Annotated in this window: 42 protein-coding genes (2 of these 42 cut by a window edge); 20 read left to right on the top strand and 22 right to left on the bottom strand. The window is 58.1% G+C overall.

Annotated features, from left to right (window positions below):
* The 8 genes from MMG91_RS00675 to MMG91_RS00640 form a co-directional block, all read right to left on the bottom strand.
* Positions 1-798: the 5' portion of a carbohydrate ABC transporter permease gene (locus tag MMG91_RS00675; protein ID WP_007905617.1), read on the bottom strand. Its footprint begins 33 nt before the window's first position; the window shows 798 of its 831 coding nt (coding positions 1-798); its start codon is at positions 796-798; its stop codon lies beyond the left edge, outside the window.
* 10 nt (positions 799-808) lie between these two features.
* Entirely contained in the window at positions 809-1,708 is a 900-nt protein-coding gene (locus tag MMG91_RS00670; protein WP_305449791.1) for a carbohydrate ABC transporter permease, read from the bottom strand.
* 169 nt (positions 1,709-1,877) lie between these two features.
* Entirely contained in the window at positions 1,878-3,188 is a 1,311-nt protein-coding gene (locus tag MMG91_RS00665; protein WP_305449655.1) for a sugar ABC transporter substrate-binding protein, read from the bottom strand.
* 344 nt (positions 3,189-3,532) lie between these two features.
* Complete coding sequence (locus tag MMG91_RS00660) at positions 3,533-4,438, bottom strand: AraC family transcriptional regulator (RefSeq protein WP_305449656.1); 906 nt, start codon at positions 4,436-4,438, stop codon at positions 3,533-3,535.
* Positions 4,439-4,546: 108 nt separating this feature from the next.
* Complete coding sequence (locus tag MMG91_RS00655) at positions 4,547-5,413, bottom strand: phospholipase (RefSeq protein WP_310658391.1); 867 nt, start codon at positions 5,411-5,413, stop codon at positions 4,547-4,549.
* Between the two features lie 144 nt (positions 5,414-5,557).
* Complete coding sequence (locus MMG91_RS00650; protein ID WP_310658390.1) at positions 5,558-6,859, bottom strand: glycosyltransferase; 1,302 nt, start codon at positions 6,857-6,859, stop codon at positions 5,558-5,560.
* Positions 6,860-7,080: 221 nt separating this feature from the next.
* Positions 7,081-10,914 carry a hypothetical protein gene (locus MMG91_RS00645; protein WP_310658389.1) on the bottom strand — a complete coding sequence of 1,278 codons (3,834 nt, stop codon included), beginning with the start codon at positions 10,912-10,914 and terminating at the stop codon, positions 7,081-7,083.
* A 184-nt stretch (positions 10,915-11,098) separates the two neighbouring features.
* A complete protein-coding gene (locus MMG91_RS00640; protein WP_310658388.1) occupies positions 11,099-11,458 on the bottom strand; it encodes a response regulator in 360 nt (119 codons plus the stop codon).
* Positions 11,459-11,717: 259 nt separating this feature from the next.
* Here MMG91_RS00640 and MMG91_RS00635 point away from each other — a divergent pair, with 259 nt between their 5' ends.
* The 4 genes from MMG91_RS00635 (at position 11,718) to MMG91_RS00620 (ending at position 17,737) form a co-directional block, all read left to right on the top strand.
* Positions 11,718-15,209 (top strand): response regulator, encoded by a 3,492-nt coding sequence (locus MMG91_RS00635; protein ID WP_310658387.1) that lies wholly within the window; start codon positions 11,718-11,720, stop codon positions 15,207-15,209.
* Complete coding sequence (locus tag MMG91_RS00630) at positions 15,209-16,024, top strand: protein-glutamate O-methyltransferase CheR (RefSeq protein ID WP_305421389.1); 816 nt, start codon at positions 15,209-15,211, stop codon at positions 16,022-16,024. The genes MMG91_RS00635 and MMG91_RS00630 overlap by 1 nt, the downstream gene beginning before the upstream one ends.
* A gap of 76 nt (positions 16,025-16,100) precedes the next feature.
* On the top strand, positions 16,101-17,315 hold the full coding sequence (locus MMG91_RS00625) for a hybrid sensor histidine kinase/response regulator (protein ID WP_310658386.1): 1,215 nt from the start codon (positions 16,101-16,103) through the stop codon (positions 17,313-17,315).
* Positions 17,316-17,359: 44 nt separating this feature from the next.
* The gene (locus MMG91_RS00620; protein WP_305449666.1) at positions 17,360-17,737 is read left to right on the top strand and encodes a response regulator; all 378 of its coding nucleotides are present in this window, start codon (positions 17,360-17,362) and stop codon (positions 17,735-17,737) included.
* A gap of 48 nt (positions 17,738-17,785) precedes the next feature.
* On the opposite strand, the gene MMG91_RS00615 is transcribed toward MMG91_RS00620, so the two are convergent.
* The 7 genes from MMG91_RS00615 to mexE all read right to left on the bottom strand — a co-directional run bounded on the left by MMG91_RS00615 (position 17,786) and on the right by mexE (position 29,508).
* Entirely contained in the window at positions 17,786-18,721 is a 936-nt protein-coding gene (locus tag MMG91_RS00615) for a halovibrin HvnA (protein WP_310658385.1), read from the bottom strand.
* Positions 18,722-18,927: 206 nt separating this feature from the next.
* Positions 18,928-20,589, bottom strand: a complete 1,662-nt coding sequence (locus MMG91_RS00610; RefSeq protein WP_405046512.1) for a response regulator — start codon at positions 20,587-20,589, stop codon at positions 18,928-18,930.
* Positions 20,590-20,594: 5 nt separating this feature from the next.
* Positions 20,595-22,097 (bottom strand): ATPase domain-containing protein, encoded by a 1,503-nt coding sequence (locus MMG91_RS00605; protein WP_310658383.1) that lies wholly within the window; start codon positions 22,095-22,097, stop codon positions 20,595-20,597.
* 135 nt (positions 22,098-22,232) lie between these two features.
* Positions 22,233-23,288, bottom strand: a complete 1,056-nt coding sequence (locus MMG91_RS00600) for a tetratricopeptide repeat protein (protein ID WP_310658382.1) — start codon at positions 23,286-23,288, stop codon at positions 22,233-22,235.
* A gap of 341 nt (positions 23,289-23,629) precedes the next feature.
* Positions 23,630-25,051 (bottom strand): efflux transporter outer membrane subunit, encoded by a 1,422-nt coding sequence (locus tag MMG91_RS00595; protein ID WP_123496923.1) that lies wholly within the window; start codon positions 25,049-25,051, stop codon positions 23,630-23,632.
* Positions 25,048-28,239: an efflux RND transporter permease subunit gene (locus tag MMG91_RS00590; protein ID WP_305506739.1), complete on the bottom strand. Its 3,192-nt coding sequence runs from the start codon at positions 28,237-28,239 to the stop codon at positions 25,048-25,050. Before MMG91_RS00590 ends, MMG91_RS00595 begins: the two co-directional genes overlap by 4 nt.
* 15 nt (positions 28,240-28,254) lie before the next feature.
* Positions 28,255-29,508 carry a multidrug efflux RND transporter periplasmic adaptor subunit MexE gene (mexE, locus tag MMG91_RS00585; protein ID WP_310658381.1) on the bottom strand — a complete coding sequence of 418 codons (1,254 nt, stop codon included), beginning with the start codon at positions 29,506-29,508 and terminating at the stop codon, positions 28,255-28,257.
* 564 nt (positions 29,509-30,072) lie between these two features.
* Here mexE and MMG91_RS00580 point away from each other — a divergent pair.
* The 3 genes from MMG91_RS00580 to MMG91_RS00570 all read left to right on the top strand — a co-directional run bounded on the left by MMG91_RS00580 (position 30,073) and on the right by MMG91_RS00570 (position 37,419).
* On the top strand, positions 30,073-31,092 hold the full coding sequence (locus tag MMG91_RS00580; RefSeq protein ID WP_305449792.1) for a substrate-binding domain-containing protein: 1,020 nt from the start codon (positions 30,073-30,075) through the stop codon (positions 31,090-31,092).
* Positions 31,080-34,100: an EAL domain-containing protein gene (locus tag MMG91_RS00575; RefSeq protein WP_310658380.1), complete on the top strand. Its 3,021-nt coding sequence runs from the start codon at positions 31,080-31,082 to the stop codon at positions 34,098-34,100. Before MMG91_RS00580 ends, MMG91_RS00575 begins: the two co-directional genes overlap by 13 nt.
* A 379-nt stretch (positions 34,101-34,479) precedes the next feature.
* A complete protein-coding gene (locus MMG91_RS00570) occupies positions 34,480-37,419 on the top strand; it encodes a DEAD/DEAH box helicase family protein (RefSeq protein WP_310658379.1) in 2,940 nt (979 codons plus the stop codon).
* A gap of 107 nt (positions 37,420-37,526) precedes the next feature.
* Here MMG91_RS00570 and MMG91_RS00565 read toward each other — a convergent pair whose 3' ends face one another.
* From MMG91_RS00565 to MMG91_RS00540, 6 genes are all read right to left on the bottom strand, one after another.
* Complete coding sequence (locus tag MMG91_RS00565) at positions 37,527-37,700, bottom strand: hypothetical protein (RefSeq protein ID WP_310658378.1); 174 nt, start codon at positions 37,698-37,700, stop codon at positions 37,527-37,529.
* 50 nt (positions 37,701-37,750) lie between these two features.
* A complete protein-coding gene (hxsA, locus tag MMG91_RS00560) occupies positions 37,751-38,359 on the bottom strand; it encodes a His-Xaa-Ser repeat protein HxsA (protein WP_003256908.1) in 609 nt (202 codons plus the stop codon).
* Positions 38,356-39,591: a His-Xaa-Ser system radical SAM maturase HxsC gene (gene hxsC, locus MMG91_RS00555; RefSeq protein WP_310658377.1), complete on the bottom strand. Its 1,236-nt coding sequence runs from the start codon at positions 39,589-39,591 to the stop codon at positions 38,356-38,358. The genes hxsA and hxsC overlap by 4 nt, the downstream gene beginning before the upstream one ends.
* On the bottom strand, positions 39,591-41,078 hold the full coding sequence (hxsB, locus tag MMG91_RS00550; protein ID WP_310658376.1) for a His-Xaa-Ser system radical SAM maturase HxsB: 1,488 nt from the start codon (positions 41,076-41,078) through the stop codon (positions 39,591-39,593). Before hxsB ends, hxsC begins: the two co-directional genes overlap by 1 nt.
* Positions 41,075-41,374 (bottom strand): His-Xaa-Ser system protein HxsD, encoded by a 300-nt coding sequence (gene hxsD / locus MMG91_RS00545; RefSeq protein WP_214918101.1) that lies wholly within the window; start codon positions 41,372-41,374, stop codon positions 41,075-41,077. The genes hxsB and hxsD overlap by 4 nt, the downstream gene beginning before the upstream one ends.
* A gap of 877 nt (positions 41,375-42,251) precedes the next feature.
* The gene (locus tag MMG91_RS00540; protein WP_310658375.1) at positions 42,252-42,833 is read right to left on the bottom strand and encodes an XRE family transcriptional regulator; all 582 of its coding nucleotides are present in this window, start codon (positions 42,831-42,833) and stop codon (positions 42,252-42,254) included.
* Positions 42,834-42,987: 154 nt separating this feature from the next.
* Here MMG91_RS00540 and MMG91_RS00535 point away from each other — a divergent pair, with 154 nt between their 5' ends.
* From MMG91_RS00535 to MMG91_RS00485, 11 genes are all read left to right on the top strand, one after another.
* Complete coding sequence (locus MMG91_RS00535) at positions 42,988-43,881, top strand: DMT family transporter (RefSeq protein WP_310658715.1); 894 nt, start codon at positions 42,988-42,990, stop codon at positions 43,879-43,881.
* A gap of 56 nt (positions 43,882-43,937) precedes the next feature.
* Entirely contained in the window at positions 43,938-44,966 is a 1,029-nt protein-coding gene (locus MMG91_RS00530; protein WP_310658374.1) for a beta-ketoacyl-ACP synthase III, read from the top strand.
* Positions 44,967-45,012: 46 nt separating this feature from the next.
* Positions 45,013-45,243 (top strand): acyl carrier protein, encoded by a 231-nt coding sequence (locus MMG91_RS00525; protein ID WP_007936684.1) that lies wholly within the window; start codon positions 45,013-45,015, stop codon positions 45,241-45,243.
* Positions 45,243-46,460, top strand: coding sequence for a beta-ketoacyl-[acyl-carrier-protein] synthase family protein (locus MMG91_RS00520; RefSeq protein ID WP_310658373.1), 1,218 nt, complete (start codon positions 45,243-45,245; stop codon positions 46,458-46,460). The genes MMG91_RS00525 and MMG91_RS00520 overlap by 1 nt, the downstream gene beginning before the upstream one ends.
* A 30-nt stretch (positions 46,461-46,490) precedes the next feature.
* Entirely contained in the window at positions 46,491-48,320 is a 1,830-nt protein-coding gene (locus MMG91_RS00515) for an acyl-CoA dehydrogenase (protein WP_310658372.1), read from the top strand.
* 46 nt (positions 48,321-48,366) lie between these two features.
* Entirely contained in the window at positions 48,367-48,798 is a 432-nt protein-coding gene (locus MMG91_RS00510) for a thioesterase family protein (protein WP_310658371.1), read from the top strand.
* Positions 48,786-49,655, top strand: coding sequence for a fumarylacetoacetate hydrolase family protein (locus tag MMG91_RS00505; protein ID WP_310658370.1), 870 nt, complete (start codon positions 48,786-48,788; stop codon positions 49,653-49,655). Before MMG91_RS00510 ends, MMG91_RS00505 begins: the two co-directional genes overlap by 13 nt.
* The gene (locus MMG91_RS00500) at positions 49,652-51,097 is read left to right on the top strand and encodes an FAD-linked oxidase C-terminal domain-containing protein (RefSeq protein ID WP_310658369.1); all 1,446 of its coding nucleotides are present in this window, start codon (positions 49,652-49,654) and stop codon (positions 51,095-51,097) included. The genes MMG91_RS00505 and MMG91_RS00500 overlap by 4 nt, the downstream gene beginning before the upstream one ends.
* Complete coding sequence (gene fabG, locus MMG91_RS00495; RefSeq protein WP_310658368.1) at positions 51,094-51,852, top strand: 3-oxoacyl-ACP reductase FabG; 759 nt, start codon at positions 51,094-51,096, stop codon at positions 51,850-51,852. Before MMG91_RS00500 ends, fabG begins: the two co-directional genes overlap by 4 nt.
* 75 nt (positions 51,853-51,927) lie before the next feature.
* Positions 51,928-54,606 carry a pyruvate dehydrogenase (acetyl-transferring), homodimeric type gene (gene aceE / locus MMG91_RS00490; protein ID WP_405046511.1) on the top strand — a complete coding sequence of 893 codons (2,679 nt, stop codon included), beginning with the start codon at positions 51,928-51,930 and terminating at the stop codon, positions 54,604-54,606.
* Positions 54,607-54,637: 31 nt separating this feature from the next.
* The gene (locus MMG91_RS00485; protein WP_310658366.1) at positions 54,638-54,775 is read left to right on the top strand and encodes a hypothetical protein; all 138 of its coding nucleotides are present in this window, start codon (positions 54,638-54,640) and stop codon (positions 54,773-54,775) included.
* Positions 54,776-54,815: 40 nt separating this feature from the next.
* Here MMG91_RS00485 and MMG91_RS00480 read toward each other — a convergent pair whose 3' ends face one another.
* Positions 54,816-55,730 (bottom strand): LysR family transcriptional regulator, encoded by a 915-nt coding sequence (locus MMG91_RS00480; protein ID WP_095129803.1) that lies wholly within the window; start codon positions 55,728-55,730, stop codon positions 54,816-54,818.
* A 268-nt stretch (positions 55,731-55,998) separates the two neighbouring features.
* Between MMG91_RS00480 and MMG91_RS00475 the strand changes: the two genes are divergently transcribed.
* Positions 55,999-57,024 carry a zinc-dependent alcohol dehydrogenase family protein gene (locus tag MMG91_RS00475; RefSeq protein WP_310658365.1) on the top strand — a complete coding sequence of 342 codons (1,026 nt, stop codon included), beginning with the start codon at positions 55,999-56,001 and terminating at the stop codon, positions 57,022-57,024.
* 573 nt (positions 57,025-57,597) lie between these two features.
* A protein-coding gene (locus tag MMG91_RS00470) for a hypothetical protein (protein WP_310658714.1) crosses the window boundary here: on the top strand, positions 57,598-57,671 show its beginning. It continues 1,417 nt past the right edge of the window; only the first 74 of its 1,491 coding nucleotides appear in the window; it begins with the start codon at positions 57,598-57,600; its stop codon lies beyond the right edge, outside the window.

Here is a 57,671-nt window from a genome sequence, read left to right as displayed (position 1 = left end):
CAATTGTTTCTGGCTGATCCAGCCGAAGATCAGGATCGGTGCACAGGCCAGGGTCGACACCGCCGACAACTTGGCCCAGAACAAACCTTCGGGGCTTGAGTACGAGGCGATCAACGCGGTCAGTGGCGCGGCCTGCGACGAGGTCAGGTTCAGCGACCAGAACGCTTCGTTCCAGCACAGGATCAGCGACAGCAAAACCGTGGAAGCCAGGCCGCCCTTGGCGATCGGCAGCAGCACCCGAACCATTTCTTGCCACAGCGTCGCGCCGTCCAGGCGTGCGGCTTCGAGGATGTCTTTGGGGATGTCTTTGAAGTAGGTGTAAATCATCCAGACCACGATCGGCAGGTTGATCAGCGTGTAGATCACGATCAGCGCGATGCGCGTGTCCAGCAGGCCGAAGCTCTTGGCCAGCAGGTAGATCGGCATCAACACGCCCACCGGCGGCAGCATCTTGGTGGAGAGCATCCACAGCAGCGTGCCTTTGGTGCGCTGGGTTTCGTAGAACGCCATCGAGTAGGCCGCCGGCACCGCGATCAGCAGGCACAGGGCCGTGGCACTGAAGGAAATCACCACCGAGTTCCAGGCGAAGCTGAAGTAGTCGCTGCGCTCGTTGATGTGCAGGTAGTTCTCCAGCGTCGGCGTGAAGATGAACTGCGGCGGCGTGGCGAACGCGTCGATTTCGGTTTTGAAACTGGTCAGCACCATCCAGAAAATCGGGAAGAAGATCAGGATCGCGATGGCCCAGGCCAGGGTGCCGAGCAGCAGGCTTTGCAGGCGGCGGGATTGTTGAAGAGTCATGGCGCAGGCCTCAGGCTTTGTCTGTCAGGTTTTTGCCGATCATTCGCACCAGCACGATGGCCGCGACGTTGGCAATCAACACCGCGATCAAACCACCGGCGGAGGCCATGCCGACGTCGAACTGCACCAGCGCCTGGTTGTAGATCAGGTACGCGAGGTTGGTCGAGGCGTAGCCGGGGCCACCGTTGGTGGTGGTGAAGATTTCAGCAAACACCGACAGCAGGAAGATGGTTTCAATCATCACCACCACCGCAATCGGCCGGGCCAGGTGCGGCAGGGTCAGGTGCCAGAAAATCGCGATGGGACCGGCACCGTCCAGGCGTGCGGCTTCTTTCTGTTCCTGATCGAGGGACTGCATGGCGGTCATCAGGATCAGGATCGCGAAGGGCAGCCACTGCCAGGAAACAATGATGATGATCGACAGCAGCGGGTAATGCGCCAGCCAGTCCACCGGTTGTGCGCCGAACAACTTCCAGATGTAGGCGAGAATCCCCGAGACCGGGTGAAAGATCAGGTTCTTCCAGATCAGCGCACCGACGGTGGGCATGATGAAGAACGGCGAGATCAACATCACCCGCACAATGCCGCGACCGAGAAACTCACTGGCCTCCAGCAATGCACTGATCAACACGCCGAACACCACGCTGATCAGCAGCACGCTGCCCACCAGCAACAGGGTGTTGGTGGCGCCGGGCAGGAAACCCGAATCGCTCAGAAAGTAGCTGAAGTTCTCCAGCCCCACGAACTGGTTTTCACCGGGGTAGAGCAGGTTGTAGCGGATCATTGAAAAGTAAACGGTCATGCCCAGCGGCACGATCATCCATAGCAACAGCAACGCCACCGATGGGCTGACCAGAAACCAGCCGGGGTTGGTCAACCGGCTTTTGCGCACCGGTTGGGAGATGTCCATGTGAGCTTTGACAGTTGAAATATTCATGGCGATAGAACCAATTGAGAACAGACGACGCGGAACCTGTGGGAGCGGGCTTGCACGCGAAGAGGCCGGTACATCCGGCACATCTTCGTGACTGATCCATTGCTATCGCGGGCAAGCCCGCTCCCACAGGGAAAGGTGCTGGTTACTTGGGATAACCGGCGCGCTTCATTTCACGTTCGGTGGTTGACTGGGCGGCGGTCAAAGCCTGGTCGACCGTGGTCTGGCCGATCAGTGCTGCCGAAAACAGCTTGCCAACCTGGGTGCCTACGGCCTGAAATTCAGGAATGGTCACCAGCTGGATGCCGATGTAGGGCACGGGCTTGAGGGACGGTTTGCTCGGGTCCGCCGCTTTCAGCGATTCCAGCGTCACCTTGGCGAACGGCGCGGCATTCATGTAGGCCTCGGTGTAAGTCGAGGCGCGAGTGCCTGGCGGCACGTTGGCGATGCCGTCTTTCTCTGCGACCAGCGCACCATATTCCTTGGAAGTGGCCCAGGTACTGAACGTTTTCGCCGCATCCTTGGCCTTGGAACTGGTCGGAATGGCCAACGCCCAGGAATACAACCAGGCCGAACCTTTGTCGGTGGTTTCATGCGGTGCGTAGGTGAAGCCGACGTGATCGCTGACCTTGCTTTGGGTCTTGTCGGTGACGAACGAGCCGGCGACGCTGGCATCGACCCAGATCGCACACTTGCCGCTGTTGAACAGCGCCAGGTTTTCGTTGAAGCCGTTGCTTGATGCGCCCGGCGGGCCGGACTTCTTCATGGTGTCGACGTAGAAGTTCAGCGCGTTCTTCCACTCAGGCCCGGTGAATTCCGGCTGCCATTTTTCATCGAACCAGCGTGCGCCATAAGCATTGGCGACAGTGGTGATCAGCGCCATGTTCTCGCCCCAGCCAGCCTTGCCGCGCAGGCAGATGCCGTACTGTTCTTTGTCCTTATTGGTGAGTTTGCTGGCAAATTCGCTGATCTGAGTCCAGGTCGGGCGTTCGGGCATGCTCAGCCCGGCGTCCTTGAACAGGTCGGTGCGATAATAGGTGATGGAGCTTTCCGCGTAGAACGGCAGGGCATAGAGCGTGCCCTTGACCGAAAGGCCTTCACGGACCGAAGGGAACACGTCGTCGAGGGCGTAGCTGGCCGGCAAGTCCTTCATCGGTTCCAGCCAACCCTTGGCACCCCAGAGTGCAGCTTCGTACATGCCGATGGTCAACACATCGAACTGTCCGCCCTGGGTGGCGATGTCGGTGGTCAGGCGTTGACGCAGAACGTTTTCTTCGAGCACCACCCAATTGAGCTTGATATCCGGATGCTCGGCCTCGAAGGTTTTCGAGAGTTTTTGCATGCGGATCATGTCGCTGTTGTTGACGGTGGCAATGGTCAGGGTCTGGGCGCCGAGGCTGACGCTACTGAGGGTCATGCAGGTGAGGGCAAGCAGAGCTTTTACAGAAGGTTGCATCATGCACTCCTTTTCTGCACCCGGCGGGGTTACAGAAGGACAGTTATTGTTTTTGTGTCTTCCGTAGGCAGGAAGAATGTGCGCTGATTACAGCCTTCAATTGACGGGCTGACAAATCATCCATCGCACTGTCATCGATACTTTTTTGCACTGGTAAGTCAGGGGGCTGGTTTCGCTGCGTGTCGCCCTGTAGCAGCTGCCGCCAGGCTGCGTTCGAGGGCGAAGCCCTCGCCGGGCTCCAGTATGCGACGACTCAGAAGGGTTGGATTGATCGGATTTGCGACTGCTGCGCAGTCGAACGCAGCCTTCGGCAGCGGCTACAAGGATTCGTGGATCAGGAAAAGTCAGTGCTGATTCTGCTCAGTCAAACGCTGCACCGCCAACCGCCGGTAGTACGACGGCGTCATGCCCTTGAGCTGCTGGAAACGCCGATTAAAGTTGGAAATATTATTGAAACCCGATTCGAAACACACATCGGTCACCGTTTTATCGCCATCGGCCAGCAATTCGCAGGATTTGCTGATGCGCAGGCGATTGACGAATTCGATAAAGCAGCGCCCGGTGGCCTGTTTGAACACGCGGCTGAAGTAGGTCGGCTTCAGGCCCAAGTGCTCGGCGACTTCTTCCAATGGCAGATCGCGGGCGTAATGGGCAAAAATGTAATCCACCGCCCGGTTGGTACGATCGATGTTGTGCTCATCGGCCAATTGCGGCGTGGTGGCACCGGATAGCAACTGATAGTCGTCAGACGTCGCCAGCAATTCCAGCAGAATGAAAAAATGCCCGAGCCGGGTCATGCCCTGGGTGTCGGCAATGCGCTGCATCAAGGCCATGGCCTGGCGGATAGTCCGTTTGCAACGAAATTCGATGCCGTACTGCGCGCGCTCCAGCAAGGGCACGAGTGTCTTGAGTTCGGCGAACACCTGATGACCGCTTTCAAACAGTTCATCGGTGAAGTTGACCAGCATGTCGCGCTTTTCCACCACTTCGTCTTCGGCCACCTGGCTGATCCAGTTGTGCGGAAGGTTGGGGCCGGTGAGGAACAGCGTTTCCGGGTAGAAATTACCGATGTAGTCACCGATGAACACCTTGCCGGAGCTAGCGACGATCAGGTGCAGTTCGTATTCCTTGTGGAAATGCCAGCGCACCAAAGGGCAGGGGAAACCGTGCTGACGATAGATGATGGACAACCCGTTATGGTCGTCCATCAATTCGTAAGAAGGGTCGGTAACTCTGGGTGGTCGGCTCATGTCAGGACACTTTTATTGTTATCGCCCGGTGATCATGCCTCTTTCGGGGCGCCTAAGGCCAGCTTGCAACGACCCTGTATGTCCAAGGCCGGAGGGCAGGCGTGGTGGCTATTTGAGTTTATGGCGGGCTTTGGTCAGGTTCGCGGCTCGGCAGTAAGAAACGATCTTCGACTCTTCAATGAAATCGACATTGATAATGTTGCACTTCATCGCCCAGTCGTCTGTTGTCGGGTCGAACCATTCATTCAGTGGGTCATGAATGTCCACGGGGCCGCCGAGAGCGCTGTAACTGGTGGCAGATAACGACCAGGGTGCCCAGGTGCCAGGCGGAGCTTGCAGAACACCCTCGATGTATTTTTTCAACTCGTCGATTCCGGTGATGCCATTGCCTGTCCATTTATGGTGGACCTGATTAATAAATACACTGCGATCAAGTTGCCAGTGCGACTTGGCAGCGGCAAACACTCGCTGTTCAGAACTGACTTGTTTAAGCTTACGAAGACTAAGAGGCAGGTTGCTGCTGGGGATGAGGCGGTCGCCCAGCAGGTGAATCATCACTTTATTGAAATAATCGTAATCAAAGTTCTCGCCGTCGAGACTGTGGAAGTCCAGAATGATGAACTCGTCGGGATTCTTTCGCAGGAAGTCGTTTACATCGGTTATCAAATTACCCAGTGTTCGGGAACTTCGATGACCATTGTGGTGAGCACGAAATTTTCCAAGGCCCTCTGCCTCTGGCTCGTAGATCAGGCGAATATCGAGAACCCTGGAGCCGTGATGCAATTGAGTATGGAAAGTGTTGTGCTGACAAGCCAGCCAGTGACGGGGAGGGCCGAGCAACGGATAAGACGCCTGCCAGTCACTGCCCGCATTGTGGGTCCCGGGCAACGTTAACTCACAGATCGATAGTGCATCAATGGACGGCGTAGCAGCCATCCAGTTATTGTTGGCGTCGTTGTTTTTAATATCGTTCATGAATGCATCCTGCATAGATTAAAGAAAGAAGCCCCTGCGCGTTGAAGTTATTAAAGGGGCGTTGGCAGGATGTTATAGGGTTGAATTTGCTGATTGCCAATACGTTGATTGATGCAAGTTGTTGGTTATTCTTTTTTATACTTTTTACTGGGGGTGTTTTTTCTGGTTTTTCGCTTCAATCCACTGAGCCATGTATTGTGTGCTCTTGTGGGCGTGATGGCGCAACATGCTGCCGGTAAAGTTGTTCTTTCTTAGTTGTGGCAGGTGTTGTTGGCAATACAGCAATTTTTCGATCAGTGCAGGGCCATGTATCGCGCGTTGATAACGGTCCATCAATAAAGCTTGCCCTTGAGACTGGGCCGTTCGCCACTGTATCTCGTCTTTATAAAGCTGAACCGCACAGGTGGCGAACTCTTGCGCCGTGCAAGTGACAGCCCCCGGCCAGGGGTGACTTGCGTGCATGGCTTCAGCGCCGATCGGCGTTGTGACACTGGGCGTTCCGCAAATCATTGCGTCGACGATCTTGCCTTTGATGCCCGCACCGAAGCGTAACGGCGCCAGGCACACCCGGGCCGCGGACATGACTTGCAATGCATCTTCTGCCCAGTTCATCACATGAAACCCTTGGGCCGCGTTGTGCAGGGCGGTGGCTTTGGGCGGCGTATAGGCGCCATAGATATGCAGTTGCGCCTCTGGCAACTGCGCACGGATCAACGGCCAGATCGTGGTTTTCATCCAGAGCACGGCATCCCAGTTGGGCGCGTGGCGGAAGTTACCGATACTGAGGAAATGCGCACGGTCTTCAAAGGCTGGCGATGCGGTGGTCGGCGGTTCGATCATCAACGGGCACCAGTGCAGCAGTTGTTGCGGTAACCCGAACTGCTCGATCAGCAATTCAATCTCCACTTCGGAGATCATCAGGTTCAAGTCGCAGCGATACAGCGCGGCGATCTCGCGCTTCGCCAGATCGGTATCGGCCATGAGCTCGAACTCTTCACGCAATGCCGGGGCGAATAATTCGTTGAAATCGTTGGCGTCGTCACTGGCCTTCAAGCGTTCCTTGAGCCGCTGATGCCGGGCATGTCGCAGGCTTTGCAGATCGGAGGTCTCCAGCACGCGCAGGGCGTCGGGGCAGTGTTTCTCTACTCGCCAGCCGAACTGTTCCTCCATCATGAATTGGTCGAACAGCACGATGTCCGGCGCCAGCTCGCTGACGAAAGCGTCGAAACTGCTGTTGTTGAGTTCGATCGGCACCTCGCGAATGCCCAGCTCGGTGAGGTCCGCCTTATGCTCGCCGGGGCCGGCCGGGCTGCTGAAGGTAATGTCCCAGCCTTGCTGCAAGAACGTTTCGAGGATTTGCATGACGTGCCCGCTGGCCGCTGAAGAGTGGGGTTCGGGCCAGACGTAACCGATGACCAAGACTTTGGTGATGGGAAGGGGAGTCATGAAGGGTGATCCTTTGCTGCAAACGGGAGGCGCGGAAAGGGCGCAATTAAACCACAGCGCTGGATAATTTCATCCGTTGACGACGCTGGGCACTCGTTACGTGGTTGCGGGATCTTTTGTTCTGGATAGGAAACGATAAATGCAAAAATGCCAGCCCTGAGCGGGACTGGCATTTTTTTCTGTTCAATCAGCCAGATAGTCTTGGCATCGAGAGCAAAACGTCAGGCCAGTACTCTGCCAAGATTGATTTCTAACGTACCGATGAACTGATCGGTCTCGGTGCTGCGTAGCGCCGTTGCTATGGTTGCCATATTTATGTGAAACCCAGTAGGATCGGATTTGATTTGGTCAATCAAAGAAACCGCTACCTCGTAAGAGTCTGCGTTGTACAAGGCTGGATGCTTTTGAACCAGAGTCGGAAGACTGGGGCGGATGGATTCAAAGTTGTGTAGATGAGTAAATTTTTCCGTGTCCACTGTCCTGTAAGGGTTCGAAAATGACGGGTCAATCATGCGAGGGTTGCGCGCCAAATCAATTAATGGAGCCACGTCGAATTCAACACGATCCAGAGTTTTCCCATAATAGAGGTCGAATGTGCCAGGTGCGCCATGTGACATCTCATGGATCAAGACGTCGGCAATTCGGGTTTCATCGTAGCGTGCTGTGCGATAAAAATCATCCAGGTGTTCCGGATAAATCTTGATGAATTTCTTGATCGATTCTTTATGTACAGTCCCATTAATTACCGCCTTCTTCCACCGCTTGTAATCAGGCACATTTAATGCTGCCACTGCGCTGACATCGGCTTTTCTAAACGACACATTGGAGAGCGTGAAAGCATCGAGATCCTTACGCATTGCTCGCAGTTTTAGCCCGATATGTTGAGCAGCTTCGTCGGATCCCGTCCCAAACAGATATTCGAGAACCTTGCGAACTTCGGTGTCTGGCTCTGCATCGGCCAATAAGTGGATCGCATTGTCCAGTTTGGCTTTGGCGGCGGGAATAGCCTTCTTCATGTAACGTTGGGTGTAGCTTTTGGGCATGATCCTGTGCCACGGCAGGGTAGGCAGTTTGAATTTGTAATTGAAATTTTCCAGTTTGGCTCCCCAAGGCTGGCCCAATCGGTTCAGAGCGTACCATTCGTCATTGCGGCGTATACCCCATACCTGAAAGGCATCCTGGGATGTTTGCGCGGGACGCCAGGTTCCTAGGCGAATAGTGTCAGGGTCGACAGTTGCGGCCAGGTGGCGGTGTGGTGTTACGCCCGACCATTTACGCGCATCGAAAACCGCGTTATCGAGTGCGGCCACACTGTTGCGCCACCCTTTGCGCAACAGTTTTGCGCCGTGCAAAAGCAAGTCGGAAGCTCCGTCCAGCGGATTGAACAGGCTGCTCACTAATCCGAGACCTGTCGAAGCCATCGCGCTCGCCTTGGTAGCAATGCTCATGCTTTTGGCGGCAAGGCTGGCAATCTTGGCGGCGGCTCCGACTACTAACAGAACGGTCATCGCGGCTTCTAAAGTACACCCAGCCACCCCTTGGAATTGTCGATCCAGATCGTCTGAGTTCAGATCTTCGATACAGGATTTGAAGGGCACGACAAAATTGAGAAACGTATCCAGATCCTTTTCCCGTTTTGCGCGCAATGCCTCCAGCCTGGTCTGTCCCCAGCACTCTCTCACCAGTTCATCGTAGGTCGCGATTGGCCTGTGCTTCAGTACGAAGTTCACCAATGAGTCGAACTCTGTCGAATAGAAACTCTGGTAATAGCCGTTGATTTCTGAAGTCTGGGGAGACGCTGACAACTCACCGATTTTGTCGATCACACCAGCACTGACGTTGACGAGGCCGGGCGTTACCCCGTGGGTATAACACTCGATGTTCGTGGGCAGCTGGTGTACCTTCGCAGGAAGAGAGTAGTTTTTCTTACTGCTGCGAACGGTTGTGCTTAAAAGGTTTTCCCTTTGCACAAGCGCTGCCAGCTCGGTGTTTTCGCGACAGGTTCCGTGCAAGGTGAATAATTCGTAACAAGTCACTCGGCCCTCGAAGTGTGAACAGATGACTACACCGTAGCGACCCGTTGCCTCCTCTATCTCCTTATGACTTTCCGTCGGTTTGCGCTCGGTCACCTTCAGAATCGCATCAAGGGTTGACGCGATGGGGTTCATGGGGAGAGTAGTGATCGGCTGGAGTTTAGCGACTGATGGTCTTATGGTGAATATCGTCACCTTGCCTTTTAGCAGCCGTGTCCGATCAGGCAGTGGCAATGATGAAAATGCCAGTTTTAAATGCATGTTCATTGCTTGTACATGAGCCACATAGTCACGATTGAACTGACGGTAGAACTCACCATCAGGAGCAATCAGGTTGGGGAGCATGCGGGGAAATGCTTTGTAGATACTTTCGCCCTTCTTCAGATCCCAGTCACCGGTCGCCAGGTCATTAGACATGTGCAGTTCGACAGGCGATACGGGAAACGCGTCGGCGTAAGAGTCCTCCAGTGGTCGATTTTTCGTTTGGTGAAGGACGTCTTGTTCGAGATAGGTACATCCTGGGGCGACCTGCTTGAGAATGTCCAGAGCGACGATCTTGCGAGTCGGCAGAGGGCGAGACAATGTTTGCGCCGTTTCGGCAAGCGTCTTGGCGTGTCGGGCGTACGCGTCCAATGCCACTTCAAGCGAGTCCGTGACCGACTTCTCTACGTCATCCGGCGTGACGATTTTGTTAAACAATGCCCAATCAATCACAGGATCCACGGCAGCGAGAGCGTCGAGCGTCTTTCGCGACTCGGAGACCGCGTCAAACTTCGACAGGTGTTGTAGCTGCGCATAAGTCATCGAGCGCGTCGATCCCGGCGCAATGATTTCCTCCACCGCGACGATCCGGCATAATTCAACCCATTGCGGCGTGCCCAATAACAGGGTGGGAGGCAGATCTCTCACCAGAAATTCCGGTGCGGCTTCTGCCAGCAACAGGTGAGCGGCCAGTGCCGCATTTTTTTCGGTAATCCGGTGGTTCTCGATCAGGTGCCTTTCGAATTCCGTTTGGACATCGGCGAAGGACTTTTCCATGTGCTCGACAGCATATAAGTTGAAACCTGCCACATGATTGCGAGGCTCTTGCTCGCCGACTCCAGGATGAAGATTGAGCAAGAGCGAAGTCACCATCATTAGCTTGAGCGACTCATCTGTTTGGGGTTGGTTTTCTTGCGCGCCATACCAGCCCAGATCCCGCACATAAGCGTTGGCCCAGTAAAAAGCGATGGGGCTGGAAACTACTTTTTCAAGAATATCCTCAGCCTCCGAGCGTTTGAAGGGGGTAGACCTACCGCCCAAAATGCCATTGACCAGGTGCTCAAGTAACGACTGATCCTTGATGTAACTGCTGATGATTTTGCGAAATTCGCTACGCTGAACGGCAGAAAGAGTGACGGAATTGTCTCCCCCGGCTTTGATCATTTCCCAGTAGTTACCAAGCGGTGGACTCACTGGCGGCTTCAGTTGCATGAATTCTGTCAGCCTGAAACCTTCGGCGGCGGTTCGGGGGATGGTGTAACCATGGAATTTCAGCCATTGCGCCAACTCGACTTGGTCAGCGAGAGTGATGATGCCACCGGTCAATTGCGCCATCTCAACCAGTGTATGAAGATCATCATTCAGGTCCGGTGCAAGTTTGAATGCGTTCGCAAAGCCAATTGTGTTGCCTGAGTATCTTGCGTTTATTTCGCCTTCGGAAGTTACTTCGAACAGGGAGTGCTCGGGAAGTCTGAGGGTGACCATTAGTTTTTTGAAGGCGTGTTGTTCGGACATTGTTTTTAGCAGTGCCCTGCCGGGTTGCAGAGCGTCTTCAAGCGTCGACCCGGACTCAAGGGAGATGAGGGCACCTTCCAGCGTGATGGCTTGCGAAGGGGCGAGGTGCTCTCCGCGCTGCTTTAACTTAGATATAACTTCACTTCGCTCACTATTATCACTTTGAGTATGGTGAGCTTGAATGGCGGTGTCGGTGACAGATCTGGATAAGTATCTTTGAGTTGGTGGGGTATGTTTGATGATCATGATAAATCCATTTGGTTTTGGTTCTATGTTTGGGGATCCTCGTTTGTTGTCTTGCGTTTATCAAGAGTTGTTGTGTAAGTGTGTTTTTCAAGTGTTGGTAGTTCTGAATTATATTATTGAGAACTTGTCTGGGGGGGAGATGACCCCTTCATTGCTATTTGAAGAGGTTTGATTATCGATATCTCTATTTGATGATGTTCTTTACTTTGTCCCGCAACTGATCAATCGAGAATGGCTTGCCGATGCTATGCATGCCCTCAGGCACCTCGATGCTCTCGGCATAGCCGCTGGCAAACAGGATCGGCAATTCGGGACGTAGCATGCGCGCCTGCTTGGCCAATTCCCGACCGTCCATGACAGGCAGCCCCACATCCGTCATCAATAAGTCGATGTCCTGGTCCTCATCGTTGATGAATTCCAGCGCCATTTCACTCCCATCCGCCGCAAGCACTCGGAATTCCAATTCCTCCAGTACATCGACGATCAGCGTACGCACGATGGCATCGTCTTCGACGACCAAAATGGTGGAGGCGTTGGTGGGCATAGTGGGCTCTCAAAGGTTGAATTCGCGGTTGCCGGTCGATCGAAACCGCCGGGCTCTTGCATGAGTAAGTGACGAATCACGACAAGTTCCCGACGCGCTACAAAAACAATAGCCGCACAAGAGCCGCAGAGATTAACCGCTCCTTTGTCCCAGAGCAGCTAAATGCGGGATTTTGCCGTAAAACATGTCAGAAAAATGGATCGGCTCGGCCGTTTTGGGGCAGACTCGATGGTTTTCAACAGTACGACAAGGCTTCCCCATGACCTCTGCGTCCTCGGTTGATGAGCAACGATTCCGTAAACTTCTGAGCCGCAACGTCAGCCTGCCATTGGGTGTCGGCGTCATCAGCGCGGTTTTCTTCGTTTCGCTGATCACCTACCTGTTGTCGGTGTTCCAGTGGGTCCAGCACACCGACCGGGTGATCAATAATGCCAATGAGGCGATAAAGCTGACCGTCGATCTGGAAACCGGCATGCGCGGGTTCCTGCTCAGCGGCGACGAACATTTCCTTGATCCCTACGAGACGGCCAAGCCGAGAATCGCCGTCGCTCTCACTACCTTGCTCGAATTGACAGGCGACAATCCGGTCCAGACGGATCGGCTGCGCCGGCTCCAGGCCTTGCAGGCAGAATGGGCCAATTACGCGCAGTCGATGATTGATTTGCAGCGTGCCAGCGGTGACTACCGTGGTGCCGTCAAGGCCGGACGCGGCAAGCGGCTGACCGATGAGATCCGCAAGCAATTCGAAGACGTTATCGACATGGAGCAGCAGTTGCGCACCACTCGTAACGAGGAAGTGCGCCGTACCACGATCTGGAGCATCGCCCTTTATCTGCTGTTCGTGGCCGGTATCAGCGCGATGCTGGCCTACATTGGCCGTCGGGACTTGCTCAACCTGTCCCAAAACTACAGTGCCAACCTCGCGGGACAACAGGCCAGTGCCCGGCGTCTGGAACAGCAAGCCTGGTTACGCAACGGGCAGACCGAACTGGCCGAGCAAGTCCTGGGGCAGCTATCCCTCAATCTGTTGGGACGCAACATTCTGCAGTTCTGCGCCCAATATTTAGGGACGGCTGTCGCGGCGATCTATGTCCGTGAGGATCATGGTGGCCTGAAGCGCATCGCGTCTTACGGTTTCTCCCGGGAACAGGAAGCGCTTGAGCAGCAGATTTACAGTGGCGAAGGAATTGTCGGCCAAGTGGTGCAACAGGCGCGCTTGATCCGTCTCGATGACGTCCCGAGTGATTACTTCAAAATCAGCTCCGGTCTTGGCGAAGGCCTGCCGCACAGCGTGCTGGTGGTGCCGACCAGCGACGACGATCGGGTCAACGGTGTGATCGAATTGGGTTTCCTGCGCACGCTGACGGATCGTGACATCGAACTGCTCGATTTGATTGCCGGCAACATCGGCACCTCGATCGAGGCCGCCCGCTATCGTCATCGCTTGCAGGAAGTGCTGGCCGAAACCCAGCAACTCAACGAAGAACTGCAGGTTCAGCAAGAAGAACTCAAGACCGCCAACGAAGAACTGGAAGAGCAATCGCGGATTCTCAAGGAGTCCCAGACTCACCTGGAAAAACAGCAGGTCGAGCTGGAGCAAACCAACGAACAACTCGCCGAGCAGGGGCAGATCCTGGCCGCGCAACGCGATGCCATGGACCTGAAGAACACCGAACTGAATATGGCTCAAGTTGAGCTCGAAGCGCGCGCCGAAGAATTGCAGCGCTCAAGCAAGTACAAGTCAGAATTCCTCGCGAACATGTCCCACGAACTGCGCACGCCGCTGAACAGTTCGCTGATTCTGGCCAAACTGCTGGCGGAAAACCCACAGGAAAACCTCAGCGCCGAGCAGGTCAAGTTCGCCGAGTCGATCTACTCCGCTGGCAATGACTTGCTTAACCTGATCAACGACATTCTCGACATTTCCAAGGTCGAGGCCGGCAAGCTTGAGGTGCGTGCGGAAAACACCAGTGTCGCGCGACTGGTGGAAGGTCTGCGAAGTATGTTCCAGCCATTGGCTGCGGAAAAGAACCTGGATTTTCAGATCCAATTGCTGGCCGATGCACCGCTGATGCTGTTCACCGACCGCCAGCGCCTGGAGCAAGTGATCAAGAACCTGCTGTCCAACGCAGTGAAATTCACCGAAACGGGCACCGTCAACCTGAGCGTCGCTGCTCAGCCGGACGAGGGCATCGCCTTTATCGTCCGCGATTCCGGCATCGGTATTGCGCCGGACCAGCAGGAAAGCATTTTCGAAGCCTTCCGTCAGGTCGATGGCACCACCAATCGTCGTTACGGCGGCACCGGCCTGGGCTTGTCGATTTCTCGTGATCTGGCCACCTTGTTGGGCGGCTCGATCAGTGTGGCCAGTACGCCTGGGCAGGGCAGTGTGTTTACCTTGGTGCTGCCGCAGCAGTACGTCGAGCCGGGCGACGCGCCTGTCGAGACGATGAAAGCCACGCCGGTTGCCGTGCAGAAAAACGCCGTGGTTGCTGCGCTTGTGCCGCTGATTGCCGAGGTCGACATTCCGCGTTTCGACGATGATCGCAACAAGGCGCCATTCGCCACTCGCTGCATTCTGGTGGTGGAGGATGAGCCGAACTTTGCGCACATTCTCTACGACCTGGCCCATGAACTGGGTTATCAGTGCCTGGTGGCCCACGGCGCCGACGAAGGCTACGACCTGGCCAGGCAGTTCATCCCCGATGCGATTCTGTTGGACATGCGCCTGCCGGATCATTCCGGGCTGACGGTATTGCAGCGTTTGAAAGAACATGCCGAAACCCGGCACATCCCGGTGCATGTGATTTCGGTCGAAGACCGCGTCGAGACCGCCATGCACCTGGGCGCCATCGGTTATGCGGTCAAGCCGACCACGCGTGATGAACTCAAGGATGTGTTTGCCCGTCTCGAAGCTAAACTGACGCAGAAGGTCAAACGGGTCTTGCTGGTTGAAGACGACGATGTGCAGCGCGACAGCATCGCCCGACTGATCGGCGACGATGACATTGAAATCACCGCCGTCGGCCTGGCGCAGGATGCGCTCGACTTGCTGCGCACCACGATCTTCGACTGCATGATCATCGACCTGAAGCTGCCGGACATGCTCGGCAACGACTTGCTTAAACGCATGTCCACCGAAGATATCTGCTCGTTCCCGCCGGTGATCGTCTATACCGGACGTAATCTGACCCGGGATGAAGAGGCCGAGCTGCGCAAGTATTCGCGCTCGATCATCATCAAGGGCGCGCGCTCGCCCGAGCGGTTACTGGACGAAGTGACACTCTTTCTGCATAAAGTCGAATCCCGCTTGTCCCATGAACGCCAGACGATGCTCAAGACCGCCCGTAGCCGCGACAAGGTTTTCGAGGGCCGTAAAGTGCTGCTGGTGGACGACGATGTACGCAACATCTTCGCCCTCACCAGCGCGCTGGAGCAAAAAGGCGCAATCGTGGTCATTGGTCGCAACGGCCGTGAAGCGATCGAGAAGTTGAATGAAGTCGAGGACATTGACCTGGTGCTGATGGACGTGATGATGCCGGAAATGGATGGTTTCGAAGCCACCCTCGAAATCCGCAAGGACCCGCGCTGGCGCAAGTTGCCGATCATTGCGGTGACGGCCAAGGCCATGAAAGACGATCAGGAGCGCTGCTTGCAGGCCGGTTCCAACGATTACCTGGCCAAACCTATCGACCTGGATCGCCTTTTCTCGCTGATTCGTGTGTGGTTACCGAAGATGGAACGAATTTAGTGGAACGCAATACCGAAATCGAACTGCGCTTGTTGATCGAGGCGATCTACCTCAAGTACAGCTACGATTTTCGCGATTATTCCAGCGCGTCGATCAAACGCCGGGTCAATCACGCCTTGAGCCAGTTCGAGTGCAAAACCATCTCGGCGCTGCAAGAGAAGGTTCTGCACGATCCGACCGCGTTCATGCAACTGCTGCAATTGCTGACGATCCCTGTCAGCGAAATGTTCCGCGACCCTTCGCATTTCCTGGCACTGCGTCAGGAAGTGGTGCCACTGCTCAAGACCTGGCCGTCGATCAAGGTCTGGATCGCTGGTTGCAGCACCGGCGAAGAGGTCTATTCGATGGCGATTCTGCTGCGCGAAGAAGGCTTGCTGGATCGCACCATCCTCTATGCCACCGACATCAACCCGCGCTCGCTGGATAAAGCCAGGCAAGGAATTTTCTCCCTGGAGAATGTCCGGGCCTACACTCACAACTACCAGCAGGCCGGTGGTCAGCGTTCGTTCGCCGATTACTACACTGCGGCTTATGGCTACGCCATTTTTGACAAGAGCCTGTGCGACAACGTGACCTTCGCGGATCACAGCCTGGCTACCGACAGTGTGTTCTCGGAAACTCAATTGATTTCATGTCGTAATGTATTGATTTACTTTAATAAAAAGCTTCAGGATCGTGCCTTCGGCCTATTTCACGAATCCTTGTGCCATCGGGGTTTTCTGGCACTGGGCAGTAAAGAAACCCTGGACTTCTCGGCCTATGGCAACCAGTTTGAAGCATTGGTCAAACCAGAACGGATCTATCGCAAATCATGAACAGTGCAGTGCTGGATACTCATCGGTTGGATCTTCGCGGCATCGACCGTTTGCTTGTCGAGCTGGAAGGAATCGCATGCTAAGTAATATCCAGGCTAAATTACTGATCGTCGACGACCTGCCGGAGAACCTTCTGGCGCTCGAAGCATTGATCAGGCGTGAAGACCGTATCGTCTACAAAGCCCTGTCCGCCGACGAAGCCTTATCGCTGTTGCTGCAACACGAATTTGCCATGGCCATTCTCGATGTGCAGATGCCCGGCATGGACGGCTTCGAACTGGCCGAGTTGATGCGCGGCACGGAAAAAACCAGAAACATCCCGATTGTGTTCGTCAGTGCCGCCGGCCGCGAGCTTAATTACGCGTTCAAGGGCTACGAAAGCGGTGCGGTGGATTTCTTGCACAAGCCGCTGGATGTTCATGCGGTCAAGAGCAAGGTCAATGTCTTCGTCGACCTGTATCGCCAGAGCAAAGCGATGAAGCACCAGGTCGAAGCGCTGGAGCAAAGTCGCCGTGAACAGGAGGCGTTGCTCAAACAATTGCAGAACACCCAAAATGAGCTGGAGCAAGCGGTGCGCATGCGTGATGACTTCATGTCCATCGTGGCCCACGAAGTCCGTACGCCGCTCAATGGCCTGATTCTCGAAACCCAGTTGCGCAAAATGCATCTGGCCCGGGATAACGCCGCGGCATTCACCCTGGACAAGATGCACGCTATGGTCGACCGTGACGAGCGGCAGATCAAAAGCCTGATCCGCCTGATCGAAGACATGCTCGATGTGTCGCGCATCCGCACGGGCAAGCTGTCGATCCGCCCCAGTCGGCTGGATCTGGTGCAGCTGGTAAAGAATCTTCTGCAAAATTTCACACCGCAGGTCGAGACCGCAGAGTCGTCGGTGACCTTGACGGCCGACCAGCCCGTGGTGGGCAACTGGGACGAGTTCCGTATCGAACAAGTGATTTCCAACTTGTTGACCAATGCGCTGCGTTATGGCGCCAAGAGCCCGATCGACGTACGCGTGTACAATCACGACGGGCAAGCGCGAGTTGAGGTTCAGGATCGCGGTATCGGGATCAGTGAAGAGAATCAGCAGCGCATTTTTCAACGGTTCGAACGGGTTTCCGCCAAGGCCGTTGTAGCGGGGCTGGGCCTGGGGCTGTTTATTTCGGAGCAGATTGTCGCCGCCCATGGTGGCTCCATCACCGTCGAGAGCCGGATTGGCGAAGGCGCATTGTTTCGCGTTTGTCTGCCGCAGCAGGAAAACAGCCCGATAAACGCAACCTCTGAGTGACCGCACGGTCGTATCAGCAGCTATTGACCGAACAAAGGCTTTCCATGAGTGAAGATGCACAAGATGTGGTACTGATCGTCGAAGATGACCCTTCGATTTTGATGGTGCTGTCTGCTTATTTGTCGGGTGAGGGTTACCGGGTGCTGCAAGCCGAAAACGGCGAGCAGGCCTTTGAAATTCTGGCAAGCAAACCGCATCTGGACATGATGATCACCGACTTCCGCTTACCCGGGGGAATCTCTGGCGTGCAGATCGCCGAACCCGCCGTGAAGCTGCGACCGGAGCTCAAGGTGATCTTCATCAGCGGCTATCCGCAGGAAATTCGTGAGACCGACAGCCCGATCACCCGCAAAGCGCCGATCCTGGCCAAGCCGTTCGATCTGGATGTGCTGCAAAAGATCATGCAGGACATGCTGTCCTGAAGCTGCGCGTCGGTCATTTGCCTGCGCGCGTTTGTACATTTCGGCGAGTCAAGGTTTTACCTGATCTGCCTGAAGGTAAGTGAAAGTCGCATCGGCTGTGGTAGCGGAGGGTAACGTCAGTTTTATAATCGGGACAACCTTTCCCCCGGTTTTAGCGTAAAAGTCACGTTGATCATGTTGTGCGCCGGCGAGCCCGCCGGGTAGATAGTAAAACGCCTCGATGGGCAGTTCCTGAGGAATGTTCTGCGGCCAGGTCGCCAGGATCAACTCGGTGTAGTCGTATGAACCGGCGAACATGTTTTTCAGATTGTGAGCCCTAATAGATTGGTAGAACGAATCGGCGCTCAAGTTGTTCATTGAGTCGCGCACATCGAAACTACACATATTCCAAATGTTCTGATTCCAGTTTGCGATCCATTGTTCAGCAGTGGATATACCGATTGTCTGGCAGAGTCCACTCCGATCGGGTGCATAAGGGTGAGCACCGCATCCCGGCTTATCCCTCAACATAGTCGCGCCGTCTCTTGGGTATGCACACAGAATCTCGATGTGTTTTGTGCCTTCTGGCTTCGATAGTACGGGGTAAAAAATAAAGCCGTTATTTTGCCCAAACACTAGGTTTTTGAACTTCGCGTCTTTGCCCAAAAATGTAAATGAAACGCCGCCGCTGGTTTGAGAGTGCGGGCTGGGGTTCCAGCTTGAATAAGCATCCGATGGTACTGTCGATCGCAAAATGATCCCACGGCAGAGGAAGGCCGGCAGCGAGGGCTTGCCGCAATCAGGGCGAACATCGTTGTAGCGATTGGTCAGGTTGGTTGCGACGGTGGTGCCATTCTGTGCCGAAATCGAGAGGGTGCTGGCGATGCCGCTTTCAGCTTGCACGGCCCGCATGGGCGTCTGTTCATTTGGAGCCGATTGTTGTTGTTCGCGAACCTGACAGCCCGCCAAAAGAACCATCAACATCAGCGCGATGACTTCCTTCATTGCCTCTCCATCCCTTGAATGTGACCTGCGCGTGGCAGGCGGGCGCAGAGCGACCTACCAGGCCGCTCTGCGGATTTCAGAGGAGATTTAATCAAGGAGGAAGTGAACTGAATAGCTGTCAGAGTTGACAGCTGACAGGCTTCAAATCGAGGTCTATGCTGAGCGGCTGTGCCGTGCGATCAAGGTGTGATTTTCCGGATAACACATCAGACCCGAATCATCTCCCGCACCTTCGCCGTCAACAAATCGAAAGTGAACGGCTTGGTGATCATCTGCATGCCGGGATCAAGAAAGCCCCCGCGCACCGCTGCGTGTTCGGCATACCCGGTGATGAACAATACCTTGAGATCAGGCCGATACTGCCGGCCGATTTCCGCCAGTTGCCTGCCGTTCATGCCCGGCAGGCCCACGTCGCTGATCAACAGGTCGATTCGCTGGCCGGAGTCGAGAATCGGCACGGCGCTGTCGGCATCGCTCGCTTCAACGAAGGCGTAGCCCAATTCACTCAATACGGTGCTGACCAGGACTCGCACGGCGGGGTCGTCCTCGACGATCAGCACGGTTTCGCCGTCCCGGGCGAAAGGGGTGTGTTGGGTATCGACTCGGGAGTCCTGGAGCAGTTCCCCGCTGAAACGCGGCAAAAACAGGCTGACCGTGGTGCCTTTTCCGACTTCACTGTGGATGCTGACGTGTCCGCCGGATTGTTTGCTGAAACCGTAAATCATCGACAAACCCAAGCCTGTGCCCTGGCCGATGGGCTTGGTCGTGAAGAAAGGATCAAAGGCCCGGTTGATGGTGCTTTGCGGCATGCCGTAACCGGTGTCGGTGACGCTAAGGACGATGTAATCGCCCGGTTGCAGATTGCTGTGGGCCTCGGTGAACTCCGTATCCAGATGCTGATTGGAGGTTTTGACCAGCAGCTTTCCGCCGTCGGGCATGGCATCTCGGGCGTTGAGCACCAGGTTGAGCAGGGCGCTTTCGAGTTGGTTGGGGTCGGCCTCGGCCACCCACAGTTGCTCGTCCAGTTGCATTTCCAGGTGAATGCTTTCGTTGATGCTGCGCTGCAACAATTCACCCATGGACACCACCAGGGTGTTCATCTGTACCGGTTTTGAATCCAGCGACTGGCGTCGGGAGAACGCCAGCAGTCGATGGGTCAGGCCGGCCGCGCGGTTGGCTGAGGTCACCCCAAGATCGATCAGGCTGTCCAGATCCTCGGTGCGTCCCCGGGCCAGGCGCCGACGCAGCAGCTCGAGGCTGCCGATAATACCGGTCAGCATGTTGTTGAAGTCGTGGGCAATACCGCCGGTGAGTTGGCCGACCGCTTCCATTTTATGGGACTGCCTGAGGGCTTCTTCGTTGTGGCGCAATTGTGCCGTGCGTTCCTCGACCTGTTGTTCGAGGGTTTCCAGGGTATTTTGCAGACGCAATTCGCTTTGGCTCAGATCAATCAACCGATCCCTGGCTTCATACTGCCGTCGTCGCCCGCGCAACGCTGTGGTGACCAGACTGATCAGCGTGACCGGATGAAACGGTCGCTCGAGAAAGGTCACGTTGCCCAACTGCAAACCGAGTCGCGACGCAGGGTTCTGCTCCGGGCCACCGTGGTGGGTCAGCAGTACGATCGGCAGATCCGACCACGCCGGTTGCTGCTCGATCAGACCCAGCAGCGGTTCAAGGTTTGCGCCCAACAAGGCCTCGGAAGCAATCACCAACAGGCCGGCACCCAGTGACAGCTCGTTGCACAACGCGCCCAGATCCCGGGCGATGACCCCCTCGAACCCTGCTTCGTTGAGCATCATCAGCGCGATCTGGCTGTCGCGGCCCAGCGGCGCAAGAATAATCGCACGCTCGGACATTGCCTCCATGGCCGTCACTGGACATCTTCCTTAAGCAGCGGATTGCTCGCGCCCAGGTAAGTGGGCACGCCACGCAATACACCCTGGAACGCATCCAGCGGTTCACCGATGGTTATGCCCTGGCCGCTGATGCGGTACTCGCGAATGGTCGATTCGTGGCTGCCGGTGCGTTTCTTGATGATCGAGATTGCCCGGCGAACCTTGCCCAGGGCCTCGAAGTAGCGCAACAGAATGACGGTATCGGCCAGATAGGTAATGTCGACGGGGGCCTGCATGTCACCGACCAGCCCATGTTGGGCTACGGTCATGAATGTCGCGGCACCCTGACGATTGAGGTACAGCAGCAACTCGTGCATGTGCAGCACCAGGGCATTTTCTTCGGGCATGGCCGCTTGATAGCCGTTGATACTGTCGATCACCACGGTTTTGATATGGCCCTCATCGACACAACGGCGAACCCGGTAGGAGAACTCGCCGGGGGACAATTCGGCGGCATCCACTTGCTCGATCAGCAGGTTGCCGGTGTCTTCCAGGGCCTTCAGGTCAATGCCGATGTTTTTCATACGCTCGAACAGCAGCCCCAGCTCTTCATCGAAAATGAACAGCGCGGCCTTTTCGCCACGGGCCACCGCCGCAGCGGCGAAGACCATCGAGATCAGTGATTTGCCGGTACCGGCCGGACCGAGGATCAGGGTGCTGGAGCCCGTCTCGATACCGCCACCAAGCAGGGCATCCATTTCCGGGATGCCACTGGTCAACTGCTGGCGGGTATAACGCCCGCGATGTTCGGCCGCCACCAGGCGCGGGAAGACATGCACGCCGTTACCCATGATGGTGAAGTCATGGAAACCGCCGCGGTACTTCTGACCGCGGTACTTCACCACGCGGATGCGTCGGCGTTCGGCACCGTAGTTGGGCGTCAATTCTTCGAGACGAATCACCCCGTGCGCCACGCTGTGCACGGTTTTGTCGAGGGCTTCGGTGGTCAGGTCATCCAGCAGCAGCACCGTGGCCTGGTAGCGCACGAAGTAATGCTTGATGGCCAGAATCTGCCGGCGGTAGCGCAAAGAGCTTTGGGCCAACAGGCGGATTTCGGACAGGCTGTCGACCACTACGCGGGTCGGTTTGACCCGCTCGACCGCTTCGAAAAGCTGTTTGGTGGCTTCGCCCAGCTCCAGGTCCGAGGAATACAGCAGACTCTGTTGATGCTCGGCATTGAGCAGGCTTTCCGGCGGCGTCAGCTCGAAGATGTGGATGTTCTCATCCAGCTCCCAGCCGTGGGACAACGCCCCTTGGCGCAGCTCGCGCTCGGTTTCCGACAAGGTGATGTACAACGAGCGCTCGCCAGCACGGGCGCCAGCCAACAGAAAATGCAAAGCGACGGTGGTTTTGCCGGTTCCGGGTTCACCCTCCAGCAAGAACAGGTGACCGCGGGACAATCCACCGGCCAGGATGTCATCCAGACCTTCAATGCCGGTGGCGGCTTTTGCACTGATCAACTCGTTAGATGTAGACAAGAAATGCCCTCTCATGACTAGGGGAAACGAGGCAGCAGGCTGGAAGCGCCTGAGTGGACTGCCTGATCACTTGACCTTTTGCCGAGACGACGGTTCAACCTTTTCCTGCTCTGATTTGTGCTACAGAGCGATCGTTTACAGACCTTGCTGCAACGCCGGATCATCCGGATTGAGCTGTTCCAGCTGTGCCAGCAATATCTGCACGTTCTGCAACTGTCCGCTTTCCTTCCAGTAATTGATCAGCAGCACGCGCGCCTTGCGATCGGCCGGGTGACGCTGGACGATTTCCTGCAGCTGGTTCTGCGCCGCTTCCAGCTCTTGCTCAGCATGCAGCGTGGTGGCCAGGTCGTAGCGGTAATCCTTGTTGTCCGGCTCAAGCTCCACGGCTTTGGACAGCCCGAGCAGGGCGAACTCACTTTGCCCGTGATGCAGCAACCAGAGCCCCAGCGCATGTTGCAGGTAGGCCGAGTCAGGCTGGGCCTTGAGCTGTTTCGCCAACAATTGCCTGGCGGCATCGCTTTGGCCCTGTTTATCAAGCACTTCGATCTGCATCACCAGCGCCGGCAAGTTGTCGGGCGCCAATTGTAACGAGCGCTCCAGGGCCTGCTGCGCGTCCTTCAGTTCGGCATTGTGCAAGTGCAAGCGCGCGAGTTGGTATTGGGTTTCGGCGCTTTCCGGCTGACGCTTGAGGCGTTGTTCCCAAGCATTGATCGCTTGCTCCAAAGGGCCGAAGTACAACCCCAGTTCATCCGGCGTCAGGCCCAACAAGGCGTTGACCGTCGCAAACCGCACGCTCGGATCGCCGTCATCGAGCAAAGGCCCCAGTAACAGGCTGCGCTGCCCACTGGGCACCAGCCCGCTGATGCTTTTGATCGCGGCGATGCGCACATCCGCCGAGGGATGTTGCAGGTCTGCATTCGCCAGTTTCAGGGCTTGCGGACTTGGGTAGTTGGGCAGTTCGGCATGCAGCCACACACGGCGCTTGGCCGACAGGTCAGGGCGCCCCAATTGCTGATAAAGCACTCGCGCCGCTCCCGGTTGACCCGCGCGAGCCTGAGCCAGCGCTTCGCTGTAGCCATGCTTGATCGCCGCCGGCACCACAGGCGTCGTGCTGCGCAGGAAAAACCAGGCGAGGGCGAGGGCAAGCAATACGCAGAGGCTGATGAGCAAGTAGCGGCGGGACTGAGGCATGCAGGAATCCGGGGGGTGGCAGGTTTTTGCAAAGCCATCAGCTTCGGTCAGGAGGGGCTGTGAGTCAAACCACGAGTGAGGATTTCGCGATTTGAGTCTTGGGGTAGCTGTTTATTCCTCATACCCCCAAATCCCTGGGGGAGAGCGGGCTTGCCCGCGATTGCGTCGGTACATCCAACATCCATGTGCCAGATAGGCCGCTATCGCGGGCAAGCCCGCTCCCACAGGAGATTGTGGTGTTTGCGCTATGGTGCGCAGCCAAAAAAAAGCCCCGCGACCGAATGAGACGCGGGGCAAAGAATTTGGTTGGTTGCGGCCAACCAAAGGAGCTCTTTAAAACCTTACTTGCTGGCGACCGTCTCTGGTTGCCAGCCGCCGCCGAGGGCTTTGTAGATGGCGACAATGCCGCGATACAAATCCACTTCGGCCTGGGCCTGGGTGTCTTCGGCTGCCAGGCGCTCGCGTTGAGCATCGAGCAGCACGAGGAAGTCCACGGTGCCTTCGCGGTAGCGAATGTCGGCGAGATCGGCAGCGGCGCGGCTTGATTCGCTTTGACGAATCAGCGAGATCAGGCGCTGCTGACGTTTACCGTAATCGCTGAAGGCGTTTTCCGACTCTTCCAGCGCCAGCAGTACTTGCTGCTCGTAGGTCGCCAGGGCGCCTTCGGCTTCAGCATCGGCACCGCGCAAACGGGCGCGCACGCTGCCCAGGTCGAACGCCGCCCAGGTAATGCTTGGGCCCAGTGCCCAGGCGTTGGCCGCCGAGGAACCGATCTGCGAACCGCGCCCGGCGGTGAAACCGAGGAAGCCGCTGAGGCTGACCCGTGGGAACAAATCAGCCTTGGCCACGCCGATACGGGCAGTGGCGGCCGCCAGTTGGCGTTCGGCGCTGCGGATGTCCGGACGCCGTTGCAGCAGTTCGCCCGGATCACCGATCGGCAGGGCCTTGGCGATCGCCGGCAGATCTTTTGGACTCAGGTCGACAGTCAGCTTGTCCGGACGCTCGCCCAGCAGGGTGGCGATACGGTTGCGCTGACGCACCTGTTCGGCCTGCAGTTGCGGCACGCTGGCTTCGACAGACGCCAGGCGCGCATCGGCGCGAACCACATCCAACTGATCGCCGACACCGGCATCACGCAGGCTTTCGGTGATCTTGCGCGATTCCTGCTGATTGTTCAGGTTGGCCAGGGCGATCTTTTCCCGCAGTTGTGCGCCGCGCAGTTGGCCATAGGCATCCACCAGTTCGGCAATCATGGTGACTTGCAGTTGGTAAAGATCGGCTTCGGCGGCCTGCTGTTCGGCGTCGCTGGATTCCAGGTTGCGCTGGATGCGACCGAACAAGTCCAGTTCCCAAGCCATGTCCAGGCCCAGGTCATAGCGTTCACTGCTGACGCGGTCGGTGGTCTGGCCGGGAATCTGCCCCTTGGCCAGATCACTGCTCGCGCGGCTGGTGATGGTCGGCATGGCGTCATTGCTGGCGTCATCGCGAATCGCCCGGGCCGCTTTCCAGCGGGCAAAAGCCACGCGCAGATCGCGGTTGCCTTGCAAGGATTGCGTCACCAACTGGTTGAGGGTCGGATCGTCGAACTGCTGCCACCAGATGCCTTCGAAGCGGGCGCGGTCGAAGTTCTTCTGACCGGCGCTGCCATCGGTGGCGGCCGTGATGTTGGCCGCCTCGGTGGTTGGGGTTTTGTAGTCCGGGCCGACGGCACAGGCACTCAGGGCCAGTACCAGAAGGCTCGGCAGGAAGGCTTTCAGGCTCATTGTTGCGCCTCCAGTGGCTTTTCCAATTTCAGCGCCTTGGCCGCTTTGCGCGCTTCACCGCGCTCCACAAAGTTGCGAATCAGGACGTAGAACACCGGCGTCAGCAACAGACCGAAGAAGGTCACCCCGAGCATCCCGGAGAACACCGCCACACCCATGGCATGACGCATTTCGGCACCGGCACCGCTGGAGAACACCAGAGGCACAACACCCATGATGAACGCGAAGGAGGTCATCAGGATCGGCCGCAGACGCAGACGGCAAGCTTCCAGCACCGCTGCCAGCGGGCCGAGTCCTTCTTCCTGTTTATCCTTGGCAAACTCGACGATCAGAATCGCGTTCTTGCACGCCAGGCCCACCAGTACGATCAAGCCGATCTGGGTGAAGATGTTGTTGTCGCCGCCCGAGGCAATCACCCCGGTAATCGCCGACAGCAGGGTCATCGGTACGATCAGGATCACCGCCAGTGGCAGGCTCCAGCTTTCGTACTGCGCCGCGAGCACCAGGAACGCCAGCAGTACGCAGAGAGGGAACACGAACAGCGCGGTGTTGCCGGACAGAATCTGCTGGTAGGTCAGGTCGGTCCACTCGTAGGTCATGCCGTTCGGAAGTTCATCCTTGAGCAGTTTCTCGATGGCTTTTTCGGCCTGGCCGGAGCTGTAGCCGGGGGCTGCCGCACCGTTGATTTCCGCGGTGATGAAGCCGTTGTAGTGCATTACACGATCTGGCCCCGAGGTATCGCTGACCTTGATGAAGGTCGCCAGCGGGATCATCTCGCCCCGGTTGTTACGCACTTTCAGCTGACCGATCTGGTCCGATTCGAGACGGAACTGCTGCTCAGCCTGAACGTTGACCTGATAGGTGCGACCGAAGCGGTTGAAGTCGTTGGCATACAGCGAACCCAGATAGATCTGCAGGGTGTCGAAGATGTCGCTGACGGCCACGCCGTGGGTCTTGGCTTTTTCCCGGTCGATGGCGGCATCGACCTGCGGCACGTTCACCGTGTAGCTGGTGAACAGGCCAGCCAGTTCCGGCACGCTCTGGCTTTTGGCAATGATGTTCATGGTTTCTTTGTACAGCTCGTCATAGCCCAGGTTGCCCCGGTCTTCGATCTGCAGGCGGAAACCGCCAATGGTCCCCAGGCCTTGTACCGGCGGCGGCGGGAAGATCGCCATGTAGGCTTCCTGAATCCCGGCGTACTGGCCGTTCAATGCACCGGCAATCGCACCGGCGGACATGCTCGGATCCTTGCGCTCGTCGAAAGGCTTCAGGGTGACGAACACGATGCCGGCGTTCGGGCTATTGGTGAAACCGTTGATCGACAGACCCGGGAAGGCCACCGCGCTTTCCACGCCAGGCTGTTTCAGGGCCAGGTCGGACATGCGCTTGATCACGTCTTCGGTACGGTCCAGGCTCGCGGCATCCGGCAGTTGCGCGAAGGCCACCAGGTATTGCTTGTCCTGGCCGGGTACGAAACCGGTCGGGGTATTGGAGAAGCCGAAGAACGTCAACACCATCAGGCCGGCGTACACCAGCAGGGCGATACCGCTGCTGCGGATAACCCGGCCCACGGTGCCGACATAACCATGGCTGGCCTTGTCAAAGAAGCGGTTGAACGGACGGAACAACCAGCCACCGAAGATCTTGTCCAGAACCTTGGAGAAACGGTCTTTAGGCGCGTCATGGCTCTTGAGCAACACGGCGGCCAGCGCCGGCGACAAGGTCAGCGAGTTGAAGGCCGAGATCACGGTCGAAATCGCAATCGTCAGGGCGAACTGTTTATAGAACTGCCCGGTCAACCCGGAGATGAACGCCGCCGGGATAAACACCGCACACAGCACCAGCGCTGTCGCAATGATCGGACCGGTCACTTCGCGCATCGCACGCTTGGTGGCCTCTACAGGGGTTAATCCGAGCCCGATGTTTCGCTCGACGTTTTCCACCACCACAATCGCATCGTCGACCACGATACCGATGGCCAATACCAGCCCGAACAGCGACAGGGCGTTCAGCGAGAAACCGAACAGGTGCATCACGGCAAACGTACCGATCAGCGAAACCGGCACCGCCACCAACGGAATGATCGAGGCGCGCCAGGTTTGCAGGAACAGGATTACCACGAGCACAACGAGGATCAGCGCTTCGAAGAGGGTATGAACCACCGCCTCGATGGAACCGCGCACGAAGATCGTCGGGTCATAAACGATGCTGAAGTCCATGCCTTGCGGGAAGTTCTTCTTCAGCTCGGCCATTTTCTCCCGAACGTCGTTGGAGATCTGGATCGCGTTGGAACCCGGGCGCTGGAAGATCGGGATCGCCACCGCCGGCTGGTTGTTCAGCAACGAGCGCAAGGCGTACTGGCTGGAGCCGAGTTCGACGCGAGCGATGTCTTTCAGGCGAGTGATTTCACCGTTCTCGCCGGAGCGAATGATGATGTTCTCGAACTCTTCCTCGGAAACCAGACGGCCTTGCGTGTTGACCGACAACTGGAATGCGGTGGCATTCGGCGCAGGCGGAGCGCCCAGGGCACCGGCCGCTACTTGACGGTTCTGTTCACGAATCGCGGTGACCACATCGGTGGCGGTCAGGTTACGCGAAGCAGTCTTGTTCGGATCGAGCCACACCCGCAGCGAGTAATCGCCCATGCCGAACAGCTGCACGTCACCGACACCGCCCAGACGCGCCAGCTCATCCTTGATGTTGAGCAAGGCGTAGTTGGACAGGTAAAGCATGTCGTAGCGTTTGTCCGGCGAGGTCAAGTGCACAACCATGGTCAGGTCGGGCGACGCCTTGTCGACGGTGATACCGATGCGCGTCACTTCCTCGGGAAGTTTGGGCTCGGTCCGGGTCACGCGGTTCTGAACCTGTACCTGCGCGTTATCCAGGTCAGTGCCCAGGGCGAAGGTGATGGTCAGGGTGATCTTGCCGTCAGCGGTGGACTGCGAGGACATGTACAGCATGTTCTCGACGCCGGTGATGGCTTGCTCCAAAGGAGCGGCCACGGTTTCACCGATGACTTTAGGGTTGGCGCCCGGGAAGTTGGCACGGACCACTACGGTCGGCGGCACGACTTCCGGGTATTCGCTGATCGGTAACTGGAACAGCGAGATGGCGCCGGCGATCAGGATCAGCAGCGACAGTACCGCTGCGAAGATCGGCCGTGAAATGAAGAATTGGGAAAAATTCATCGGAGTAATTGTCCCTTAACCGCGTGGAGTCGCAGCAGCCACTTTCACAACCGTACCCGGCGCGACCTTGGCGGGTGCGACTTGGGGCAAGTTGCTGGCTTCCAGCGCTTTTCGTTGTTGTGCGAGAGCTGCGAGGGTTTGTTCGCTGGCCATCGGAATCACTTCAGGCGTGACCGGTGAACCAGGGCGGACCCGTTGCAGGCCCTTGACGATGATGGTGTCGTCTTTGTTCAAGCCGCTGCGCACGATGCGCAGACCTTCGATCTTCGGACCCAGCTCGACAGGGCGGTAAGCCGTTTTGTTGTCGGCATCCATCACCAGCACGAACTTTTTACCCAGGTCGGTACCGACCGCTTCGTCGTTGATCAACACGGCGGAGTAGGTGCCGCTGCCCACCAGTTTCAGGCGTGCATACAGGCCTGGGGTATAGGTGCCGTCGCTGTTGTCGAACACCGCACGACCGCGGATGGTGCCAGTCTTCGGGTTGACCTGGTTGTCGACGAAGTTCATCTGGCCCTGGTGCGGGTTGCCGTCTTCATTGGACAGGCCCATGTAAACCGGGGTGGTGGCGCCGCGTTGCCCCTGACGGGCGAGCTGGGTGTACTTGAGGAACACACGCTCGTCGGCGTCGAAGTAGGCGTAGACCTTATCGGTGGAGACCACGGTGGTCAGCGCCGTGGTGTCGGCGGTCACCAGGTTGCCGGCGGTGATTTCCGCACGACTGACACGGCCGCTGATGGGCGCTGTGACGCGGGTGAAGCTCAGGTTCAGTTTGGCCAGGTCCAGTTGTGCCTGGAGGGCGCCGACGGCGGCGCGGGCTTCTTGAGCCGCGCTGGTGCGCGAGTCGGCGAGTTCGGCGGAAATCGCGTTGCTGGTGCGCAGACGTTCGCCGCGCTGGGATTCGTTTTCGCTGCGGGTGGCTGTGGCGCGAGCTTGCGCAACCAGGGCTTCGAGGCGGCGGACCTCAGCCTGGAATGGACGCGGGTCGATCTGGAACAACAGATCGCCTTTCTTGACCAGCGCGCCTTCGGTGAAGGCCACGTCATCGATCTGGCCGGAAACCCGTGGACGAATCTCTACCGTTTCCGGCGCTTCAAGGCGGCCGGTGAATTCGTCCCACTCGTTGACCGGTTGTTCCAGCACCTTGGCCACGCTGACCTTGGCCGCGGGCATGGTGGCGGCAGCGTCCGGGGTCTTGCCGCAGGCGCTCATCACCAGCACAGCCAACAGAGCCAAGGGGAAGCGCAAATGTTTGAGTGATTGTTCCATGGATGCATCCGCCAATGTATTGAGATGGACGGATGATGCTTGGCGGGGTGGTATGGCACGAATCGAATGAAGCGAAGGTAACTATCATTCGGAATGATATAAGCTCAAAGCGAGCCCTCTAGCATGCACCTTCCGTTAGTGGGCTATCAAATGAAATGATGACAATTCAGTGTTGCGGGGAGTGTAAGGGATTTCGCGGGCTCGGCAGCTTGCCCGCACCGCGGGCGACGACTGGCACCTTCCGATCCTGGACCTGATCGATGTGGTGCGGCCATTTCCTGAATGTTCAGGACTAAAGTTCGCGTACTTTACCCACAAAAGGCCTGATGACAGCAGAACCGACTATCCTTTCGGATAGTGAACGCTGCACTCTTGGCAAAAAGGGACGCCATGCCAGACTATGATCGCGCTATCAGTTCCAGACCCGGCATCACATGCGGTGATCGAACCTGTCTGATCAGGCCCTGCTTACTCAGGCCCTGGCTACTCTGGATGGCTTCAATTACGGTTTTCTGTCTTTTCACGGCAACTCCCGGATACGCTGTCGAAAACACCACGGTTACGGTGATTCAAGCGCAGGAAATCGTTTCCAGGGCCACCCTTGAAGCCGTTCGCTGGAGCGGCCCTGAATCTGGCCCGCGAGCCCTGCGGGGCAAGAGCATCGCCCTTGTCGCAGAAGATTTGCGTAACGGAGGCATCGTGGGTGTCGCGCAGGGCGTTCGTGAGGCCGCCAAGGCGATGGGCTGGACGCTGAAGATATTCGATGGCGCCGGATCATCGGCCGGGCGCGCAAAGGCCTTTTCCGATGCCCTCGCAGCGAAACCCGACGGCCTCATTCTGTGCGGCTCCGATGCCCTTGAGAACAATGCGGCGCTGATCCTCTTCGCCAACAGGGATGTGCCGGTGGTTGGCTGGCACGCCGGGGCACGCCCCGGGCCGATTGACGGCACGCCGGTGGCCATGAACGTCACGACCGACCCGCTCGAAGTGGCTCGCCTCACGGCCATGGCGGCAGTGGCACAGTCAAACGGACGCGCCGGCGTGGTCATACTGACCGACTCCAAGTACAGCATCGCCATGGCGAAAGCCAAGGCCATGGAAAACGTCATTCGGGCCTGTCGGGAATGTACGTTGCTGGAAGTGCGCGATGTCGCGATCTCCGAAAGTGGTGAGAAGATGCCGGCGATCACCGAGGAGCTGCTTCAGCGCTATGGCAAGCGCTGGACCCATACGCTGGCCATCAACGATATCTATTTCGACTACTCGATTGCCTCATTGACCAGCGCCGCAATACCCAGTGACGGCATCAGTCTGTTGTCTGCCGGTGATGGCAGCGCTTCGGCTTTCTTGCGCATACAGGCAAAAACCTACCAGACCGTTACCGTGGCCGAGCCGCTCAACCTGCATGGCTGGCAAGTGATGGATGAATTGAACCGGCTGTTTGCAGGTCAGCCGGTGAGCGGCTTCGTAGCGCCGATTCACTTGGTCAATGCCGACAATATTGCCTTCGACGGCGGGAAGAAACTCCAGTACGACCCTGACAATGGCTATCGAGACATCTATCGCCACCAATGGAACCCCTGACATTGGACGTTACTTCCCGGCTCGGACGCCGGCTATTGCCGCAATCGCTACGCGCACAGTTCACACTGGCGTTTCTGACGCTGGCACTGCTGATCCTGGCGGGTGGTGCTACTGCGGTCTATGCATTGCGCACGTCAAACAGCGCCACCCGCCAGCTGACGGATGAACGACTGGTCCGCATGCAAGATGGGCAAGACATGCTGCAGCGGACCTTGCTGATCGAACGCCAGACCGATCAGCTTCTGACAACCCGCTCGCCTGACACCCTGCGTTCAAGCTATGCGGCGACCGTCCAACAGCTTGAAGCCCTTGATCAACTGGTGCAGCAGTTGACTGCCGCGAACAGTGGTGTGGCGATACTCGACATGCATCAGTCGAGTCAAATGTTTCGCAATACCGCCAACATCGTTGCGCAGCTGCGAGAAAGCCTGCTGCAAACCGAGGTCACCTTCGAGCAAACCCTGGAGGATCACACCGCCCGGTTAACCGCGACCCAGACCCGGGCCAGCCTGGAACTGGCGGTGTTACTTTTCGATCTGCCGCAGGCTATTGACAGTGATGCCGTGCAACGGCTGCGGGTCCGATATGAGCGCCTGTCACACACCGCAGGCAAGTTACCCGACGCTGATGTGCCGACACCCGATCTCTTCTCTTTGCGCCTGAGGCTCATCAATCAGTACAACGTCATACAGCGCTTCAATGAGGAACTGAAGAATGAGGCCGGGGTTCTGGTCGCGGTGGCCCGTGAGCAATCCAGTGTTTACACCGAAGACTATCGCGAAGCCGTGCAGCGCCTGGTCGAGGCGTCAAATCGTAGCCAGCAATGGGTGCTGATCATGTTGGGCGCAAGCCTGGTGTTCGCCTGGTTTGTGACCCGGGTCTTCATGGGCCGTCATGTGCTCGTGCGCCTGAATGAAATAAGCCGGCAATTGCGTCAGGAACACACTGACAAAACGCATTTGATGATGGCCGAACATGGGAAGGACGAGATCGGCAACATGGCTCGCGCGGTGAATCAATTCCTCAAGGACCGACTTCAGCTGGAAAAAAGAACGGTCCAATTGAGTATCGCCACAGAGCGGCTCGCCGTGCAAAACAGCCGATTAGAGCAAGAAGCCATCGTCCGTGCCGGACAAGGTCATGTCCTGGAGCTGATCGCCAGAAGCACTGAGCTTGCAGAGGTCCTCGAGAGCCTGGCTCACCTGGTCGAGTCCCAACTGGAGGGGATGATGGTGTCCATCCTGGTGCTGGATGAGGATGGCAAGCACCTGCTGCACGGGGCTGCCCCCAGTTTGCCGACGGCCTATAACCAGCTCATTGACGGGACTGCGATCGGCCCGAGTGTCGGTTCATGCGGCACCGCGGTGTATCGACGAGAGCCGGTCATCGTCACGGATATCGAGCTGGATCCGCTGTGGGAGGAGTACCGATCAGCCGCTGCGTCCTATGGATTTCGCGCCTGCTGGTCGACGCCGATTCTGTCCCATGAGCGAAAGGTATTGGGTACGTTCGCCTTGTATTCCAACACCGTACGCAGCCCCAGCTCGACCGAGACGCGACTGATCGACATGGCGACACCTCTTGCCGGCATTGCGATAGAACGCCAGCTGACCGAAAAGCGCATTCGCTATATGGGCGACCATGATGCACTGACCGGGCTGCCGAATCGCACACTGCTCGAAGACCGTCTCAAGCAGGCAATGCTTTATGCTCAGCGCTACAGCCGGCTGGTGACGGTGGTGTTTCTCGATCTGGACAAATTCAAACTGGTGAATGACAGCCTTGGACACAGTGCTGGAGACGAACTGCTGAAAACCGTCGCCCAGCGCATGCAGGAGTGTGTACGCCGCACCGACACCGTTGTGCGACTGGGTGGCGACGAGTTTGTGATCATCCTGTTCGACCAGCCCTCAGACATCGACGGTGTTACGCCAGCCCTGCATAAAATCCAGGAGGCCATCCTGCGGCCGATTCAGCTCAGCGGACATACACTCCACGTCACCTGCAGCATGGGGTTGGCCACTTACCCAGCCGACGGCAGCGATACCGACACGTTGCTCAGCAATGCGGATGCCGCCATGTACCGGGCCAAGGAGCTGGGTCGCAACAGTTACCAGTTCTATACGAGCGAGATGAATAACAAGGATCAGGGCAAGCTCGCCATGCAAGACGGGCTTCGAAACGCACTCAACCATGACGAGTTCCTGCTGCTGTACCAGCCACAGGTGGATTTGCAGTCAGGTCAGATTATCGGCGTAGAGGCACTGATTCGCTGGCAGCATCCCGAGCTCGGCATGGTGTCTCCAATCAAATTCATTCCCCAGGCCGAAGAGACCGGGTTGATCGTGCCCATCGGCGACTGGGTGATTCATACCGCGTGCAGACAGAACAAGGCCTGGCAGGATGCGGGCTGGCCGCCGATCACCATGTCGGTGAATATTTCAGCACGCCAGTTCATCGAAAGGGACCTGATCGACCGGGTGAGGCATGCCTTGCAAGAAACCGGGCTGGAGCCGATGTACCTTGAGCTGGAGCTGACCGAAAGTCTGATCATGCAAGACCTTCAGCAAGCCATCAGCAAAATGAAGGAACTGCAATCAATGGGGATCAGTCTGTCGATCGACGACTTCGGCACCGGTTACTCCAGCCTCGCAGCATTGAAAAGCTTCCCGATCGCGAGACTCAAGATCGACCAGTCTTTCGTGCGCGATCTGCCCGACAACGAGAACGACAAAGCCATCGCCACCGCAGTGATTTCGTTGGGGCACAAACTGAACCTCAAGGTCATTGCCGAAGGTGTCGAAACCGAAGAGCAGCAAACTTTCCTGCGTGAAAACGGCTGCGATGAAATGCAGGGCCACTTTTTCAGCCGCGCGGTCAGTGCAGAGGAAATCAGTCTGTTACTGCGTACGCCCCGGTTGCCTCAACCGAGCCGCATGGCGATCCCTGACTCGCTAATGCGAAAACGCGTTGTAAAACGCCCAAGCAGTCCAGTACCCGGGCGCTAATGACTCCGCGTACGGTAAAACGCTCGGCGTGCCTTATGTCAGGCTATCGGGGTCCCCGAAGAACATTTTGACTACGCTCTAGAGCAACATTTTCAGGCAGAAAAATTTCAAATATGCCCCCAATGTTGCCCCCACTTGAACCGGGTGTGCGAGCGATCGCGACTGGCGATTTCTTACATAGACCAAGATGGATTCGGATGGCTTTCAGTGTACCTTCATCTCAGATTGGACTGTTTGGCATCGATCGTCGGTTGGTGAAGGCAGAGGGAGTGGCGCGTTTGAGCACTGCTTTTCGGGGTACACCTGAAATGATGTTCACTGATAGCATGTGGCCATTGAATAATCAGCGCTGATTTTCACATTCAATTTGGTGAACGCAATGGTCGATGCTACAGGGAAGTACTTAGACGTATATCAAAGCTGGCAGCAACACCTCTTTAACTTCAACCTGGCAGTCCGGGATACCAATACGCCGGGCTTGCGTAAGCCTCAGCTTGCCGCCCTATACGCTTCATTGGGCCACTTGGTTATGTCTCCGGCCACGACCGCAACGATCGTGATGCCAACGGGTACCGGCAAGACCGATACCATGCTTGGTCTGCTTATCGCAGGGCGGTTGGCAAGGACATTGGTGCTCGTCCCCTCAGATGCCTTGCGTTCCCAACTTGTCGAAAAATGCCTCGGGCTGAAAAAACTTCGGGAGATCGGTGCTGTTTCTGCCACAGCACTTAACCCTGTGGTGAGGGCGATCGGCTCAGGAATGTCGGCTGAAGATGTACAACAGCTTGCCGAGGCGAATGTAATTGTCGCTACCCCGCAAGCATTGCAGCGATTCGACACAGAGTCCCTCCAAGCCTTGGCTGAGCTCTGCAGCCACCTGATCATCGATGAAACCCATCATGTGGCCGCCATGACATGGGGGCGGGTGAAAACCGCGTTTAAAGAGAAGCCATGCCTGCAGTTCACTGCTACGCCTTTCAGGGAGGACAATCAGCCCCTTGAAGGCAAGATTATCTACAACTACCCGTTGAAGGATGCGCAGATCGATGGCTACTTCAAGTCGATCGAATTTCACCCCGTGCGCGAATACAACCTCGAGTTGGCTGACCAAGTGGTTGCTGATAAGGCGGTAGAGTTGTTGCGAGGCGATCGAGAGCAAGGCTTTAACCACCTATTGATGGTACGCGCACGATCGCAAAAACGTGCTGAAGCCCTGTTTGAGCTCTACAAAAAGCATGAAGACCTCTCACCCATTCTCATCCACAGCAAGGTGCCGAATCGGGTCAAGCTGCTGGGTGAAATTGTCGAGAAGAAATACAAGATCATCGTCTGTGTGGACATGCTGGGCGAAGGCTTCGACCTGCCAGAGCTGAAAATCGCGGCTATTCACGACCAGCATCGCAGTCCGGCAGTCACGCTACAGTTCATCGGTCGGCTAACCCGGGTTGATGACACGCTAGGCGACGCCAAATTCGTCTCAAACATTGCCAACCAGAAAGTCGATTACCAGATGGCAGTGCTTTACAAGGAAAGTGCCGACTGGAGCGCCGTGATTCGAGACGTGAGTCAAGACAAGATCGCTCGCGAAATCGAAAAAGAGACGTTCACTGAACAGTTCCCGGATGATGCCGACTCCGAGGATATCTTCGGGTTGAACCCCAATCCCAAGATCAGTGCGATCGCCTACCATGTGGAGCGCGACCAGTGGCGGCCAGAGAAAGCGAATCACTTCTCGCAGAAGAAAGAACCGCTGCAGTTCCTTTCCATCAACGACGATTCAGACACCATCATCATGGTGACGCGACGAGAAACACCTGTCGGATGGGCTCAGACCTCGGCGATTGTGGACACGAACTGGATTCTGTACCTGGCTTACTACCACGCACCCGACAAGACGCTATTCATTCACTCCTCCGGTGATGAATCGCAAGCGACGCGTTTTTTGAATTTGATTGCAAAGGATGCCAGGCGAATCAACGGTGAGCCTACGTTCCGAACCCTGCACGACATCAAGCTCATGAAGCTGCAGAACGTGGGGCTGTCCAGGACACGCAAGGATCTGAGATTCACGATGCACGTCGGGCGGGACATCAATACCGTCATCAGTGAAATCGAGAACGGCACGGCGAAAAAGTCCAACATCTTCGCAACCGGCTATGAAGATGGACAGCGCACCACCGTTGGCTGCTCTCACAAAGGGAAGATCTGGGAGATGAACTCTTCCAGCATCATTTACTGGATTGAGTGGTGCAAACGTGCCTCACAGAAACTCAACGATGCCTCGATCAACCCTTCTGAAGTGCTCAAGGATGTGATTCGCTCGGAGAAGATCGAAGGGGCCTGGCCAACGGGACTTTTCTATGCTGATTGGCCGGAGTCCATTGCGATCGAAAACGAGCAGAAAATTTCGCTAGCGTTCAACGGTGAGATTTTCAACCTGCTTGATGTCGAGTTTGGCAAACCTCGGCGAAGCGATGAGCTGACACTAGAAGTGCCTCTCATCGCCATTGCAGTAGATGGCACGGAGCGTCAACTGCCTGACATCACGATACGGTTACTGAACGATAGCTACAAGTGCTCCTGCCCTGGGGTCAAGATCATTTTCGCCGAAGAGAGCTCGTTCGAGCAGTACCTGGATGCGAACCCTTTGGTCCTGCTAGCCGTAGACGGTTCGATGGTCGAGGGCAATTACCGGTTCTACACACCCAATAGCTTGGACTTGAAGCTTCCTATAGCGCTGATTGAGGCTTGGGACTGGGGGACCACCCAGATCCACAGCGAGTCCATGAGGGCAACTCGTAACATGGACACCGTCCAAGGGTTCACCTATAGCCGTATTGAGGACGACTATGCATTCATTTTCAACGATGATGGCGCTGGTGAGATTGCGGATCTGGTGGCAATCAAAGAGAGCAAGGACGCAATCTTTGTCGACCTTTACCACTGCAAGTATTGCCCCCAAAAAGATGGCGAGACTCGACCTGGCGCTCGTGTGAACGATGTCTACGAGGTCTGCGGCCAGGCATCACGATCAGTGAAGTGGCTGCACACCGAGGAAAAATTCTTCAATCGATTGATGGGTCGCTACCAGCAATCGCTGCCGAAAGGGTTCGACAGAATCCTCAAGGGTGACCCAATAGATTTGGAGCTGCTTCGCAACAAGTGCCACGACCACAAGATGATTTTCAGATTCGTGATCGTACAACCCGCCATTTCAGCAGCGAAAATCTCTGCTGATCAGCTTGCTGTCCTCGGCACCAGTTACTCCTATATTAAGAACGTGTCCGGTTCAGATGTCCGGGTCGTAACCAGTGCGTAACACGAAGGTGGACTCATAACTCTCCGAGACTGAACACTTAGTGTGGTGCTTCAGAAAAACCACTGAAACATCGCTGACGCACCGCCCCATCGTTTACAAGCTGGGGTTTATGGAGCGCTTACGATCTGCGAGTCTTCCGATCCGGTCTCAATCACAACGCGATTTGCATCAACGGTCGTGATACGGAAACGGGCGCTACGCGACGGTGTTTGCAGTTCCTTGCCTTGCAGGCGGCTGATCAATGCCCAGAGAGTGTTGTCGACTTGAATGATGTGCTGCATGGGATAATTCCTTCGTTGCTGAACGGACGCTAGCTTTAACCTGAAGCGACTTATGGAATCTTGATACCCAACGCATTCAGCGATGGCGTATCCATCCGGCCATTCACGGTCAGCCCACTGTCCATCTGAAAGGCCATCAACGCACCACGTGTCGCCTTGCCCATCACCCCATCAATGGTGCCTTGGTAATACTGGCGCACCATCAGCGCGGTCTGCACACGGGTGACCAGGTTGCTTTTCTGCTCATTGGTCGCGCGGCTCTTTGAAGTGCTCGAACTTGTCCCGCTGGTAGTGCCAGACGACTGATAAAGGCTGTTGCTGCTTGAGGTGCTGCTCGAAGCACTCGGCGCGCTGTAGCTTCGGGTACTGGTAGCGGGTGGGCTGTAGTAGCGAGGTGCGCTATAGCCACCCGAGCCGCTGTAGTGAGAACTGTGCGAGCTGTGGGACCGGTGTGAACTGTGCGAGCGATGTGCCGCATAGATGTTGACGGTGTCTGGCGCATTGAGCGTATCGGCAAATACTGGGGGCTGTAGCTTGTCGTTGGGTTGCCAGTTCGCATCGGCGAGCGACAGATGGCCCGCCTGTGCCAGGGTGGTACCTGCCATTGGCAGCAAGCTGATCCCACTGATCAGGACTTTCCAGCGGTCGAGCAATTTCACTGTGCACTCCTTGCATAGGCGCTAAAGGCCTCGGTCGATAGTAGTTGTACGCCGCGGCTCTGCCAGCGGTCGGTGTGGGATTTGAAGAAGCCAGAGCAATGTTTGACGGCAGCGCATTGCTGGCAGGTATCGATGAACAGGTTCTTCCAGTCCGAGATGCTCTGGCGGGCGAAACGCGAGAGGTGGGCGGGGATCAGGCACAGGGGCAAGTTGTAGATCGAAACCGGCACTCCGCGGTTGAACAGGAAATACACGGCCTGGCTCAACGACTCCTGATAGTCCAGCGGGTCAATCCACAGTTCTTCGTAGTTCTTCCTGGCCAGGCCGGTACTTTCGATACCCATCAGCGCAACATGCCGCACGAAGGGCAGGTTCCTGAACACGTAGTGGGCGAGCTCTGGCAAGCGTGGCGTGGTCAGGCGATTGAGCACCACGCGTATCTCGATGATCTGGTTGGCGCGCGCCAGGTTGTAAAGACCTTGCAGGGTTTCGCTGAACGCTCCTGGAGCCTGCACCACATGGTCATGGTCTTCGGCATTGTCGGCATACAGCGGGATGCCCCAGCTCAACTGAGGGTGGCCGATGGCAGAGAGCGCTGCGATCCAGCTCGGGTCTTGGAACAGACGCCCGTTGCTGAGCACATGAATGGATTTCTGCGGCAAAACGGCTTTGCACTTGGCCAGGATTTCGAGCAGGCCGTCGCGATAAAGCGTGGGTTCTCCGCCGCTGATTCCCAGATTTTCCTCGCCCGGGTCCATCAGGTCGATCAGCCGTAGGTTCTCCTCGATGTGCCAACGGTCATCGATATCTTTGGGCGGCTGCGAGCACATCAGGCAGAGGCTGTTGCAACGATCGGTCATGAACAGCAGGTTGCTGTCTGAGCCTCGTCGATAGAGCACTTGCACCAACGCGTTGCCTGGTGTGATGGCAATGACATCGCCGGGCTGCACGACATCCGCATCTTTGGGGGTGTGCAGGTGTGGCCGCGTGCTGTCTAAGTCGCCGATCAATGGCTCCGGGATCAGGAATCCACCCACTGGTAATGAGAGCAGATGCGGGCTCCGTAGCCGTTCTTCGTTTGGCAGCCAAAGCAGCAGGTCACCGAACTCAGCGCTTCCGGCACAAACAGCCAGGCCTTGTTCGATGAACTCATCCAGAGTGATGACCTTGAGCAGTTTCGGCTCATTCAGGTGATGGATTTCGAAGTGGGTATCTTTGCGCAGCATCGCCATCAGCCCCTGTAACCCGGGAACCGGACATCGTTGTAAGAGCGCCTGTTCAACCAAGACAGCAGCACCCTCTGCACGTCGTCGTCGCCATCGCAAAGCAGGCCGAAAATATGCTTCAGCAGCCCCATGTTCTTCTTGCAGAAGCTGCTGAACACTCGGTGTCCGATCGGGTCAGCTTGGCGGGCATAGTGTTCGACGGGGTCAGCACCACAGTACGGGACAAGTGCGCAGTCGGAGCAGCCCGGCAGCGCCTCTGCTACACCACTGGCGAGCAACGCACTCATAACGGGCGATGCGAGTAATTCAGACAAGGGTTGCTGCACGGTGCCGAGCCTCAAGCCGTCTTCACCCATCTCCAGCAACATTCGGGCTTCGTCCGAGGGATAGACGTAACCGTCATAGTTGTAAACCAGCGCCGCAGTGCCTGCGCCAGCAGGGGAGCGCAGGTCTACATAGCCGGAGGAGAAGGGTGTCAGGATATTCTTCAGCAACAGGCTCGTATAACTCTCTGAGAGGTATACGCCCTGTTGGTTGATATGCAGCAAATAGGCCAGTGCCTTCTTGTAGAAGGCCAGGTATCGCTCAATAGGGTAATCAAGTCGATGGGCACTCTTGGTGGCAAACCCATAAGGGCTTAGAGGCCGAAGCGAGATGCTGGAGAAGCCCTGGCTTACATACTCATCGATGATCGCTTCAGGTTGTTCGAGGCTTCTTGAAGTCAGCGTGGTCAGCGCGGAAACTGCATCATGGCCAAGGCGCTCACGGACCCACTGGATGCCTTTTACAGTGCGTTCGTAGGAGTCTCGTGACGGGGTAGGGCGGTTGGCATTGTGCAAGGGCGCCGGTCCATCGAGCGAGGTCGAAAACTGGATGCGATTTTGTTCTGCGAAGTCGAGTATTTCCTCCGTCAGGTGGTGCAGCGTGGTGGTAATGACGAACTGGATATCCCGTTGTTCGACCACGTTCCGTTCAACGACCCATTCGACAATCTGGCGGACGCGCTCGAAGGCCAGAAGCGGCTCGCCACCCTGAAACTCCACAGTCAGAGCGGGAGCGTTCGATTCGAACAGGCGATCGACCGCCGCCCGTGCATCCGCTTCCGACAGGTCGTGGCCGGATCCTCCCAGAGGGGCCCGCGACACCTGGCAGTACTGGCAGGTGTGGTTGCAGCGCAATGTAACCACGAACAAGTGAAGTGCAGGGCCCTGGAAGAGGAAGTCCTTGCGGCTGCGATACTGCGCGGCCATTTCCGGGAGCGGGTCGTGGCGGCCTGGTTCGTAGATGAAGTGACGGGCCAGCAGGTCCTTGTAAAAAGGCGTACTTGCTTGAACGTCGAAGTAACTGAGGGCTCGTAATTGCGCGTCGTTCACGTGCATGTACTCACCGGTATCGGAGGTGAGCAGGATGTCACGGTCATGCCCCGTGTTCATGCGCATGAATCGAAAAGGCAGCAAGCGGTAGTGCTTGGCGTCTGTCGCTATCAGTGTCACTGCGAAACCCCACATCCAGCGAGCGCAGCTCGGGCCAGGATTTCACGTAACCCTGCTGTTTCGCGGTTGATATGGTCGCGTAGGGCGAAGTCGTTCAGATGCTGAAAGATCAGCGAGTGAGCCTGCGTCGGGGAAAGCGTTAGCTTTGCTTCAGCGGGGTGGGCCGTGAGGCTTATCTGATTGGCTTCAATACCGACCTGGATCGTGACAGTGTCGGCCAGGGAATAAGCGGCGCGTTGCACCACGCTGAGCGGGTAGGCTGCGCTGTCGAGCTTCAGCGTGACTGGCCATGTCATCGGAACCGCTCCTTCAAATCCGTTAGGAACGTGTGGATATTGATGGTTTCTGAGGCATTGTGCCATCATAATTTTTTATATTTGCACGCATCTATCCAGCTGATGGCGGAGAATCAGTCAAATGTTCATCGGCTGCATGTACACCGTTCCGCTGCGGTATAGCGACTCGCAGAGAGTCCGGTCGGAGCTACCCTCATCAATAGCCTGCTTGGCCTTAGGCTGGGGGCATCCTTTTCAAACCATCCAAAGCATGCCCTCAGATGTGCCCCCAATGTAGCAATCCACTGGAAGTGGATGGAGCTCCATGGTTTGTGGAAAGTCAAAAATGATCAGATAAACAGCCTGTCCGACGACGCCTAAAGACTCTCAGGGTCGCCAAAAAACATTTTGACTACGCTCTAGAACAACATTTTCAGGCAGAAAAATTTCAAATATGCCCCCAATGTTGCCCCCGCTTGAACCGGGTGTGCGAGCGATCGCGACTGGCGATTTCTGACAGAGATCAAGTTGGATTCGGATGGCTCTCAGTGTACCTCCATATTAGATTGGATTGTTTGGCCTCGATCGTCGGTTGATGAAGGCGGAGAGGGTGACGGGTTTGAGCGCTGCTTTTCAGGGTACACCTGAGATCGAAAACATTTGGACAGGACTCTAGGACGGTGGTTTGCGCGATAAAAAAACGGATGATGCCCCCACTTTTACCCCCAAGTCGCTCGTGATACACGAGCGAACGAAAATGGCGAGTGCTGGCAGAATTCCATTAGGGTCCTAATGGTTACTGTTAACTCCACATTGGAGTCAGGGGCATCGTGAGTCGCTGTCAGGGCGTCCAGAAAATTCAGGGCGATTCAACATTGGCGTGTCCATGGCACCTACCTCAGGAATGCTCTATCACCATCACCGCAGTAGTGTCCGCCTCGAGTGCTTCGAACACGTGAGGCACATTCGCCAGGTAGCTGATGTAGTCGCCAGCGTTCAGCAACACAGGTCCGCTCGCCGGGCCAATATGGGCGCTGCCGCTGCACAACACCACGTGCTCTACGGTTCCCGGTGGGTGAGGCTGAGACAGCCGAACTTCGCCGGGCTGCACCTTAAGCCGGTAGATGTCGCGCTGTACTCCCGCCTGGCAATCGGCAAGCAGTGTCGCTGCGTAATTGGCAGTCTCGGCATAGGTGGTCATGCCCTCGTTGGCGCGAATCACCCGCAACGGCTGTTGGGGTTGCTCGAAGAACCGGGTGACTTGCAAACCCATTGCCATCGCCAGCGACCACAAGGTTTCGATGCTGGGGTTGCCGATTCCCGACTCTAATTGAGACAAGGTCGACTTCGCCACCCCGGCGCGCTTCGCCAACTCGGTCAAGGAAAGCCCGGCGGCCAAGCGTTCGCGTTTGATTGAAAGCGCCAGCAGATCGATTCGGCTCGGATTATTTCTCAATAGGGTGTTCGTTATGCTGGTCATTTGTTTTATAAATCATCCTTAAATGGGTTGACGCTCTTGGGCGCCATGTTCATTATAGTGGTCATTAGTTCATTATAAAGTTCGATTTTCCGAACCAACATCGCGAATAGCGGCTTAGGTTACGGCAATGCCAGCAGCAAGGAAGCAGTGAGTGATGAAGTCGCAAACCCGTGGGACGCTCGAAATGATTTCGGCCATGGTGATCTCCGGCACGGTGGGCTGGTTCGTCATTATGTCGGGGCAGAGCCCGGAGGCGGTGGTGTTCTGGCGTTGCTTGTTCGGCGCCATGGCGATGCTGGTCGCGTGCCTGATGCTCGGGGTGCTGCGCCGCTCCCGGATCACCGCCCGGCAGTTCATTCTGGTGTGCCTGGGCGGGGTGGCGCTGATCCTCAACTGGGTGCTGCTGTTCAGTGCCTACAAACATTCCTCTATCGCCATTGCCACGGTGGTCTACCACGTTCAGCCGTTCATGCTGGTCGGTCTGGGGGTGCTGTTTTTCGCGGAGCGCCTCAGCGCCGCCAAGGTTGGCTGGCTGCTGTTGGCCTTCGCCGGGCTGATGCTGATCGTGTCCGCCAAGGGCAGTGGGCAGGCCACCAGCGCCGACTACTTGCTCGGCGTCTGCCTGGCCCTGGCTTCAGCCTTCTTCTACGCTGTGGCAGCGGCGATCACCAAGCGCCTCAAGGACTTGCCCGCGCACCTGATCGTGCTGATCCAGATGGTGGTAGGCGTGCTGGTCCTGGCACCGTTCGTGGATTTCAGCAGGGTCGATACGGTCGAGGGCGCCTGGACATACCTGATCATTATCGGCGTGGTCCATACCGGGCTCATGTCGACCCTGCTGTACAGCGCCATCCAGAAAATCCCCACGGCGCTGGTCGGGGCACTGTCATTCATCTATCCGATCGTCGCCATCCTGGTCGACTGGGTTGCCTTCGCCCACCCGCTTGGGGTCCTGCAAGTGATTGGCGCGAGCGCCATCCTGCTGGCGGCTGCGGGCATGAACTTCGGCTGGTCGCTGGGCCGTGCCCCGCGTCAGGAAGTGACCTAGGGCCGGGCGCGACACCACACGCCATCTGAACCATCGTTAAATCAAGGGAGTTGATCGTGACTGTGATCTTGTGTGGCCTGGGAGGCTGCCTTCCGCCTCAGATAATTGACAATCAGCAAATTTCCAACGGGTTGGATACCACGCCCGAATGGATCGAATCGCGCACGGGCATTCGTGAGCGTCGAATGGTCAGTGATGGGTTGAGCATGCTCGATTTGGCAATCAAGGCCGGTGCCCGTGCGCTCGCCTCGGCAGATGGGCGCGCGGTGCAGGCGGTGGTGGTCGCGACCACCTCGCCGGAGCGCATCTGCCCGGCGGTGGCACCGGAAGTGGCGTCGGTACTGGGCCTGGGCGACATCGCCGCCTATGACATCACCTCTGCCTGCAGCGGTTTCGTGTATGGGCTGGCCACTGCTTCCGGACTGATTGCCGCGGGCATCGCCGACAGTGTCCTGCTGATCGGCGCGGAAGCCTTTACCACCTTCGTCAACCCGCAAGACCGCGCCACCCGGCCGATCTTCGGTGACGGTGCCGGTGCCGTGGTCCTGCGCCGTGGCGAGGCGGACGAGGCCGGCGCGCTCGGTTGCTTCGACCTCGGCAGCGACGGTGCCCGTTCGGACCTGCTGGCCATTCCTGCCGGCGGCTCGCGACAACGTTCGGCCAGCGCCGGGCTGGGCCATGACGCGGTAGCGCCGGGTGAGTTCTATCTGCACATGGACGGTCGCGCGGTCTATGAGCAGGCCGTTGCACGCATGTCCACGTCGGCCCAGAGCGTGCTGGACCGCTCGCACTGGTCGATGGACCAGGTCGACTGGTTCGTCGGTCACCAAGCCAATGTGCGCATCCTGCAATCCGTGGCTTTCGAGCTGGGCCTGCCCGCAGAGAAGGTGGCGGTGAATATCCAGCGGCTGGGCAACACCCTGACGGCCTCCATCCCGCTGCTGCTCAACGACCTGGCCCTGCGCGGCGACCTCAAGGCCGGCCAACGTGTGTTGGTGAGTGCATTCGGCGCGGGCCTCTCGTGGGGCTCGACCGTACTGCGCTGGCCGCAACTGACTACCCGCAACAGCGAGTGGCAGGACTGATTCAGACTTTTCCCAACCTACAGTTCCACACAACAGGAGTCATGTGATGACCGTAAGCAACGAAGCTATCGCCCAAGCCATTGCCGCGCGTTTCAACATCGAAGAAAGCCGTATCGTCCCTGATGCCTCCCTTGAGGACCTGGGTTTCGACTCGCTGTCGCAGGTCGACCTGGCCCAGTTGCTGAGAAAGAAACTCGGTGTGCAGATCAGCGATGCACAGCTGTCGGAGGTCGCCACTGTCGGTGACGTTCTGGCGCTGGCCAACGGTAAGGCGTGATGGCCGCCGAAGCGGTGGTTGTGACCGGTATCGGCCTGGTCACACCCGCCGGCATCGGCATCGAGGCGAACTGGCAGCGGGTGGTGGCAGGTGAAGCCACGGCCGCGCCGGACAAGACCCTCGAAGCGATGCCGGTGGGGATCTCGTGCCGTGTGCCGAGTTTTGACAGCGCCTTGCTGGGCGTCAAGAACCCCTGGCAATGGGACCGTTATGCGCAGTTCGCCTTGCTGGCGGCGCGCCAGGCCCTGGCGGATGCCGGCCTCGAGGCCGGCAGCTGGAAAGATGAGAGCCGTGTGGCGGTGATCATCGGTTCTGGGGCAGGGGGCACCGCCACCCTGGAGCAGCAGCACGCCGTGTTGCTCGCCGAAGGGCCTGACGATGTGTCCTCGCTGACCCTGCCCATGGGCCTGCTGAACATGGCCGCCGGGCAGGTTGCCATTGAACTGGGCGCGCGCGGCCCGTGCCTGGCCCCGTGTTCGGCGTGTGCGTCGGGGGCTTCGGCGCTGGGCATGGCCAAGGACCTGATCAACCGCGGGGTATGCGACATCGTGGTGGCCGGCGGTGCGGAAGCACCGATCACACCGCTGTATGTCTCCGCGTTTGCCAAGATGCGCGCGTTGTCGCGCAACACCGATGCCAGCGGCGCATCGCGCCCGTTCGATGCCGCGCGTGACGGCTTCGTCATCGGTGAAGGCGCCGGGATGTTCGTGCTTGAGTCCGAGGCACATGCCCAGGCCCGAGGTGCGCGCAACCGCGGGCGTCTGCTCGGTTATGGCGCATCGGCAGATGCTCACCACGTCACCACGCCTCATCCCCAAGGGCTCGGTGCCCGTTTGGCGATGCAGGCAGCACTGCGCGACGCCGGTATCGAGGCCAGCGCCGTGGATTACGTCAATGCCCATGGCACGTCGACGCCGGGCAACGACGTGATCGAGTCGCACGCCATCGCCGAGTTGTTCGGTGCTCGCATGCTGGTCAGTTCGACCAAAGGTGTTACCGGGCATCTGCTGGGCGCCGCCGGTGCCATCGAGGCGGCCTACACCTTGCTCGCGCTTGAACACGGGCTGGTACCGCCGACGGCCAACTTGCGCAACCCCGACCCGCAGATAGCGGTTGACCTGGTCCAGGGCCAGGCGCGCGCGCAGCCAATCAAGGTGGCGCTTTCCAATTCGTTCGGATTTGGCGGCCAGAATGTCTCACTGGTGTTCGCCGCCTGAGACCTCGCCGCTCACTGCACAGGACATGTCATGACTCATCCAAGCATCCCGAGAACTGTCGCCCCCTTGGCGCGCGACGAACTGCGCGACCTGCTATTCGCCGGCACGTTCGAGAGCCATCACCAGAGCATTCGCGACGTGCTGCTCGACCCGATCTTCGACCCGCAGCCGGGCCTGAACATGGAGCAGGCCGGACGGTTGGCCTATGCCCGCAGCCGCCATGTGCACGCGGCGCTCGAACGCCCGCTGCAGATTCTGGCCAACCCGCGTCGGCTGTTTGCCCTGGCGGAATGGCCAAGCCTGCTGGACGTCGCCAGCTTCTCGCTGCTGATGGTCCACTACAACCTGTGCCTGGGCACGGTATTCGATCATGCCCAGGGCCGTCCCGACATCGCCGGGCTCACCGAGGCGCTGGACGAACTGACCTCGTTCGGCCCCTACATGGCGACCGAACTGGGTTTTGGGAATAACGTCGCGGCGTTGCAGACCGAGGCGGTGTATGACCGCCATAGCCAGACCTTTACGCTCAATACGCCGAGTGCCAGCGCGCAAAAGTACATGTCCTATAGCGGGTTCGGCGATATCCCCAAAGTCGCGACCGTGATGGCGCGCTTGAAAATCGAAGGCAAGGATCACGGCGTATTTCCGTTCCTGATCAGGCTGTCCACTGAGGCAGGCTTGTGCCCCGGTATCTGCGCGGTCTTGTGCCCGGAGAAACCGGTGCAGGGGCTGGACAACGGCCTGACCTGGTTCGACAACGTGCGTGTATCGCGTAGCAGCCTGCTGCACGGCGACATGGGCCACTTCGCTGAAGACGGCAGCTTTGTACTCGGCGCGGGCAATGCCCGGTCGCGCTTCCTGCGCGCCATGTCGCGGATCGTGCCAGGCCGTTTGTGCGTGGCCAGTGCCGCCCAGGGCGCAAGTCGCGCGAGCCTGTACATCGCGTTGCGCTATGGCCAGCAGCGGCTGACCAACGCCCCCGGGACCAACGACATGCCGGTCATCGAATACCGCAGCTACCAGCGTGCGATGTTCTCGGCACTGGCCAGCACCTATGCGATGACGCTGCTGCTCAACGAAGCCAAGGCACGTTTCCTGGCCAATACAGCTGAGCCGGCTGCCGATGTCGTCAGCCTGATCAACATCACCAAGGCACTGGCTACCTGGGATGCCACCGCCGTTATCGCCGAGTGCCGCGAGCGCTGTGGCGCACAAGGTATTTTCAGCGTTAACCGCATCGCCGATTACGGTTCCCTGCTGCAAGGTTTGGTAACGGCCGAAGGTGACAACCTGGTGCTGCTCGCCACCGTAGCCGGCCAACTGCTCGCCCAGGCCTGGCAAGGTCCGTTGCCGCTGCGCCCGGCACGTGCACGGCGTCTGGCCGAGCCGGAGTGGTTGATCGCGGCTATCGCCTTTCGCGAGTACCAGCTGTGGCTGACGGTTCGCGAGGAGATGAACGCTGACGAGCGCGGCTATTTCGAGGTGTGGAACGACGCCATGAATCCCGGCCTGGAGCTTGCGCGTCTGCGTGGTGAACGTGTGGCCCTGGAGCAACTCTGGAGTGCCCCGCTGCATGCGCAGCAGGACGAGGCCAAGGCGGCGCTCAATGGCCTGGCATCGCTTTATGGCCTGAACCTGCTGCAGCGTGACGCAGCGTGGTTTCTGGCACATGAGCTTATCGACGCCGGCCAGGCCCTGTCGCTGCCAGGGCGGATCGACCAGCAGTGCGCAGCCCTGCGCCCGCACGTGTCGACCCTGATCGACGGCTTTGCCCTGTCGCCTGAGCTGCTGCGCGCGCCCATCGCCCAGGACGACTACATCCAGGCGTTCTGCAAGCAGGTGCACGCCAATGTCGACTGATACCGCCAGCGCACGCGTTGCCCCTTCGGCCACTGCGGAGACCTCCATGTCCGTACACATTTATCAATGCCCCGTCCGTTGGTCCGACATGGACGTGTATGGGGTGGTCAACAATGTTTCGTTCCTGCGCTTGCTGGAGGAAGCGCGGGTGGACTTCATCTGGCGCCTGGGCGCGGAGCAGGGCGATGCCTTCTTCAGCGGCGGCTCCGTGGTGGTCAGGCATGCGATCGAGTACAAGCGCCCGCTGGTCCACCGCCACGAACCCGTGGCCATCCATATGTGGGTCTCAGAAGTTCGTGCCGCCGCCGTGACTATCGAGTATGAAGTGCGCGACGGCGACACGTTGTGCGCCCTGGCAGCGACCACCATGGCGCCATTCAACTACGAAGGGCGCTACCTGCGCACCATGAGCGATGAGGAAACGGCGTTTTTCGAACGCTTCCTCAACCCACGCAAGGCGCTGTCATGCGCCTGCTGAGGGTCGGTGCACCGGGGCGCGAGCGCCCCTGCGCAGTCGGCGTCGATGGCTCGGTTCGGGACCTCAGTACGTGGGTCGATGACTGGACCGGGGCAGCGCTGGCCGTGGTGGCAATGGAGGCGCTGTCGCGGCGCTTCACGCTGGAATGGGCGCAACTGCCGCAGGTTCATATCGAGCACGAACGCATCGGCCCGGCATTGCGGCCGGGGCAGATCCTGTCGATCGGCCTGAACTACCACCGGCATGCCCGGGAGGCCGGGATGGCGGTGCCGGAAGAGCCGATTGTGTCGAGCAAATCGGTGCATGCGTTGGGAGGCCCGTTCGATGACCTGGTGCTGCCGCTCGACGGCGACAAGACCGACTGGGAGGTGGAGTTGGGTGTGGTCATCGGGCGTCGGGTCCAGTACCTGGCCACGCCCGCTGACGCTGCAGCCTGCATCCTGGGTTACTGCACCGCCAATGATTTGTCCGAACGCAGTTGGTTACTGGAGCGGGGCGGGCAATGGATCAAGGGCAAGTCATTCGATGGGTTTGCGCCGCTGGGACCGTATCTGGTGACTGCCGATGAGATGCCGTCGCCCCAGGCGCTGGAACTGATCTGCCGGGTCAATGGTGAGGTCATGCAGCGCGACAGCAGCGAGGACATGATCTTCGACGTGCATCACCTGATTCATTACCTCAGCCGCTTCATGACCCTGCACCCTGGCGACGTGATCCTCACCGGAAGCCCGGGCGGCATGGCATTGGGGCGACCAGACCAGCCGTTTCTGCGCGACGGCGATGTGGTCGAGGCCGAGGTGGTCGGCCTGGGCGCGCAGCGTCAAGTATGCCGCGCATTCTATAAGGAAGTGACATGACCCAACTCGCCCAGACCTTTACCTGCACGGTACTGCGTGAAGCGCCGGCCGAGCTGATCGAGGCGCTCGCGGCACGTTTCGATGAGCGCTGTTCGACCGCTACGGCCATATGTGAGCAGCATGGCCGCGACGAATCGGCGTATGTCGATGCGCCGTTGCCCCAGGCCGTGGTGTTTGCCCGCAGCACCGAGGACATCGTTGACACCGTGCGCCTGGTGGCCGCTCACCGCGTGCCGCTGATCGCTTACGGTGCCGGATCGTCGGTCGAAGGCCATCTGCTGGCGGTGCAGGGCGGCATCAGCCTTGACCTGAGCCAGATGAACCAGATCCTGGCGATCCATGCCGAAGACATGAGCGTCACCGTGCAGCCGGGCGTGACCCGCCGCCAGCTTGAAGAAGCCTTGAAAAGTACCGGTCTGTTCTTTCCCATCGACCCGGGTGCCGATGCGTCCATCGGTGGCATGTGCGCCACGAGTGCCAGCGGGACCAATGCCGTGCGCTACGGCACGATGAAAGAGAATGTGCTGGCCCTGCAAGTGGTCACCGCTGGCGGCGATGTCATCCGTACCGGTACCCGCGCGAAAAAAAGCAGTGCCGGGTATGACCTTACCCATTTGATGGTTGGCAGCGAAGGTACCCTGGGCATCATCAGTGAGATTACGTTGCGCCTGCACCCGGTGCCGGAGTCGATCTGCGCTGCGGTGTGTTCGTTCGACAGCATCGACCAGGCGGTGAACGTGGCGATCCAGGTCATCCAATCCGGTATCGCCGTGGCGCGAATCGAGCTGATCGACGCCAACACCGTGCGCATGGTCAAAGTGCACAGCAAACTGGAACTGCCGCAGGCGCCGATGCTGTTGATGGAGTTCCATGGCAGCGAACTGGGTGTGCGTGAGCAAGCGCAGGCCGTGGAAGCGATTGCCGGCGAGTGGGGCGGCCAGGCGTTTGAGTGGGCGACCAGCGTCGAGGCGCGTCGGCGGCTATGGACGGCCCGGCACCATGCCTATTTTGCCGCGATTCAATCGCAGCCCGGCTGCCGCGCAATCAGCACCGACACTTGCGTGCCAATCAGCCGCCTCGCCGAATGCCTGCTTGAGTCCATCGCTGAAGTCGACGCGACGGGCCTGCCGTATTTCCTGGTGGGGCATGTGGGTGACGGGAATTTCCACTTCGGCTACTTGATTGATCCTGACGACCCTCAGCAAAGGGCATTGGCCGAGTCACTGAACGATCGGCTGGTGGCACGGGCCATTCGGCTCTCGGGCACCTGCACCGGCGAACATGGTATCGGGCTGCACAAGCAGGGCTACCTGGTCGACCAGACGGGTGCAGGCGCCGTCGAGATGATGCGCGCGATCAAGCGCACGCTGGACCCGGACAACATTCTCAACCCCGGAAAGATTTTTTCCTTCGAAACACCTGCCAGGGAGGCGCGTCCATGACCGATAAATCCAACGGGGCCGGTAGCCTAATGCGTACGGTTCTGGTAACCGGCGGTTCACGCGGGCTGGGTGCCGCGGTAGTCGAAGACCTCGTGGCACGGGGCCTGAACGTGTGTTTCACCTACCTCAATAATGCGGATCAGGCCGAACAATTGGCGGCGTCCCTAGGCACCGACCGGGTGCTGCCGGTGCGCGCCGACGGGCGTGATGCCAATGCCATCGAGCAGGCGGTCAAGCGTTGCGTGGCGCACTTTGGCGCCCTCGAGGGTTTGGTCAATAACGCCGGTATCACCCAGGACCGCAGTGCGTTGGCCATGAGCGCCGAACAGTGGCACAGCGTGATCGGCAGCAACCTCGACAGCGCGTTTCATGCCTGCAAGGCGGTGTTGCCGCTGTTCGTCGAACAGGGCTTTGGTGCGGTGGTGAACATGGCCTCGATTTCCGGGCTGATCGGCGTCCCTGGGCAGGCCAACTATTGCGCGAGCAAGGCGGGTTTGATCGGTATGACGCGCTCGATGGCAGTCGAATTCGCCGCCCGTGGCGTGCGTCTCAATGTCGTCGCGCCTGGGTTCATCGACACCGATATGACCCGCAAGCTTAACGAGCGACGGGTGGCAGAAATGGAAAACCGCATCCCCATGCGTCGCTTCGGCACCCCGCAAGAGGTGGCCAAGGTGGTGGCCTTCCTGTTGTCGCAGGATGCGGCCTACATGACCGGCCAGGTGATGGTGGTGGATGGCGGCCTGGTGACCTGAGCTGTCGGGTGAGCACTCGCCGGACTCGGGTGCCAACGCGCTACTTTGAATTTTTCGGAGCCTATCAACATGACAATGGATGCCAGACTTGGGGGCGTGCAGCTGGGTGCTGCGCTGCAGCTTCCCGTTGACGTCGACCCCGAGGAAACCAAGGAATGGCTGGACGCCTTTGATGGCGTCGTGCACCACGTGGGAGTGGAACGCGGACGCTACTTGTTACAGCGCCTGATCAGGCAGGCCGGGCGTTGTGGCATTGCAGCGTCTACCACATTGCGCACGGCTTACTGCAATACGCTTCATCACAGTGAGCAGGGGCACTTTGCCGGTGACCTGGAACTGGAGCGCCAGTTGGCGGCATGGGTCCGCTGGAACGCCATGGCTATGGTGGTCCAGGCCAACCGCCGTCAGGGCGAGTTGGGTGGTCACATTGCCAGCTACGCGTCGGCGGCCGACCTGTTCGAGGTGGGCTTCAATCACTTCTTCCGCGCCGGGCCCAGCGGTGAAACCAATGACCTGGTGTTCTTCCAGGCGCATTCGGCGCCGGGCATTTATGCGCGCGCTTTCCTCGAAGGCCGCTTGAGCGAGCGCCAACTGGCCAACTACCGGCGCGAAGTCGGCGGTGAGGGCCTGTGTTCCTACCCCCACCCATGGTCAATGCCTGATTTCTGGCAATTCCCAACCGGTTCCATGGGGTTGGGGCCGATCAGCGCCATCTACCAGGCCCGCTTTATGCGCTACCTGCAGCATCGTCACCTGAGCCCATCGTCGACACGCCACGTCTGGGGCTTTTTCGGCGACGGCGAGATGGACGAGCCTGAATCGCTCGCGGCGCTGGGCCTGGCGGCACGTGAAGGGCTCGACAATCTGACCTTCGTGATCAACTGCAATCTGCAGCGCCTCGACGGCCCGGTGCGTGGCAACGGCAAAGTGATTGAAGAGCTTGAGGCGCAGTTTCTAGGGGCCGGCTGGAACGTGGTCAAAGTGCTGTGGGGCAGCGAGTGGGATGCACTGCTCGACCAGGACCATGATGGCGTGCTCCAGCATTACCTGGACATCACCGTCGATGGTGAATACCAGTCGCTCTCCACACTGGACGGCGCGGCCAGGCGTCAACGCTTTTTCGCCCGGCACCCACGGTTGCTGGAGAAGGTCGCGCACCTGGATGACCACCAGCTGGAGCAAATGCGCCGCGGCGGCCACGACCCCTTGAAGATTCACGCCGCCTACACCGCCGCGCTGGCCTGCAAGGGGCGCCCGACGGTGATCCTGGCCAAGACCGAGAAGGGCCATGGCATGGGGCGCTGGGGGCAGGGCAAGATGATCGCGCACCAGCAGAAACAGCTCGACGCTGAGGCGCTGTTGGCGTTCCGCGACCGCTTCGCGCTGCCCCTGAGCGACGAGGATGTTCATGCTGCTCGGTTGTTCAAGCCTGAAGCCGACAGCCCTGTGATGCGCTACCTGCACAGCCGTCGTCAGGCCCTCCACGGTTATCTGCCGAGCCGCAGCAGCGTTGCAGTGCCTTTGGAAACGCCGGCGGCCAGTGCATTCGCAGGCTTTGCGTCGGCGGGGGAAAGCAAACCGATGTCCACCACCCTGGCGTTCGTGCGCATGTTGGGCACATTGCTCAAGGCCCCGGTGTTAGGCGAGCGCATCGTGCCGATTGTGGCCGACGAGGCGCGCACGTTCGGCATGGCCAATCTCTTCCACAAGTACGGTATCTATTCGCCCCAGGGCCAACTTTATACACCCGAAGACAAGGATTCTATCGTGTCGTACCGCGAGGCTCGCGATGGTCAGATCCTTGAGGAAGGCATCACCGAGGCTGGGGCGATGTCTTCATGGATCGCAGCAGGTACCGCCTACAGCACCCACGGCATGGCGATGCTGCCGGTGTACATTTTCTATTCCATGTTCGGCTTCCAGCGTGTTGCCGATTTGATCTGGGCCGCGGCTGACCAGCGCACCCGCGGCTTTCTGATCGGGGCGACGTCAGGGCGCACGACCCTGGCCGGGGAGGGGCTGCAGCATCAAGACGGTTCAAGCCATGTTGTCGCGGCGACCGTGCCCAACTGCCGAGCCTACGACCCGGCGTTTGCCGGTGAATTGGCAGTGATTGTGGACCATGGGCTCAAGTGCATGCTGACCGCCCAGGAGGACGTCTTTTACTACCTCACCGTGACCAATGAAAATTACCTGCAACGGTCGCTGCCGGACGGTGCCGAGGCGGATGTGATCAAGGGCATGTACCTGCTCGACACACTGGACGCCGGGTCGGACGCGCCGTTGGTGCGCCTGCTTGGAAGCGGCGCGATCCTCAATGAAGTGCTGGCGGCGGCGAACCGGCTGCGCGAGCAATGGGGCGTGACGGTGCAGGTCTGGAGTGTCACCAGTTTCAGCGAGCTTGAACGCGATGCCAGGTCTGCCCAACACGCGCGTCTGGCGGGTGCGCAGACGACACTGGGACATGTCGAGCAATGCCTGGGCGGGTCCGCGCCGGTCGTGGCGGCGACGGACTATGTCAGGGCCTATGCGCAACTCATCGCTCCCTATGTCAGTGCGCCGTTCAAGGTGCTGGGCACGGATGGCTTCGGCTGTTCAGACACCCGGCGCGCCCTGCGGCGTTACTTCGAGGTGGACAGCCAGGCGATCTGCCTGACGGCTCTGCAGGCACTGGTGGAGCAAGGACGCCTGGCCGCAGACACGGTCGCCAAAGCCCGTCGTGTCATGGACGGTACGGATAATCGCCATGCTTGACCGCCGTGGATAGCCAGGATTGACCTGGGTGGTGTTCCAACTCAGCTACCTATGGCTGTGGCTGGTGTGGCAGGTGCTGTCATATGACCTTGAGGGTTGGCGTACCTTGCTGGTCGCCACCCATCTGGCTCAGCAGCAGTGCCTGCAGCTCTTTTGCGGGCCGTTGTGAGTGCCCGGTCATCCAGCGTTTAAGTGTGCGACGGCTTGAATCAAAGACTCTCAGGGTCGCCAAAAAACATCTGAATCCGCGACCTTAACCAACGCTCCCCCGGGTCATTATCTTGCGACCCGCGCCAAGCCATGTGCAATTCAAAGCTGCGCACCGGCAACGGCGGGTCCTCGGCCCGAACGCCACCAGCGGCGGTCAACGCTTCAGCTGTGTAATCAGGCACGGTCGCAACGATATCGGTGCCACTGATCAGCGTGCTCAACCCATTGAACTGCGGCACTGCCAGCACCACATGCCGTTTGCGCCCCAGTTTTTCCAGCTCTTCATCTATAAAGCCGCTCAGGTCGCCGGCGAACGAAACCAGAGCGTGGGGGCGGGCGCAGAAATCATCCAGACTCAATGGCCCTGGCACCGTATCGGCGCGCAACAATTTCGGCATGCTGCGGCGCAGTACTTTGCGCTTGGCGTTGGCCGGCAAGTCGGCAGTGTAGCTGACGCCGATGGAGATCTCGCCCGAGGCCAGCAGGTTCGGCATCAGGATGTAGTTGGCCCGACGCACCACCAGCACGATCCCCGGCGATTCAGCGCGCAACCGTTTGAGCAGCATTGGCAGCAGCGCAAATTCAACATCATCGGACAAGCCGATGCGGAACACCGCGGTGCTGGTCGCCGGGTCGAATTCCGCCGCACGACTGACCGCGGTGGAAATCGAATCCAGGGCCGGCGAGAGCAGGGCGAAGATTTCCACCGCCCGAGCGGAAGGCTCCATGCTGCGGCCGGTGCGTACAAACAGCGGGTCATCGAACAGCCCGCGCAGGCGCGAGAGCGCCGCACTGATGGCCGGCTGACCGAGGAACAATTTTTCCGCGGCGCGGGTCACGCTGCGTTCGTGCATCAGTGTTTCGAAAACGATCAACAGGTTCAGGTCGACACGACGCAGGTCATTACGATTCATCTGGAGTCCTGGCAGATTCAGCAAACTTGACGTGAGCGGCCATATGAGAACAATGGCCGGCATGAATCTTACGGGCAAAGGCTGGTACTCTGCACAGGGTAATTCAGTTTTTCCTGAAAGGCGCTTCGGTTTTTTACGGCATTTGATGATGTCGCCGTCGCTGCGGAATCAATGACAGGCATGTCGACTATTAATAGCCACTGATGGTCTTGGGTAGAAAGCCCAGATAGAGTTCAAGGCATTAGAGGTTACTTTGACGAGGTTTGCGATGTCCCGCACGATCCGTTTTCACAAGTTTGGTCCAGCCGAGGTGCTCAAATGCGAAGAGCATGCGGCCGCTCTGCCTGCGCCGGGCGAAGTGCAGGTGCGCGTCGAAGCGATAGGCATCAGCTGGTACGACATTCTCTGGCGCCAGAACCTGGCCTCGTCCCATGCTCGTCTGCCTTCAGGCCTTGGTCATGAAATGGCTGGCGTGGTCACGATGGTCGGCGAAGGCGTCGATGATCTGGCCGTTGGTGACAAGGTCGCCAGCTTCCCGGCCGAGAGCCCCAACGACTACCCGGTTTACGGCGAACAGATCGTTCTGCCGCGCTCGGCGCTGACCCGCTACCCGGACGTACTCAGCCCGATCGAAGCCAGCGTTCATTACACGCCACTGTTGATCGCCTATTTTGCCTACGCCGATCTGGCGCGAGTCAAACCCGGGCAATTTGCCTTGGTGACCGACGCCAGCCACTGCGCCGGGCCGTCGTTCGTGCAATTGGGCAAAGCCCTTGGTGTGCGAGTGATTGCTGCGACCAAAACCGCGGATGAGCGTGAGTACCTGTTGTCCCTGGGTGCCGAGAAGGTCATCGTCACCGAAGAACAGGATCTGCTGATGCAAATCAACAAGATCACCGATAACCGCGGCGTCGATGTGGTGTTCGATGGCCTGGGCGGGCCGCAGATGTCGCTGCTCGGCGATGTGCTCGCACCTCGCGGCAGCCTGGTGCTCTATGGCCTGCAAGGGGGTAATCAGACGCCATTCCCGGCCTGCGCGGCATTCCAGAAGAACATTCAGTTCTTCGTGCATTGCATCGGTAATTTCACCGGCAAGCCGGAACTGGGCATCATCCAGGATCAGGCCGCACTGCAACGTGCCCTGCGCGACATCAATCAGATGACTGCGGACCGTGTGCTGTTGCCGCTCAAGACCCGGGTCTTCCCTTTTTCCGAGTTTGTCGAAGCCCACCGCTATATGGACGAATGCCCATGTCGCGAACGGGTAGCTCTTCAGGTCGAACCTGTTGCCTGAGCCCTTATGCAAGACCCTCAGCAAGAGTCCGTCCAGGCACGGACTCTTTCTCCCAACACCTCCCAAATGAGACACCCATTGATCCCGCGGTGGGTCGGTTCAGCAACTGAACCGGTTTTTGCTCTCAATCTGTATCTTCTAATCATCATATAAGCCCTGATAATTGAATGATTACTTTCATCTCAAGGAAAGAGTCGTGATCGGGTATCAGGCTGAAACTTCTCAACGTACGCCGGCAATATATGCTCAACAAATAGTGCAGCGTCGCTCAGTTGTCATACATTTATTGGCAACTTCTTTCCTTATTTCTTGTACTCAGTGTCTGTGGGACGCTGTCGGAAATTTCCTAGGAAAGCACATGGGAGCGCAAGGTCCCCAGTCTGGCTGGCTTCGCGGCGACCTCGGCTTCGTTGGGGTATGCCCAGTGTTCAATTATTTCAAATAATTGCATAAGGCTTAAGTGCTAGCATTTGAACAGTAATCCCGGCACCCATTCATGACAGGTAATTGTCGCGCAACTGCATGTTCGCTGTTTGCGCAGTATCAAACTTATGAGTTACAGGTAAATAAATGATGACCGCTACCCATGATCAAGCAATGAACTATGTTTACCAGCAAATGCTGCAGCGTTTGTTGGGTTTTTTCTC

It is taken from the genome of Pseudomonas sp. JL3 (assembly GCF_031570575.1).
Lineage (GTDB): Bacteria > Pseudomonadota > Gammaproteobacteria > Pseudomonadales > Pseudomonadaceae > Aquipseudomonas > Aquipseudomonas cucumis.
This window is presented reverse-complemented; position numbering and strand designations above follow the sequence as displayed.

What these genes read in the sequence shown, in the direction of transcription:
- MMG91_RS00665 (WP_305449655.1), bottom strand. Translation starts at nt 3,188, where the DNA reads ATGCAACCTTCTGTAAAAGCTCTGCTTGCCCTCACCTGCATGACCCTC.
- MMG91_RS00570 (WP_310658379.1), top strand. Translation starts at nt 34,480, where the DNA reads ATGGTCGATGCTACAGGGAAGTACTTAGACGTATATCAAAGCTGGCAG.
- hxsD (WP_214918101.1), bottom strand. Translation starts at nt 41,374, where the DNA reads ATGACATGGCCAGTCACGCTGAAGCTCGACAGCGCAGCCTACCCGCTC.
- MMG91_RS00640 (WP_310658388.1), bottom strand. Translation starts at nt 11,458, where the DNA reads ATGCCCACCAACGCCTCCACCATTTTGGTCGTCGAAGACGATGCCATC.
- MMG91_RS00645 (WP_310658389.1), bottom strand. Translation starts at nt 10,914, where the DNA reads ATGATCATCAAACATACCCCACCAACTCAAAGATACTTATCCAGATCT.
- MMG91_RS00525 (WP_007936684.1), top strand. Translation starts at nt 45,013, where the DNA reads ATGACCGTAAGCAACGAAGCTATCGCCCAAGCCATTGCCGCGCGTTTC.
- MMG91_RS00660 (WP_305449656.1), bottom strand. Translation starts at nt 4,438, where the DNA reads ATGAGCCGACCACCCAGAGTTACCGACCCTTCTTACGAATTGATGGAC.
- MMG91_RS00600 (WP_310658382.1), bottom strand. Translation starts at nt 23,288, where the DNA reads ATGCCTCAGTCCCGCCGCTACTTGCTCATCAGCCTCTGCGTATTGCTT.
- MMG91_RS00590 (WP_305506739.1), bottom strand. Translation starts at nt 28,239, where the DNA reads ATGAATTTTTCCCAATTCTTCATTTCACGGCCGATCTTCGCAGCGGTA.
- MMG91_RS00535 (WP_310658715.1), top strand. Translation starts at nt 42,988, where the DNA reads ATGAAGTCGCAAACCCGTGGGACGCTCGAAATGATTTCGGCCATGGTG.
- MMG91_RS00540 (WP_310658375.1), bottom strand. Translation starts at nt 42,833, where the DNA reads ATGACCAGCATAACGAACACCCTATTGAGAAATAATCCGAGCCGAATC.
- MMG91_RS00500 (WP_310658369.1), top strand. Translation starts at nt 49,652, where the DNA reads ATGACCCAACTCGCCCAGACCTTTACCTGCACGGTACTGCGTGAAGCG.
- mexE (WP_310658381.1), bottom strand. Translation starts at nt 29,508, where the DNA reads ATGGAACAATCACTCAAACATTTGCGCTTCCCCTTGGCTCTGTTGGCT.
- MMG91_RS00565 (WP_310658378.1), bottom strand. Translation starts at nt 37,700, where the DNA reads ATGCAGCACATCATTCAAGTCGACAACACTCTCTGGGCATTGATCAGC.
- MMG91_RS00505 (WP_310658370.1), top strand. Translation starts at nt 48,786, where the DNA reads ATGCGCCTGCTGAGGGTCGGTGCACCGGGGCGCGAGCGCCCCTGCGCA.
- MMG91_RS00480 (WP_095129803.1), bottom strand. Translation starts at nt 55,730, where the DNA reads ATGAATCGTAATGACCTGCGTCGTGTCGACCTGAACCTGTTGATCGTT.
- MMG91_RS00475 (WP_310658365.1), top strand. Translation starts at nt 55,999, where the DNA reads ATGTCCCGCACGATCCGTTTTCACAAGTTTGGTCCAGCCGAGGTGCTC.
- MMG91_RS00595 (WP_123496923.1), bottom strand. Translation starts at nt 25,051, where the DNA reads ATGAGCCTGAAAGCCTTCCTGCCGAGCCTTCTGGTACTGGCCCTGAGT.
- MMG91_RS00620 (WP_305449666.1), top strand. Translation starts at nt 17,360, where the DNA reads ATGAGTGAAGATGCACAAGATGTGGTACTGATCGTCGAAGATGACCCT.
- MMG91_RS00635 (WP_310658387.1), top strand. Translation starts at nt 11,718, where the DNA reads ATGACCTCTGCGTCCTCGGTTGATGAGCAACGATTCCGTAAACTTCTG.
- hxsC (WP_310658377.1), bottom strand. Translation starts at nt 39,591, where the DNA reads ATGGCGATGCTGCGCAAAGATACCCACTTCGAAATCCATCACCTGAAT.
- MMG91_RS00650 (WP_310658390.1), bottom strand. Translation starts at nt 6,859, where the DNA reads ATGACTCCCCTTCCCATCACCAAAGTCTTGGTCATCGGTTACGTCTGG.
- MMG91_RS00615 (WP_310658385.1), bottom strand. Translation starts at nt 18,721, where the DNA reads ATGAAGGAAGTCATCGCGCTGATGTTGATGGTTCTTTTGGCGGGCTGT.
- MMG91_RS00625 (WP_310658386.1), top strand. Translation starts at nt 16,101, where the DNA reads ATGCTAAGTAATATCCAGGCTAAATTACTGATCGTCGACGACCTGCCG.
- fabG (WP_310658368.1), top strand. Translation starts at nt 51,094, where the DNA reads ATGACCGATAAATCCAACGGGGCCGGTAGCCTAATGCGTACGGTTCTG.
- MMG91_RS00575 (WP_310658380.1), top strand. Translation starts at nt 31,080, where the DNA reads ATGGAACCCCTGACATTGGACGTTACTTCCCGGCTCGGACGCCGGCTA.
- MMG91_RS00515 (WP_310658372.1), top strand. Translation starts at nt 46,491, where the DNA reads ATGACTCATCCAAGCATCCCGAGAACTGTCGCCCCCTTGGCGCGCGAC.
- MMG91_RS00510 (WP_310658371.1), top strand. Translation starts at nt 48,367, where the DNA reads ATGTCCGTACACATTTATCAATGCCCCGTCCGTTGGTCCGACATGGAC.
- MMG91_RS00655 (WP_310658391.1), bottom strand. Translation starts at nt 5,413, where the DNA reads ATGAACGATATTAAAAACAACGACGCCAACAATAACTGGATGGCTGCT.
- MMG91_RS00610 (WP_405046512.1), bottom strand. Translation starts at nt 20,589, where the DNA reads ATGGAGGCAATGTCCGAGCGTGCGATTATTCTTGCGCCGCTGGGCCGC.
- MMG91_RS00520 (WP_310658373.1), top strand. Translation starts at nt 45,243, where the DNA reads ATGGCCGCCGAAGCGGTGGTTGTGACCGGTATCGGCCTGGTCACACCC.
- aceE (WP_405046511.1), top strand. Translation starts at nt 51,928, where the DNA reads ATGGATGCCAGACTTGGGGGCGTGCAGCTGGGTGCTGCGCTGCAGCTT.
- MMG91_RS00670 (WP_305449791.1), bottom strand. Translation starts at nt 1,708, where the DNA reads ATGGACATCTCCCAACCGGTGCGCAAAAGCCGGTTGACCAACCCCGGC.